General features: G+C 40.5%; 61 protein-coding genes (1 of these 61 running past the window's edge). 29 read left to right on the top strand and 32 right to left on the bottom strand.

Translation table 11 applies throughout. The features are described 5' to 3' along the window. From PDL71_RS01270 to PDL71_RS01320, 11 genes are all read left to right on the top strand, one after another. Positions 1 to 598, top strand: the 3' portion of a protein-coding gene (locus PDL71_RS01270; RefSeq protein WP_407524347.1) for a hypothetical protein. Its footprint begins 32 nt before the window's first position; only the last 598 of its 630 coding nucleotides appear in the window; the start codon falls outside the window, past its left edge; the stop codon is at positions 596 to 598. A gap of 10 nt (positions 599 to 608) precedes the next feature. Then, a complete protein-coding gene (locus PDL71_RS01275; RefSeq protein WP_407524349.1) occupies positions 609 to 1,031 on the top strand; it encodes a DUF6326 family protein in 423 nt (140 codons plus the stop codon). Positions 1,032 to 1,088: 57 nt separating this feature from the next. Further along, the gene (locus tag PDL71_RS01280; RefSeq protein WP_407524351.1) at positions 1,089 to 1,730 is read left to right on the top strand and encodes a hypothetical protein; all 642 of its coding nucleotides are present in this window, start codon (positions 1,089 to 1,091) and stop codon (positions 1,728 to 1,730) included. Positions 1,731 to 1,805: 75 nt separating this feature from the next. Continuing rightward, positions 1,806 to 2,423: a hypothetical protein gene (locus PDL71_RS01285; RefSeq protein ID WP_407524353.1), complete on the top strand. Its 618-nt coding sequence runs from the start codon at positions 1,806 to 1,808 to the stop codon at positions 2,421 to 2,423. Positions 2,424 to 2,620: 197 nt separating this feature from the next. Continuing rightward, a complete protein-coding gene (locus PDL71_RS01290) occupies positions 2,621 to 4,186 on the top strand; it encodes a glycoside hydrolase family 32 protein (RefSeq protein WP_407524355.1) in 1,566 nt (521 codons plus the stop codon). 57 nt (positions 4,187 to 4,243) lie between these two features. Beyond that, positions 4,244 to 5,188 carry a hypothetical protein gene (locus PDL71_RS01295; protein ID WP_407524357.1) on the top strand — a complete coding sequence of 315 codons (945 nt, stop codon included), beginning with the start codon at positions 4,244 to 4,246 and terminating at the stop codon, positions 5,186 to 5,188. Positions 5,189 to 5,191: 3 nt separating this feature from the next. Continuing rightward, entirely contained in the window at positions 5,192 to 5,449 is a 258-nt protein-coding gene (locus tag PDL71_RS01300) for a hypothetical protein (protein WP_407524359.1), read from the top strand. A gap of 15 nt (positions 5,450 to 5,464) precedes the next feature. Then, a complete protein-coding gene (locus PDL71_RS01305; protein WP_407524361.1) occupies positions 5,465 to 5,641 on the top strand; it encodes a GNAT family N-acetyltransferase in 177 nt (58 codons plus the stop codon). A 20-nt stretch (positions 5,642 to 5,661) separates the two neighbouring features. Further along, positions 5,662 to 6,252, top strand: a complete 591-nt coding sequence (locus PDL71_RS01310) for a Crp/Fnr family transcriptional regulator (protein WP_407524363.1) — start codon at positions 5,662 to 5,664, stop codon at positions 6,250 to 6,252. Between the two features lie 100 nt (positions 6,253 to 6,352). Continuing rightward, positions 6,353 to 6,904: a carboxymuconolactone decarboxylase family protein gene (locus tag PDL71_RS01315; protein ID WP_407524365.1), complete on the top strand. Its 552-nt coding sequence runs from the start codon at positions 6,353 to 6,355 to the stop codon at positions 6,902 to 6,904. A gap of 59 nt (positions 6,905 to 6,963) precedes the next feature. Continuing rightward, positions 6,964 to 7,794 (top strand): oxidoreductase, encoded by an 831-nt coding sequence (locus PDL71_RS01320; protein WP_407524367.1) that lies wholly within the window; start codon positions 6,964 to 6,966, stop codon positions 7,792 to 7,794. A 49-nt stretch (positions 7,795 to 7,843) separates the two neighbouring features. On the opposite strand, the gene PDL71_RS01325 is transcribed toward PDL71_RS01320, so the two are convergent. Continuing rightward, positions 7,844 to 10,357 (bottom strand): M14 family zinc carboxypeptidase, encoded by a 2,514-nt coding sequence (locus PDL71_RS01325; RefSeq protein ID WP_407524369.1) that lies wholly within the window; start codon positions 10,355 to 10,357, stop codon positions 7,844 to 7,846. 136 nt (positions 10,358 to 10,493) lie between these two features. Between PDL71_RS01325 and PDL71_RS01330 the strand changes: the two genes are divergently transcribed. From PDL71_RS01330 to PDL71_RS01365, 8 genes are all read left to right on the top strand, one after another. Beyond that, entirely contained in the window at positions 10,494 to 11,003 is a 510-nt protein-coding gene (locus PDL71_RS01330; protein ID WP_407524371.1) for a hypothetical protein, read from the top strand. Then, the gene (locus tag PDL71_RS01335) at positions 10,973 to 11,842 is read left to right on the top strand and encodes a hypothetical protein (protein ID WP_407524373.1); all 870 of its coding nucleotides are present in this window, start codon (positions 10,973 to 10,975) and stop codon (positions 11,840 to 11,842) included. Before PDL71_RS01330 ends, PDL71_RS01335 begins: the two co-directional genes overlap by 31 nt. 74 nt (positions 11,843 to 11,916) lie before the next feature. After that, positions 11,917 to 12,207, top strand: coding sequence for a hypothetical protein (locus PDL71_RS01340; protein ID WP_407524375.1), 291 nt, complete (start codon positions 11,917 to 11,919; stop codon positions 12,205 to 12,207). 299 nt (positions 12,208 to 12,506) lie between these two features. Continuing rightward, positions 12,507 to 15,341 carry a M16 family metallopeptidase gene (locus PDL71_RS01345; protein WP_407524377.1) on the top strand — a complete coding sequence of 945 codons (2,835 nt, stop codon included), beginning with the start codon at positions 12,507 to 12,509 and terminating at the stop codon, positions 15,339 to 15,341. Positions 15,342 to 15,498: 157 nt separating this feature from the next. After that, positions 15,499 to 17,610, top strand: a complete 2,112-nt coding sequence (locus tag PDL71_RS01350; RefSeq protein WP_407524379.1) for a M48 family metallopeptidase — start codon at positions 15,499 to 15,501, stop codon at positions 17,608 to 17,610. A 54-nt stretch (positions 17,611 to 17,664) separates the two neighbouring features. After that, positions 17,665 to 18,585 carry an alpha/beta hydrolase gene (locus tag PDL71_RS01355; protein ID WP_407524381.1) on the top strand — a complete coding sequence of 307 codons (921 nt, stop codon included), beginning with the start codon at positions 17,665 to 17,667 and terminating at the stop codon, positions 18,583 to 18,585. 98 nt (positions 18,586 to 18,683) lie between these two features. Then, positions 18,684 to 19,193, top strand: coding sequence for a DinB family protein (locus tag PDL71_RS01360; protein WP_407524383.1), 510 nt, complete (start codon positions 18,684 to 18,686; stop codon positions 19,191 to 19,193). A 367-nt stretch (positions 19,194 to 19,560) separates the two neighbouring features. Continuing rightward, positions 19,561 to 20,151, top strand: a complete 591-nt coding sequence (locus tag PDL71_RS01365) for a hypothetical protein (protein WP_407524385.1) — start codon at positions 19,561 to 19,563, stop codon at positions 20,149 to 20,151. On the opposite strand, the gene argH is transcribed toward PDL71_RS01365, so the two are convergent. The 11 genes from argH to dnaN form a co-directional block, all read right to left on the bottom strand. Next, the gene (gene argH / locus PDL71_RS01370; protein WP_407524387.1) at positions 20,148 to 21,449 is read right to left on the bottom strand and encodes an argininosuccinate lyase; all 1,302 of its coding nucleotides are present in this window, start codon (positions 21,447 to 21,449) and stop codon (positions 20,148 to 20,150) included. The two genes, PDL71_RS01365 and argH, sit on opposite strands and share 4 nt — an antisense overlap. Next, positions 21,446 to 22,546: a M20 family metallo-hydrolase gene (locus tag PDL71_RS01375; protein ID WP_407524389.1), complete on the bottom strand. Its 1,101-nt coding sequence runs from the start codon at positions 22,544 to 22,546 to the stop codon at positions 21,446 to 21,448. The genes argH and PDL71_RS01375 overlap by 4 nt, the downstream gene beginning before the upstream one ends. Then, entirely contained in the window at positions 22,512 to 23,336 is an 825-nt protein-coding gene (gene argB / locus PDL71_RS01380) for an acetylglutamate kinase (protein WP_407524391.1), read from the bottom strand. Before argB ends, PDL71_RS01375 begins: the two co-directional genes overlap by 35 nt. Continuing rightward, positions 23,329 to 24,333, bottom strand: coding sequence for an acetylornithine carbamoyltransferase (locus tag PDL71_RS01385; protein WP_407524393.1), 1,005 nt, complete (start codon positions 24,331 to 24,333; stop codon positions 23,329 to 23,331). Before PDL71_RS01385 ends, argB begins: the two co-directional genes overlap by 8 nt. Positions 24,334 to 24,342: 9 nt before the next feature. After that, on the bottom strand, positions 24,343 to 25,485 hold the full coding sequence (locus PDL71_RS01390; RefSeq protein ID WP_407524395.1) for an aspartate aminotransferase family protein: 1,143 nt from the start codon (positions 25,483 to 25,485) through the stop codon (positions 24,343 to 24,345). 65 nt (positions 25,486 to 25,550) lie between these two features. Next, a complete protein-coding gene (gene argC / locus PDL71_RS01395) occupies positions 25,551 to 26,543 on the bottom strand; it encodes an N-acetyl-gamma-glutamyl-phosphate reductase (RefSeq protein ID WP_407524397.1) in 993 nt (330 codons plus the stop codon). Then, positions 26,540 to 27,841, bottom strand: a complete 1,302-nt coding sequence (gene argG / locus PDL71_RS01400) for an argininosuccinate synthase (protein ID WP_407524399.1) — start codon at positions 27,839 to 27,841, stop codon at positions 26,540 to 26,542. Before argG ends, argC begins: the two co-directional genes overlap by 4 nt. A gap of 124 nt (positions 27,842 to 27,965) precedes the next feature. Next, entirely contained in the window at positions 27,966 to 28,682 is a 717-nt protein-coding gene (locus PDL71_RS01405; RefSeq protein WP_407524401.1) for a GNAT family N-acetyltransferase, read from the bottom strand. A 312-nt stretch (positions 28,683 to 28,994) separates the two neighbouring features. Beyond that, positions 28,995 to 29,837, bottom strand: coding sequence for a sterol desaturase family protein (locus tag PDL71_RS01410; protein WP_407524403.1), 843 nt, complete (start codon positions 29,835 to 29,837; stop codon positions 28,995 to 28,997). Between the two features lie 51 nt (positions 29,838 to 29,888). Continuing rightward, positions 29,889 to 30,308 (bottom strand): DUF2007 domain-containing protein, encoded by a 420-nt coding sequence (locus tag PDL71_RS01415; protein WP_407524405.1) that lies wholly within the window; start codon positions 30,306 to 30,308, stop codon positions 29,889 to 29,891. Positions 30,309 to 30,425: 117 nt separating this feature from the next. Further along, entirely contained in the window at positions 30,426 to 31,541 is a 1,116-nt protein-coding gene (dnaN, locus tag PDL71_RS01420; protein ID WP_407524407.1) for a DNA polymerase III subunit beta, read from the bottom strand. A 219-nt stretch (positions 31,542 to 31,760) separates the two neighbouring features. Between dnaN and PDL71_RS01425 the strand changes: the two genes are divergently transcribed. Together PDL71_RS01425 and PDL71_RS01430 are read left to right on the top strand one after the other, a co-directional pair. Further along, the gene (locus PDL71_RS01425) at positions 31,761 to 33,086 is read left to right on the top strand and encodes a hypothetical protein (RefSeq protein WP_407524409.1); all 1,326 of its coding nucleotides are present in this window, start codon (positions 31,761 to 31,763) and stop codon (positions 33,084 to 33,086) included. Positions 33,087 to 33,089: 3 nt separating this feature from the next. Then, complete coding sequence (locus PDL71_RS01430) at positions 33,090 to 34,190, top strand: trypsin-like peptidase domain-containing protein (RefSeq protein ID WP_407524411.1); 1,101 nt, start codon at positions 33,090 to 33,092, stop codon at positions 34,188 to 34,190. 26 nt (positions 34,191 to 34,216) lie between these two features. Here PDL71_RS01430 and PDL71_RS01435 read toward each other — a convergent pair whose 3' ends face one another. The 6 genes from PDL71_RS01435 to PDL71_RS01460 form a co-directional block, all read right to left on the bottom strand. Continuing rightward, complete coding sequence (locus tag PDL71_RS01435) at positions 34,217 to 34,942, bottom strand: MBL fold metallo-hydrolase (protein ID WP_407524413.1); 726 nt, start codon at positions 34,940 to 34,942, stop codon at positions 34,217 to 34,219. 45 nt (positions 34,943 to 34,987) lie between these two features. Then, entirely contained in the window at positions 34,988 to 35,485 is a 498-nt protein-coding gene (locus PDL71_RS01440) for a GrpB family protein (protein ID WP_407524415.1), read from the bottom strand. Positions 35,486 to 35,569: 84 nt separating this feature from the next. Next, positions 35,570 to 35,926: a bleomycin resistance protein gene (locus tag PDL71_RS01445; protein WP_407524417.1), complete on the bottom strand. Its 357-nt coding sequence runs from the start codon at positions 35,924 to 35,926 to the stop codon at positions 35,570 to 35,572. A 77-nt stretch (positions 35,927 to 36,003) separates the two neighbouring features. Further along, complete coding sequence (locus PDL71_RS01450) at positions 36,004 to 36,366, bottom strand: hypothetical protein (RefSeq protein ID WP_407524419.1); 363 nt, start codon at positions 36,364 to 36,366, stop codon at positions 36,004 to 36,006. Then, the gene (locus PDL71_RS01455) at positions 36,363 to 37,016 is read right to left on the bottom strand and encodes a hypothetical protein (protein WP_407524421.1); all 654 of its coding nucleotides are present in this window, start codon (positions 37,014 to 37,016) and stop codon (positions 36,363 to 36,365) included. The genes PDL71_RS01450 and PDL71_RS01455 overlap by 4 nt, the downstream gene beginning before the upstream one ends. Positions 37,017 to 37,075: 59 nt before the next feature. After that, positions 37,076 to 37,627: a Crp/Fnr family transcriptional regulator gene (locus PDL71_RS01460; RefSeq protein WP_407524422.1), complete on the bottom strand. Its 552-nt coding sequence runs from the start codon at positions 37,625 to 37,627 to the stop codon at positions 37,076 to 37,078. Positions 37,628 to 37,694: 67 nt separating this feature from the next. Between PDL71_RS01460 and PDL71_RS01465 the strand changes: the two genes are divergently transcribed. From PDL71_RS01465 to PDL71_RS01475, 3 genes are all read left to right on the top strand, one after another. After that, positions 37,695 to 38,951, top strand: a complete 1,257-nt coding sequence (locus PDL71_RS01465) for a pyridoxal phosphate-dependent aminotransferase (RefSeq protein WP_407524424.1) — start codon at positions 37,695 to 37,697, stop codon at positions 38,949 to 38,951. 131 nt (positions 38,952 to 39,082) lie between these two features. Further along, positions 39,083 to 39,637 carry a hypothetical protein gene (locus PDL71_RS01470; protein WP_407524426.1) on the top strand — a complete coding sequence of 185 codons (555 nt, stop codon included), beginning with the start codon at positions 39,083 to 39,085 and terminating at the stop codon, positions 39,635 to 39,637. Beyond that, positions 39,627 to 39,956, top strand: coding sequence for an MmcQ/YjbR family DNA-binding protein (locus PDL71_RS01475; RefSeq protein ID WP_407524428.1), 330 nt, complete (start codon positions 39,627 to 39,629; stop codon positions 39,954 to 39,956). Before PDL71_RS01470 ends, PDL71_RS01475 begins: the two co-directional genes overlap by 11 nt. Positions 39,957 to 39,966: 10 nt before the next feature. Here PDL71_RS01475 and trxA read toward each other — a convergent pair whose 3' ends face one another. Beyond that, positions 39,967 to 40,290 (bottom strand): thioredoxin, encoded by a 324-nt coding sequence (trxA, locus tag PDL71_RS01480; protein ID WP_407524430.1) that lies wholly within the window; start codon positions 40,288 to 40,290, stop codon positions 39,967 to 39,969. A 72-nt stretch (positions 40,291 to 40,362) separates the two neighbouring features. Here trxA and PDL71_RS01485 point away from each other — a divergent pair, with 72 nt between their 5' ends. Continuing rightward, positions 40,363 to 41,505: a methionine aminotransferase gene (locus PDL71_RS01485; protein WP_407524432.1), complete on the top strand. Its 1,143-nt coding sequence runs from the start codon at positions 40,363 to 40,365 to the stop codon at positions 41,503 to 41,505. A 241-nt stretch (positions 41,506 to 41,746) separates the two neighbouring features. Here PDL71_RS01485 and PDL71_RS01490 read toward each other — a convergent pair whose 3' ends face one another. The 10 genes from PDL71_RS01490 to PDL71_RS01535 all read right to left on the bottom strand — a co-directional run bounded on the left by PDL71_RS01490 (position 41,747) and on the right by PDL71_RS01535 (position 50,457). Continuing rightward, positions 41,747 to 43,315 (bottom strand): hypothetical protein, encoded by a 1,569-nt coding sequence (locus tag PDL71_RS01490; RefSeq protein ID WP_407524434.1) that lies wholly within the window; start codon positions 43,313 to 43,315, stop codon positions 41,747 to 41,749. Positions 43,316 to 43,770: 455 nt separating this feature from the next. Further along, positions 43,771 to 44,214: a hypothetical protein gene (locus PDL71_RS01495; RefSeq protein ID WP_407524436.1), complete on the bottom strand. Its 444-nt coding sequence runs from the start codon at positions 44,212 to 44,214 to the stop codon at positions 43,771 to 43,773. Between the two features lie 22 nt (positions 44,215 to 44,236). After that, on the bottom strand, positions 44,237 to 45,562 hold the full coding sequence (locus PDL71_RS01500) for a Zn-dependent hydrolase (protein WP_407524438.1): 1,326 nt from the start codon (positions 45,560 to 45,562) through the stop codon (positions 44,237 to 44,239). A gap of 65 nt (positions 45,563 to 45,627) precedes the next feature. After that, a complete protein-coding gene (locus PDL71_RS01505; protein WP_407524440.1) occupies positions 45,628 to 45,933 on the bottom strand; it encodes a type II toxin-antitoxin system RelE/ParE family toxin in 306 nt (101 codons plus the stop codon). Position 45,934: 1 nt separating this feature from the next. Next, positions 45,935 to 46,162, bottom strand: a complete 228-nt coding sequence (locus PDL71_RS01510) for a hypothetical protein (RefSeq protein ID WP_407524442.1) — start codon at positions 46,160 to 46,162, stop codon at positions 45,935 to 45,937. Positions 46,163 to 46,329: 167 nt separating this feature from the next. Further along, the gene (locus PDL71_RS01515) at positions 46,330 to 46,725 is read right to left on the bottom strand and encodes a rhodanese-like domain-containing protein (protein WP_407524444.1); all 396 of its coding nucleotides are present in this window, start codon (positions 46,723 to 46,725) and stop codon (positions 46,330 to 46,332) included. A gap of 56 nt (positions 46,726 to 46,781) precedes the next feature. Continuing rightward, positions 46,782 to 47,480, bottom strand: coding sequence for a CPBP family intramembrane glutamic endopeptidase (locus tag PDL71_RS01520; protein WP_407524446.1), 699 nt, complete (start codon positions 47,478 to 47,480; stop codon positions 46,782 to 46,784). Positions 47,481 to 47,653: 173 nt separating this feature from the next. Further along, a complete protein-coding gene (locus PDL71_RS01525; RefSeq protein WP_407524448.1) occupies positions 47,654 to 48,874 on the bottom strand; it encodes a putative phage abortive infection protein in 1,221 nt (406 codons plus the stop codon). 221 nt (positions 48,875 to 49,095) lie between these two features. Next, positions 49,096 to 49,878, bottom strand: coding sequence for a hypothetical protein (locus tag PDL71_RS01530; RefSeq protein WP_407524450.1), 783 nt, complete (start codon positions 49,876 to 49,878; stop codon positions 49,096 to 49,098). Continuing rightward, positions 49,879 to 50,457 (bottom strand): hypothetical protein, encoded by a 579-nt coding sequence (locus tag PDL71_RS01535; RefSeq protein WP_407524452.1) that lies wholly within the window; start codon positions 50,455 to 50,457, stop codon positions 49,879 to 49,881. It lies immediately after the preceding gene. 173 nt (positions 50,458 to 50,630) lie between these two features. Here PDL71_RS01535 and PDL71_RS01540 point away from each other — a divergent pair, with 173 nt between their 5' ends. Next, complete coding sequence (locus tag PDL71_RS01540; protein ID WP_407524454.1) at positions 50,631 to 51,971, top strand: M24 family metallopeptidase; 1,341 nt, start codon at positions 50,631 to 50,633, stop codon at positions 51,969 to 51,971. Positions 51,972 to 52,118: 147 nt separating this feature from the next. Here PDL71_RS01540 and PDL71_RS01545 read toward each other — a convergent pair whose 3' ends face one another. Continuing rightward, positions 52,119 to 52,508 (bottom strand): hypothetical protein, encoded by a 390-nt coding sequence (locus tag PDL71_RS01545; protein ID WP_407524456.1) that lies wholly within the window; start codon positions 52,506 to 52,508, stop codon positions 52,119 to 52,121. Positions 52,509 to 52,810: 302 nt separating this feature from the next. Here PDL71_RS01545 and PDL71_RS01550 point away from each other — a divergent pair, with 302 nt between their 5' ends. Then, positions 52,811 to 53,713 carry a DMT family transporter gene (locus PDL71_RS01550; RefSeq protein ID WP_407524458.1) on the top strand — a complete coding sequence of 301 codons (903 nt, stop codon included), beginning with the start codon at positions 52,811 to 52,813 and terminating at the stop codon, positions 53,711 to 53,713. Positions 53,714 to 53,717: 4 nt separating this feature from the next. Here PDL71_RS01550 and PDL71_RS01555 read toward each other — a convergent pair whose 3' ends face one another. After that, positions 53,718 to 54,863, bottom strand: coding sequence for a hypothetical protein (locus PDL71_RS01555; RefSeq protein ID WP_407524460.1), 1,146 nt, complete (start codon positions 54,861 to 54,863; stop codon positions 53,718 to 53,720). An 84-nt stretch (positions 54,864 to 54,947) separates the two neighbouring features. Then, a complete protein-coding gene (locus PDL71_RS01560; protein ID WP_407524462.1) occupies positions 54,948 to 55,823 on the bottom strand; it encodes a serine hydrolase in 876 nt (291 codons plus the stop codon). A gap of 80 nt (positions 55,824 to 55,903) precedes the next feature. Between PDL71_RS01560 and corA the strand changes: the two genes are divergently transcribed. After that, on the top strand, positions 55,904 to 56,998 hold the full coding sequence (gene corA, locus PDL71_RS01565) for a magnesium/cobalt transporter CorA (RefSeq protein WP_407524464.1): 1,095 nt from the start codon (positions 55,904 to 55,906) through the stop codon (positions 56,996 to 56,998). Between the two features lie 18 nt (positions 56,999 to 57,016). Beyond that, a complete protein-coding gene (locus PDL71_RS01570) occupies positions 57,017 to 57,532 on the top strand; it encodes a RidA family protein (RefSeq protein WP_407524466.1) in 516 nt (171 codons plus the stop codon). Positions 57,533 to 57,671: the final 139 nt, after the last annotated feature.

Below are 57,671 nucleotides of genomic sequence, written 5' to 3' on the forward strand. Positions count from 1 at the left end.
CATCATGCTCACAAGCAGTTTACAGGCATCTGCACAGTATGCTAAAACAGACAGCGCTTATAAACGGTGGTTCGTGGGCAGCACGTTGTGGATGTTAATCGGCAATTTTAATAAAACAAATCCGCCCAATTTTGCCCAGTTCAATATCGGCTATCGTATTACAGGAAAAGATGTTATTACCATAGAACCCAAAACCTGGAAATATGCCTGGCCCAATGGCATTCACCCGTTTTTAAACAAAGCATACGGAAAACCGGAAGAACAATTTCCGGGCTATGTTCGTGAGTTTGGCGTATCTGTAGCTTACCAACGGTTTGTGGGGAAAGCTTTATATGCTGAACTGAATGTAATGCCTACCTGGCAACGCTTTGTGGACAAAGACGGCAATAAAATTGACAATGGCTTTCAGCTTTTCAATACCTACCGTGTGGGCTATCACGTGAAACTTTTTAAAGACAGGTTTTTTATTCAGCCTTCCATTGCCATTACGCACCGTGCCCATCACACAAAATTACCCGGTGGCTTTAAGGAGCTGGATGATAAATGGTCAAAGTTTGTTTTTGGAGAACCGGGATTTCATTTTGGATATAATTTTTAATGACTCCGTTATGACAACACCCAAGAAAACATTTGAAGATTACAAGGTGCATTTGAAAGTAAAGCTTTCGGCATTGTGGGCAAGCTTTATGTTTATTTACATCTATGTTGATTACTTTCACTTATACATGCCGGGTTCTATAAAAGATATTTTAGCAGGGAAAGTATTTGTGTTCGATATCTCAACTGGCTTTTTACTGATTGCAATGATTTTAGTAACCATTCCGGTACTTATGATTTTTCTTTCAGTTACGCTGCCGGCTAAAAAAAATCGCAGCACAAACATTATAGTAGCTGCACTATTCATTCCTTATATGTTGTTTAATTTGGCTGGCGAAGCATGGCCGCACATGTACTTTGCTGCAGCGGTTGAAGTGGCCCTTCTTTGTATGATCATTTATTATTCGTGGAAATGGCCGGCTATTGAAAAGTAAATAAACCAAATTGCTCTAACACATCTTTAAGACCAAAAGTAAATTATACAATAAAATATGAGGGTTACAATCATCCAATTATTTACCATTCTTTATCTCGCTGCTTCAGTGGGTTGTTCCGCTACAAAACAAGCGCAGGTAATCCAAAATGAAGACAACCTTTTGATAGAAGAAATGTATAAAAAAGATATTGAGATACGAGAGCTTGATGCTAAAACAGATACTGTTAACCTGGAAGCATACGACAAAGTGCACCGTGAAAAAATTTTTCAATTGCTGGCCGATAATAAAGTTATCACCCCGAAAGATAAAATCAGGGCCGCCTGGATATTGCAGCATACAGCCGCTAAAATCTGTGATGGTGAGCTGACAAGTTTAAGTCCGGAGAATTTTCTCTTAGCGTACAAACTTTCTTCAAGCGCATTGGCGGAGCTTGAAAAGAAGAATGATACAGCAACCATCAGAAAACAGAATGTACCCCGAATTATCGCATTGAACTATGACAGGTATTTATTATACAGTTTTGGCTACCAGAAATTTGGAACTCAATTTGTATTTGACGATACATCCGGAGAAATGTTATTAGCACCCATTGACATAACATTAGCAACTGATGATGAAAGAAAGAAATACAACGTTGAACCCTTACACGTATTACTGAAAAAATACAAAATGAAATCGATGCCTAACAAAAATTAAATACGGAACCGGCATCAACAGGTTGAAAACTATGCAGTCAGACAGGTCAATCTCCCCTGAACAGACAGAAACAGCATGACACTAAAAAAGATACATTCCATTTCGGGGCTGACGATTTCATTTTTTATCGCACTTCATTTATTCAATCATTGTTTTAGTATTTCAGGTGCAGACAAACACCTTGCAGTAATGAAGACTTTACGAGTTTTCTACAGGAACATTTTTACAGAGACGTTATTGGTTTCATCAGCTGCTATTCAAATATTTTCGGGACTGAAATTATTTGTAATCAAAAGACAAACAGCGAAATCATTTTTTGAGAAACTACAGATTTGGACTGGATTATACCTGTCTTTCTTTTTTTTAATTCACCTGAGTGCTGTATTAACGGGAAGATTTGTTTTACATCTTGACACTAATTTTTATTTTGGCGCAGCAGGACTTAATACCTTCCCTTTTAATTTATTTTTTATTCCTTATTATTTTTTTGCTGTTGTTTCTTTTTTTGGACATATTTCTGCCATTCATCACCAACGAATGAGCAGAAGCATTTCAGTGTTTACCCCTTATAAGCAATCTATTGTGATCTTGATCAGCGGAATTTGTTTTGCACTATTTCTAATCTACGGCTTAACAAACAAGTTCCGGGGATTTCAAATCCCGGCAGCATTTAACATACTGATTGGAAAGTAAAGTTTCGTTCTGCAGAAAATATTAGTTTAATATTTCATTTACAGGAATAGCCATACGTTTCATCTGTTACCTGGTTTCCTGCATATGAGCAGGTTTGAACCAATAACAACAGCACATTCATCAGATGGAAGCCGGACTACTGAAAGAATCTTTTGCATAAACAGATTTTTTATCTTCGAAGAAGTAATACCATTCACATGGCGCTTCGAATTATTTTTGTTCTGATGTTGATCGCTGTTACCAGTGTAAACAGCACCGCACAACAATCTACTTACCGGGAGCCTTACCGGCCGCAGTTTCATTTTACACCACCCACACAATGGATGAACGATCCCAACGGACTGTTTTATTACGAAGGGGAGTATCATCTTTTTTATCAATACTATCCTGATGGTAATACCTGGGGGCCTATGCACTGGGGCCATGCCGTAAGTAAAGACCTGATGTACTGGCAACACCTGCCGGTTGCACTCTATCCTGATTCGCTCGGTTATATCTTCAGCGGCAGTGCTGTGGTGGATGTAAACAATACCAGCGGTTTAGGTAAGAACCAACTGCCTCCATTGATTGCTGTTTATACCTATCATAATATGGCGGGCGAAAAAGCCGGCCGTAATGATTTTCAATACCAGGGACTTGCTTACAGTACGGATAAAGGAAGAACCTGGACCAAGTATGAAAAGAATCCCGTGCTGCCGAACAAAACAGGCATCAAAGATTTTCGTGATCCCAAGGTAATGTGGCATGAAGGAAGCAAACAATGGGTGATGACATTGGCCGTGAAAGATCATGTAGAGTTCTGGACCTCTCCTAACCTGTTGCAATGGCATTATGCCAGCAGTTTTGGAAAAGAGCTGGGGGCACATGGTGGTGTGTGGGAATGCCCGGATCTGTTTGCCATGCAGGTGAAAGAAACCGGTAAAGAAAAATTTGTATTGCTGGTGAGTATTAATCCCGGCGGGCCCAACGGCGGCAGCGCTACTCAATATTTTACCGGAGATTTTAACGGCAAAGAATTTATACCGCATCGTTCGCATCAAAACAAACAACCCGTATGGCTGGATTACGGGAGAGATAATTATGCCGGTGTTACCTGGAGTAATATACCTGCAGCAGATGGCCGGCGCTTATTCATTGGCTGGATGAGCAACTGGGATTATGCACAGGTGGTACCCACAACGGTGTGGCGTAGTGCAATGACTTTACCACGATCTTTAACACTGCGAAAGCTGAACAATAATTACCATTTACAATCCACTCCTGTTTCAGAACTGAGTGCATTACGAAACGAATTTGAAGGAATTGAACTTACGGATCTGATGAAAGGGGCAATTGATATAACGCCTCATACTGCAACAGTACATCAAAGCGAATGGGTACTTGATTTGGAAATAACAGATACCAAAACAGAAACATGCTACCTGCAATTTTCAAATGGATCGGGAGAGCGTTACCGTATTGGTTATAATGTAAAAAAGAAGCTGTACTTCAGCGACAGAACAAAGGCAGGCAATCATTCCTTCTCAGAGAAGTTTGGAACCTCTGTTCACACAGCGCCACGGTTATTAAAGAGTAAGCGTATTAAACTTCATTTGTTTGTGGATGCTTCTTCAGTTGAATTGTTTGCGGATGATGGTACAGTGTGTATGACGGAGCTGATCTTTCCTTCCACGCCTTTCAATAAAGCAGAGCTGGTGAGTGAAGGCGGAGCTGTGAAACTGATCAGTGCTACCTGTTATTCATTAAAAAGAATTTGGGAATAAACGGTTTTGCATCTTAGTGCTTCCTGTATTATTTTGCTTTTTTAAAACACCATGAATATGAGACTTTTCTCTTTACTGTTTTTATTATTAGCCGCTTCAACTCTCTGCGCCCAACAAAAAGAACTGTATTACGATGCTGACTGGAAACCTTGTGATGTATCAAAAGCGTCCTTTGCCAGCTTTATTATTAAAACAGACAGTGGCTGGGTGATGAGTGATTATTACATTGCCAACAAACAAATACAGATGAAAGGACTTTTTGCAGATGAAGCTTGCAAAATAAGAAACGGTGTTTCTGTATGGTATCATGTAAACGGTTATCTTTCTTCCTACGCTTATTTTAAAAACAATAAAAAAGAAGGTGCCTGCTACAGCTATCATGATAATGGTATGATGCGTGACTCTGCTTTTTATAAAGACGGTGAAGTAACTGACACTTATTTAAGCTGGCACCGGAATGGTGTAATGAGAGACAGCATAAAACGCTTAAACGACAGCATTACTGTTTCTGTAAGCTGGTTTGAAAACGGAGCTCCTTCACAGGCAGGATTTTTTATTGGGGGCTTCCGTCATGGAAAATGGAAGTATTTTCATAACAACGGCATTATTGCCTGTACTGAAAATTATCAGTATGGTGAACTATTGGAGGCTGCTTATTTTGATGAAAGCGGAAAGGAAGACCGCTTTGCAACAGGCGACAGTACAGATGCCGTTTATAAAGATGGAGAGAAAGTACGGCAACGTAAAATGTATTCAAAACTCAACTGGCCTGAACGATACCGTCTGGAAAATACCAATGTGGCTACTACGGTTGTTGATGTGTATCTTAATGAAGATGGTAAGATAATACATGCACAGGTTGTAGTTCCTTTTCATCCTGAGTTTGATAAGTCTGTAATCAATGCTGTAAGAGGTATCGACAACTGGATTCCTGCACGTGCCAAAAACAGAAGAATACCATTTGTGATGCGCCATACCGTTCGTTTTAAACAACCGGATTAAATTATGCTGCAATTAAAGAGAACTAATTCAACCGATGCAGATTTTATTCAGCTTGTACAATTGCTGGATGCCGATCTTGCTGTACGTGATGGAGCTGATCATACTTTTTATGCACAGTTCAACAAAGTGCATATGATTCAGCATGTAGTGATTGCTTATGAAAACAATTCAGCAGTTGCTTGTGGTGCATTTAAGTTATTTGATAGCTGCAGCGTTGAAATCAAACGGATGTATGTGTTACCTGCCCACCGCAACAAATGAATTGCTGCTGCTGTATTGCTGCAATTAGAACAATGGGCAAAGGAAGAAGGTTATTCCGCTGCTGTGCTGGAAACAGGGAAGAAACAACCGGAAGCTATCCGTCTATATGAAAAATGCGGTTATAGCCGTATTCCCAATTACGGGCAATATGCAGGAGTGGAGAACAGCGTATGTATGAAGAAAGAGTTGTAGTTATTGAAGTATATTTACACATGCAGGATTTTCAAAAAGCGATTGACTACGTTAATCGTCATATTCAGCTTACCGATGAGGAAGCCGCTTATTTTACATCGTTACTCCGCATTACCAAAGTAAAAAAGAAACAATACATCGTGCAGCCGGAGTTTGTTTGTAAATACCGAAGCTATGTAGTACAGGGTGCCATGCGTGCTTATCTTATTGATAATAACGGGCAGGATCATACCATTGCTTTTGCTATTGAAGACTGGTGGATCAGTGACTACAGCAGTTTTATTTTTCAACAACCTGCTACCTTGTTTGTAGAAGCTCTGGAAGACAGCCTGCTTATTCAAATTGATTATAATGCCGAGCAATTACTCATGGAAACACATCCTAAGTTTGAAAAGTTTTTTCGCATTATTACACAACGTTCTTTTGCATTTTTACAGCAGCGTATGCTTTCTAACCTCAGTAAGTCTGCTGAAGAACGGTATGATGAGTTTATGAAGAAATATCCTTCTATTGCCGCCCGTGTTCCTCAATATACACTTGCCTCTTATCTCGGTTTCAGTACAGAGTTTTTAAGCAAAATCAGAAACAAGAAGCTGAAAAAGTTGAACTAGTTCAACCTTATTTCCTGAAACAGTTCATTGGAAAAGGCTTTACCATAAGGCCATCTTTGTTGTGTTAAAAATTAAAATAATCACAACAAAATTTACAACAATGACAACCCCAATTGAAAAAGTAAGCTTCACCGTTCCTACAAGAGATGAAGTAAGCGACAACAACAAAAGCATTTTTGATCACATGCAAAAAGCATTTGGCATGGTGCCAAACCTCTACGCCACTTTTGCATATAATGATACAGCATTAGCAGATTACCTGGCTTTGCAAAACCGTAAAAGCACCTTGACGGCTAAAGAGCGTGAAATTATTAATCTGGTAGTGAGCCAGGTAAATGACTGTAAGTATTGTGTACCTGCACACACGGCTATTTCAAAAATGCATGGCTTTACTGATGATGAAATATTACAGATACGCCGTGCACAAATTTCATTCAATGAAAAATATGCTGCACTGGCAACATTTGTAAAAGAAACCGCCGTTAACAAAGGCCGACCTTCAGAAAATGCTTTAGAAAATTTCTTTGAGGCAGGTTATAACAAAGCAAGCCTGGTAGATGTGATGATGGTGATTGGCGATAAAATCATGAGTAACTATCTGCATAACATCACGCAAATCCCTGTTGACTGGCCGGCTGTTCCTAACATATAAAATATCTGTTTCATCACAGGTGTTACTACACAAATGAGAACTATTAAAAAAGGAATCGTATGAAACAAAAAGTTTGGTTTATCACCGGCATCTCCGGTGGAATTGGTAAAGCTCTTGCAGCCTATGTACTCTCAAAAGGTGATATTGTTGCAGGCACTTTTCGGAAAAGTGAACAGGCAGAACAATTTAATCATGAAAACCCGCAGGATGCTCTAGGTATTATATTAGATGTAACTGATACAGCGGGTATTGATACTGCCATTAAAACAATCCTTGAAAAATTCGGACGTATTGATGTTGTTGTAAACAATGCAGGAGTTGGTTTTGCAGGAGCAATTGAAGAAGCCTCCGCTGAAGAAATAAGAACCGTGTTTGAAGCCAATTTTTTTGGTACGCTTACCGTTACTCAAAAGGTATTGCCGGTGATGCGTGCACAAAAGAGCGGACATATCATTCAGATATCTTCACATGGAGGTGTAAAAGCTTTTGCAGGATTTGGTATTTATAATGCGTCAAAATTTGCAGTAGAAGGTTTTAGTGAAGCGCTGGCACAGGAAATTGCACCGCTTGGTATAAAGCTCAGCATTATGGAACCGGGTCCTTTCAGAACAGGTTTTGCAGGCAACAATTTTTTAATGGCCAAAAAAGTAATGGATGATTATGCCGGTACAGCCGGTGTTTTTCGGGATCGCATAAAAGGTGTTGACGGCAAGCAGGAAGGCGATCCCGAAAAAGCAGCAGCAGCTATCTATAATCTCACATTAAGTGAAACGGCACCATTGCGCCTGCCTCTTGGTAAAACAGCATTACTTACCATTGGCGCTAAAGTTGAAAGTTTAAAAACAGATCTGGAGAATGCAAGAGAGGTTGCTGAAGGTGTTGTATTTTAATAATGAAAGAGGTGTTTCATTTTTATGACGCACCTCTTTCATTTACTATTTATTCTTCCCCTGCTACACTTGGCACACTGATACTTCCTCCAAAGAACAAAGCATTTAAAAACACCTTATTGCTTCCGTACCAGGTACCACGAAAGTTAGGATTATCACTGAATAAGATGACCTTTCCGTTTCCTTCAGCACCAACCAATATAGCTGCACTGTTTTTTACTTTCTTCAAAGTAGTAGGATGAATATAACCACCAATCAACGGATCATTGGTGTATTGTGCTACGGTACTGTAAGGGTTGGAGCTGGATTGTAAAAACGTTAATCCGTTTCTGTACCAGGAGAGTGTTTTGCTGTGCAAACCAAAACCAATAGGATTCGTTGTATCCACATCTACTTTAAATATAGAACCGCCCATGGCTTTTGCTCCTTCTATGTACACAGCATTATCATACAACTGACGTGCCGTTGCAGTTCTGCTGCTGTCAACTGATACTAATTTTTCTCTCGTAAATCCATTACGGATGGCCCACTCGCTTCCAGTCTTAATAGTGATGAGTGTGCCGCCGTTTTGCACCCATGCTTTGATTTTATCAGCCAGGTTTTTATCAATCAAGCCGTAATTACCACTCACCATAATAAGCGTGTTATAACGGTTGAGATTGGTCCTGCCCAAATTCAAAATATCAATTTTACTGATGGGCATTTGCAAACGCTGATCCAGCAGGTGCCAGATTTCCCCTGCCTCCGGTGCGGCAACTCCTGTACCAATGATCATGGCTACTTCGGGTTTTTGCAGGGTACGCATATAGCTGCTGCCCATATCCACACCACCGGCACTGTAACCGGTGCCGAGTGAATAAACGTGAATATTGGTGGAGGCACTTACGCTGCTCATTAAAATGTATAATGAATCAACACTGATGCGTTGCTGATTTACCGGCACCACAATAGAACCATAGCCAAAATTTTTCTTTTCATTATCGATCATTGCAGTAAACGGACGAAATGCTGTTTGTACAATGGCTCCGCCTTTCTGCAATTGATGAATAGCTTTGTGTGCATTGTAATCTGTTAATTCAAACACATATACATAATTACTTTTGGTAACTGTAAACGTTGGTGCTTTTACACTCGTAACACGATTTATTTTCGGCAACGGTGTTTTCAATTCTGTGTATGGAAGATTATAGGCGTGTACCAGGCTCCAGGCAGAAGCATCATAAAAAGAACTGTCGATATACGTAATTGCTTTTTCAAATACCGAACGCACCATGATGTAATTATCCTGATCAGTTGGCACATAAAACTGTTTGCCGCTTTCATACACTTCTATTTCATGCAGCAACAACATATCAACAAAAGCTTTGGTGCGTGTAGCATCTTTTACATCACCAAACAAATAACCTTTAACGGGCGATGCCGCCGCCTGTGCTTTAGACGTTTGATAAAACAGTTTACGCATCTTGAGCAGTTGTGCTTTTTCAGCCAGTGATGCTCTTATGGTGGTGAGCGATGCAGTGAATTGATTGCGGATGGTAAATGCAAACGTTATGGGAATTGTATTTGTTTCCTGCACATGACCACGGCTGCTGGCCTGTTCAAATAAAAAGCCGGCACCTCCATAGAAGTTGATGTAACTGCTGCCATAACCCGGGTAGAGTTTATCATACGCTTCTTTAGTAAAATACATGGAACCGATTTTATCTGTTGCGTTTGCAAAGTATTGTGCATACAATGGATAAATGGTTTTGTATAAATAGTCGGGCACAATGGGATTATTGCTCGCATCTTCACCGGGATCAAAATAAAACGTACTGTTCGTTCCCATTTCATGATGATCTGTTTGAATGTAAGGGCGCCAGTGATGAAAGAAGTTGATACGGTTTCTTGTTTCAGGAAAGGTGCCGAGAAACCAATCTCTGTTTAAATCAAACCAATAATGATTGAAACGACCGCCGGGCCAAATTTCTGTATGCTCTCTGTCTAATGGATCAGCCACAGGTGGTTCTGCTTTATGCATATTGGCCCAGCTTGAGTGCCGGTCTCTTCCATCGGGATTAATCACCGGGTCCATGGTAATTACCATTTCATTCATCCACTTACTTGCTTCTTCACTTTGCGATGCCACAATATAATAAGCAGTAAGCATGGCTGCTTCGCTGCTGCTGGGTTCATTTCCGTGAACGTTGTAACCCAGATGGATGACTAAAGGAATATTTTCGGTGTTGCCGTTGATTTGTCCGGCAAGATGTGCTTTGCGTATTTCTTCAATACGTGCATGATTCTGCGGCGATGTAAAAACTGCTGTAATCTGCTCTCTTTGTTCAAATGTTTTACCGATGATGCGTGTGGTAATACGATCGCTCAGCTCATCCAGTTTTTGAAAGTAGGCAACAATCTTATCATGCCTTGTGTGTTGCGCACCAATGGCATAACCTAAAAATTGTTCCGGCGTGGGAATGGAAGGATTAAAACTTCCGCTGTTGGGATAGAAATAGTTTTGCTGGGCAATGGCAGTAGTGCTTATGGTAACTGCAAGCAAGAATGTGAGCAGACGTAACATGGTTTTGGTTTTGGGTGAAGTTAGTAAAAAAGAGTTCCTTGAAATCAAAGCAAGGCTGAATTACACAGGCGGTTTATTAAAATCAATCAACTCTGTTTTCAATGATTATTACTTTGATTGAATTACTTTTACAGGTATGAAGCAGGAAGTTTTTTCTTCTCTTTTTCCGGTTAAAGCATACAGGCAGAATCGCTTCATTTTCTGGCTTACGGGTTTGTTTCTTGTTTGTCAGTTGGCAGTAAGTTTTACAAGAGGTGTGTTTACTCCGTTTTACAATTTTGGTATGTACTCCGCTGTATCCAAAATAAAACCTGCTTATCCTGTTCTTGAAATTTACAGTAAAGGTTCGCTTGTAAATTATAATGATTACACCTTGCACCAGTGGAACCGCATTCTTATTGCCTATGATTATGGTGTAAACCCACAGTTTAATGATTCCTTTTTTCAGCACCGTATAGAACCGATTATGGGGATGGCAGGTTTACATCCTGAACGTTCTTATTATGTAATGGATACTTCTGCGGCTGCACAGCAAAATCGACTGGAGGCATGGAAACAATTGGCTGAAACAATACTGGAAACAAAAATTGATTCTTTCCGCATCAGAAATTATACATGGAACGGCAGCACACTCACAGTACAATAGCGGCATTGGAAACAGCGCCTGTGTTTACGCATGAAGACCGTAAACGCTATACCTTGTTTTTTGTGATTGTATTTTATGTCTTAGCTGTTTACAAATTCATCAACGGTATGTGGCTGTTTCAAAACACGCCCTTTGCTTTCCGTCCGTATTTTGATGGTTCGTTGTGGATGTTTTTACAAACAGGAATACATCAATGGCTGCTCTATAATTCACCTGCCGCCCTTGGCATGGATCTGTTGTTTTACCTCCTGCCCGGTATTTATTTTTTTGTGTTCATCCGTTCTGTAAAAGCTGCTGCTGTTGTTGCAGGGCTGATGCTGTTGATCAATTTAGTTTATGTCTGGTGTTATACGGTCTTTCCTACTAACTCGCCGGAGGGTCATACTGCCTGGTTGTTTACACCCGTATTGTTTATGAGCATTGGGCTTACCGGTTTTTATTTGTGGATGCATGCACTACGTTATTTTTTTCTGTTCTTCTTTTTTTCTGCTGCCTTATGGAAGTTTTATCAGGGCGGAGTGTTTGAACCCATGCAGATGAGCGGCATCTTACTGGAGCAGCATAAAGATTTATTGGTTACTGATGCACAGGGATGGTATGCTTCATTTATTTATTGGCTGGTTCAAAATCCGGTGGCGGGCAGATTGCTATACCTTGCCGCCACAGGCATAGAGCTTGTTTTTATCGTAGGCTTTTTTACAAGAAAATATGACCGCCTGCTGTTGGTGCTTTTTTGTGTATTCCTGGTGATGGATGTGCTGGTGATGAAGATTCCTTATTACGAAGTGCTGGGCCTTACGCTGCCACTCCTGTTTTCAAAAAAAGCTGATCCCTTTTAAATGGAGTTGTAAAAGCATGCAACTGTGGAATCAAATTTGCAATCTCTTTACCGTTGCTAAAACAACATTGTAACATGAACAAACTTCAATCTTCACTTCTCTTTTGCCTGCTGATGGATGCTATTGGTTATGCCACTTACGCTGTACCATTTCTGGGTGAGTTTGGCGATATTATCTGGGCTCCTCTTTCGGCCATAATCTTTTTAAAAACCTTTGGTGGTTGGAAAGGTACTTTTGGTGGCGTTTTCAACTTTATTGAAGAGTTGTTGCCATGGACCGATTTTATTCCCTCCTTCACTGTTATGTGGGCCTGGCAGAATTTGATAGCGAAGAGAAAAACAGATATGATGATGAAGGCTGCGTAAGATTTTTACAGCTTTCTGTTAAAGCCTCTGCAGGATGTAGCACCTGTGGAGGCTTTTTGTTGATGGCTGCAAATAAGATGAAAGGCTGCGGGATTGAAGCGAAAATGAGGAAACTCAGCGGTTGAAAACCCTGACGGCGGTTGACGAAATTGCAGCGTAAAGCCCGATAATAGCTAATAGTTGTACAAACCCGCACAGCCCCAAAATTTCTTTATCAAATCGCTCTTTTTTCAACAAACGGCACCTTGAAGTGTTACACCATTTACTACATTCGCCACTATTAAAAATTAATTTACTGTATGAAGATTCAAACACTTTTGATTGCTTTTGTTGTTTTGTGCAGCAGTTCGTTTGCACAAACAAAACTTGTTGAAAAAGTAGTTCGTAAAAACAACGAACTGGTAATACCGTATGAAAAATATGTATTGCCCAATGGATTAACGCTCATCATTCATGAGGATCACAGCGATCCGCTGGTGCATGTAGATGTTACCTATCATGTGGGCAGTGCCCGTGAAGAAATTGGTAAGAGTGGTTTTGCCCATTTCTTCGAACACATGATGTTTCAGGGAAGTGATAACGTTGCCGATGAGCAGCATTTTAAAACAGTTACTTCGGCCGGTGGCGATTTAAATGGTACTACTAACCGTGACCGTACGAATTATTTTGAAACAGTACCCAGCAATCAATTAGAAAAAATGTTGTGGCTGGAAGCAGACCGCATGGGCTTTTTATTAGATGCGGTAACCCAACAAAAATTTGAAGTACAGCGTGCTACCGTAAAAAATGAACGTGGTCAGAATTATGATAACCGTCCCTATGGCTTAGCACAGGAATACCTGGCTAAGAATATGTATCCCTACGGTCATCCGTACAGTTGGTTAACCATCGGCTATGTAGAAGATCTTGACCGTGTAAATGTGGATGACCTGAAAAACTTTTTTCTGCGTTGGTACGGACCCAACAATGCTACGGTAACAGTAGGTGGTGATGTAAATCCGAAAGATGTCATTAAACTGGTTGAAAAATATTTTGGTTCTATTCCCCGTGGTCCGCAGGTGAATAAAATGCCGCCGATGGTTCCAAGAGTTGATAAGACACGTTTTGTTTCTTATGTTGATAATTATGCACGCATTCCTATCATGTTAAAGACCTATGCTACCGTTCCCAATTATCATAAGGATATGGCAGCGCTTGCATGTTTGGCTCAAATCTTAGGACAGGGAAACAATTCTGTATTGTATCAGCAGCTTACCAAAAAACAATTGGCCTTGCAGGCAAGTGCGGGCAGCCAGTTAAGTGAGTTGAGCGGTGAATTTGTTTTTACCATTGTGCCCATGCCCGGTAAACCACTGTCAAATGCTTACTCATTATTCAAACAGGCATTAGATAGTTTTGAAGTACGTGGTGTAACGGATGAAGATATTGAGCGTTTTAAAGGAGGCATCGAAGCACAGTTAGTAAACAGTTTGCAAAGTGTGAGTGGTAAAGTATCACAGCTTGCTGCATTGCAAACTTTTACAGGCAACCCCAATCAAATTGGTAAATTCCTGGAGATGTATCGCAGTGTAACCAAAGAAGATGTACAGCGTGTATATTTTCAATACATCAAGAATGCACATGGTGTTACATTGAGCATTTTACCTAAAGGCCAGGAGAAAAACGGAGTAGCAGAAGATAACTATGTGGTTGATAAAAGCAAGTACACTGCTCCTGATTATGGTTATGCCGGTTTAAAATATGTAAAAGCAAAAGATAAATTTGACCGCAGCAAAATGCCCGGCAACGGACCCAACCCTGTTGTAAAAGTGCCTGCTTACTGGACAAAGAAGATGGATAATGGAGTTGCTGTGATTGGTGCACAAAATACAGAGTTGCCCACAGTAACATTGTCTGTAAAAATTCCCGGTGGTCATCTGTTGCAGGGAAACGATCTGAGCAAAGCAGGATTGGCTGATTTCTTTGCTACCATGATGAATGAAGACACGAAGAACAGAAGTGCAGAAGCGATGAGTCGTGCTTTACAAAAACTGGGAAGCACTATCAATGTATTAACCAATGTGGATGGAGTACTGTTCCAAGTACGAACACTCAAAAAGAATTTAGATGCAACACTGGCGTTACTGGAAGAGCGTATGCTGATGCCTAAGTTTACAGATGATGCTTTTAAACGTTTGAAAAACCAGGCTATTGAAGGATTTAAGCAGCAAAAATCACAACCGGAATCTATTGCCTGGACGGTGTATTACAAGCTCATTTATGGTAATACTATTTTAGGAGTGAGTGAAGACGGTACCGAAACCACCATCAAGGGATTGAAGCTAGAAGACATTCAGAATTACTATGATAACAACATGACTTCGCAGGGCGTAAATGTAGTTGTAGTGGGTGATATTACTGAAAGCGAAATCCTGCCGAAGCTTTCTTTTCTTAACAAGTTGCCTAATAAAAAAATCAATATTCCTGCCCCTGCTGCAGCTCCTGCCATTGAAAAAACAAAGATCTATCTGGTGAATGTACCTAAGGCCGCACAAACAGAATTCCGTGTAGGTGCTGTTACCAATTTGAAATATGATGCAACAGGTGAGTTTTATAAAGCAGGGTTGATGAACTTTCCATTTGGCGGTGATTTTAACAGCCGTATAAACCTTAGCTTGCGTGAAGATAAAGGTTGGACCTATGGTGCGAATAGCTATTTTAGCGGTGATGCCTATTCCGGAAGATTTGTTTTCAACAGCAGCATTAAAGCAGAAGCAACTGACAGTGCATTAGCTGAGTTAATCAATATCTTTAACGGCTATATAACCAATGGTGTTACTGCTGATGAAATGGAGTTTATGAAGAGTGCCATTGGTCAGCGCGATGCGTTGCGTTATGAAACAGGTTTGCAGAAATTAGGATTTATCGGCCGTATTCTTGAATACAATCTACCCGCCAACTTTACAGAAGAGCAAACAACCATTTTAAAGAACATAAAAGCAGAAGAAATCAATACACTCGCTAAAAAGTGGCTGAATCTTGATAAGATGATTATTCTGCTGGTAGGTGATAAAGCTAAAATTTTACCTGGACTGCAAAAGCTGGGTTATGAAATTGTGGAACTGGATGCGGATGGGAAGGAAGTGAAAAAGTAAAGCTCGATTTCATATCATAAAGAGCGGCCTGTTATGGGCCGCTTTTTTTATTTAGGGCTTGGCCTGATGATAATTGAGCATCCTATTATTAAACATTTTTTGTTGATTTACTGCAAGGATGCTATTTTGAAGATTATTAAAAACCCTTTAACGCCGTATGCAAAACTTATATCCGCCGACACCGATGAACGTACCTGCTTCAGTTACGGATCCTTCACCAGCATTTAAGACAGAAGTTAAAAAAGTAATGAGCAGCATCCTGTTCTTTTTCATAGTGTACATCATTTTAATTGTTCTTGCTGTAGCGTTGGCAGCAGGTTGTATTATGCTGGGTATTGGTGTAATGATGGCACTTGGAAGTTTGCTAGGACTTGTTGCAGGTCTTGGTATTATGAGTATTGGTGTAATGGTTATTATTTTTCTGGTTAAATTTATATTCTCTGTAAAGCGTCATGATGAAAGTCAAACAATAGAAATAAAAGAACAGGAGCAGCCGGAACTCTTTGCCTTCATCAGACAACTAACCATTGATACACAAACACCTTTCCCAAAGAAAATTGTTTTATCACCCGAAGTAAATGCCTCTGTGTATTACAACGACAGTTTCTGGAGTATGATTTTACCAGTGAAGAAAAATTTACAAATCGGTTTGGGTTTGGTAAACTCTGTAACTCTCAGTGAGTTTAAAGCAATAATGGCGCACGAGTTTGGTCATTTTTCCCAAAAGAGCATGAAGCTGGGCAGCTTTGTATATAATGTGAATAAAGCTATTTACAATATGCTTTTTGAAAATAATGACTTCGGCAAATTTTTATCGGGCTGGGGAAGTTTACACTGGGCGATCAGCATTTTTGTTTGGTTCACTATCCAGATCATCAAAGGCATTCAATCAATTCTGCAAAGCATGTATGGCTTTATCAACAAAACGTATATGAGCCTTTCCCGTGAAATGGAATTCCATGCAGATGCTGTTGCTGCCAGTGTGAGCGGGAGCAAGCCCTTAATTACAGCGCTTAAAAAAATTGAAGTAAGTGGTTTGTGTTACCAGACTGTTCTGGAAAAAGCAGATGAGCGGCTCAAACAGAAAGAAGCATTTCAAAATGTTTACTCCAATCATAATGTAGTAATGAAACATTATGCAGAGCAATTTGATCTGCCGCTGCAGAATAATGCGCCGGTTGTAAGTGATGAGTTTTTAAACCGCTTCCGTTTAAGCAGGTTGAATATTAAAGATCAATGGGCTTCGCATCCGTCTACTGAAGATCGGGAACAAAAACTGAATGCATTAGGTATTCCAAGTGCTGATGATGGCCGTAGTGCATGGATCTTGTTCCGGGAGCCTGAACAATTGCAACAGCAGCTAACAGGTGTATTGTACAAAGCCGTGCCACAGGAAGCCAAAGAAAAAGTTACAGATGAAGCGATCTTTAAGCAAAGCTATATAGAAGAAGCTACTACTTATTCATTACCCGAAGTGTACAAAGGTTATTTTGACGGCAGACAAATGAATGATATGGATTTTGAAAAGGTATTTTCAACTTCTAATACCATACCTCTTAAAAAGGAATCTCTTTCAGAACTGTTTGCTGAAGAAATCGTAAACATACCTAAAAAGCTGGCTGCCAATGAATCTGATGCTGCACTGTTAAACGCCATTGCCGAAAGCCGGATTGATACCAAAACTTTTGATTATGATGGTGAGAAATATGAAAAAAAAGATGCAGCATCTGTTCTGGAAAAGGTGAATAAAGAAATTGAAATGCAGAAACAACAATTACAACAACAGGATGAAGCTGTAGTTATATTTTTTGCAGATGCTGCCAAAAAATGCAGTGAAGCTGACTGGCAATTACTTAAAGATAAATACAGTGCTCATTTTGCAAACAGAAAGAAAGCAGATGAACATTTTATAGTAGCGCAACGGGTGCTTGATATTATGGGTCCTTTGCTTCGTGGCGAACAGGTAAGTATTGAAGCAGCAGGAACAATGGCTGCTGAGCTGAGAACTGAGAGCGAACATTTAAAACCACTTTTAAAAGAGTGGACAAATAATGGGGTGTTTGACAGTAATGAAGAGCTGAAAGAAAAAGCCAGACAATTTATGCTTACGCATTATCAATATTTTTCCGGCGATACTTTTTTTGATACAGAGCTTTCACAATTACACCAGTTGGTAGGTGAGTCTTATGTAGGGGTAGGCGCATTTCAATTTAAAAATTTCAAAGCATTACTACAATGGCAGCTTGAGCTGCTGGAAAAGGCTGCATAAGAAACTATTTGCAGAGTTCATAAGTTTTCAGAACTTGTGCAGAAAGATATTCTTGTGAAATATATTTTCCTTCTGCTCTGCCTGGTAAGTACTTTTCAGTCATCAGCACAACTGCCCGTACCTTCTTCCGGCAAAATCATCCGGCATGATAGCTTTGCTTCACAGTTTGTAACAGCACGTAATGTGGATGTGTGGCTGCCGCAAGGTTATTCACCCAAAAAGAAATATGCGGTACTGTACATGCATGACGGGCAAATGCTGTATGATTCATCTTTGAACTGGAACAAACAGGAATGGGGAGTGGATGAAACGATAACCCGTTTGATGAAAGAAAAAAAGATCAAAGATGTTATTGTAGTAGGTGTTTGGAACGGCGGTAAGTACCGTCACACTGATTATTTTCCGCAGAAACCATTTGAACATTTAACCCAACAGGAACGAGATACCTTGTATTATGCCAAACGCACCAATGGTGCATTGGTGTTCCAGGGCGAGAAAGTACATTCTGATTTGTATTTGAAATTTTTAGTAACAGAACTCAAACCCTTTATTGATAAAACGTATTCTACGAAAACAGACAGGGCGAATACATTTATTGGAGGCAGCAGTATGGGCGGACTCATCAGTATGTATGCTATTTGTGAGTACCCCGATGTGTTTGGAGGCGCAGCCTGTTTGAGCACACACTGGCCGGGTGTTTTTTCAATGGATGACAACCCTGTACCTGCTGTTTTTATGAATTATCTGCGGAATCATTTACCATCACCCGCCACCCATAAAATTTATTTTGATTATGGTGATGCTACACTGGATGCTTTATATCCACCCTTACAAAAAATGGCAGATGAGATAATGAAGGAAAAAGGGTTCACAGCATCCAATTGGATCACGAAATATTTTCCCGGTGAAGATCATAGTGAAAATGCATGGCAGAAACGATTGGATATTCCTTTGTTGTTTTTGTTGAAAAGATAAAACACTTACTGCAGAGAACGAGAGATAAGGAGGATACGCTGAGGACCTCTGCGAAAAACTCTGCTTTCTTCTTTCTCTGCGGTTAAAAAACTTATTCGATGGAAAAGATTAAAAAAGAATTCATCAGAGATTGCGTGAGGCATTTGAATGAATACACCAAGCGTGTAAAAATTTGCTTAGATATGCTGAGCGAAGAACAGGTTTGGCAAAAACCGAATGAAGCATCTAATTCCATTGCCAATCTCATGCTGCATTTATGTGGTAATATGACACAATATGTGTTATCATCATTAGGAAGCAGGGCTGACTTAAGAGAAAGGGATAAGGAATTTTCAGCTAAAGGCGGTTTCACTAAAGAGCAATTGTTTGAAAAACTGAGTGGCGTTGTACACAGTGTCATTGAAGAAATACAGATACATGATGAAGAATCCTTACTCAAAACAAGAACGGTACAGGGCTTTGAAAAAAGCGGCATCGCCATCATTCTGCACATTACAGAACATTACTCGTATCACACCGGGCAGATTGCCCTGCTCACCAAATTAATGACCAATGAAGATTTAGAGTTTTATAAGGGCATGGACCTGAATGCAAAAAACCGTGTATAAAAGAATCACGCATCAACAAAAAAGCCACACACGGCAGTATATGGCTTCAAAAATTTAATCGGCTCTTGAGCTTATTCGCCTATGTAGCTTTTCCAACGCTTAAACTGTCTGGTCTGAGGGCTTTCAAAAGACTCCATCAGGAGATGAACAATTTGCTTAAAGGAAAGAATTACAGCAGAGCTTTTACGGATAGCTGTTTTCATAATTATTGGATTTGAGCTATAAAGATAACTGCTGCTTTTTTGTTTTGCAAGAGTTGCGGCCTGTTTTTTCACTTGAAAATGATAAGGGTAAACCTTTAAGAAAGGTTTCGAAATGTTATGCAAATCAGGAAAAACAATTTAATTTGTTCACAAATCCATTATTCATGTATTCAAAGCTTACGGTCTTCTTTTTCAGCATCTTGTGTGTTTCCCTCCATTCATATTCCCAGCTTAAACAGGTTACAGCTACACTGCGTCCGCAACTGGAACAGGTAATTAAAGAATTTCCCAATCATTTTTCAGGAATCCGTGGTGCGGCATTGATTGAAGATGAAAATGCATCTGAATTTGAAAGTAAGGTCATTGTAAAGGATGCCCTTGAAACAAAGTTGATTGCCTTTTCCAATCAAAAATATAAAAGCTGGGTGTGGGAGTGCCGCTTGTTTGAAACAGAAGATATCAATCAACTGAAGCGTCAATACAAAGCTTACTATAATGATATTGCCGGTAAAACATTAATCAGTAAACCTAATCTCAGAAATTTAATTCCGGTTTCTGATTATACTGCCCCGGATGGAGAACTCCGCCTGGTAAGCAATCAATTCAGAATGGGTGGTTCAGATGATAACTTTAAACATCTTGTTGTGGATCTTGTAGCCGAATATATTAATTTTCAGTGGTCAGTTTACGTACGAGTATATGACAAAGAAAAAGATGAAGAGATAAGACCTACTGAAAAAAATATCCGTTACTAAACGTCAAATTTTCTCAACACATTCAGCATTTCATTTTTGATTTCCTCATTACACAGGTGCCCGATGCTGCCTTCATGGGTGTGATGCAGTTGCTGAAGATTATATTCAAATGTTCCGTTGTTAATTGCATTGCCCACTTGCTGATAGGCTTCACGAAACGGAATGCCTTTGTTCACCAATTCATTCACCGCTTCTACACTGAAGAGGTATTTATATTTTTCATCTGCCAGAATATTTTCTTTAATGCTGATGTTTTGCAGCATCAGTTGTACAAGTTGCAAACAGGCCTTGATTTCTTCAATGGCAGGAAAAAGAATTTCTTTGGTGAGTTGCAAATCTCTATGATAGCCGCTTGGAAGATTGTTGAGCAATAAAGTGATTTCGTTGGGAACGGATTGCATACGGTTGCATTTGGCACGAATGAGTTCAAACACATCGGGATTTTTTTTGTGCGGCATAATGCTGCTGCCGGTGGTTAACTCATCGGGAAAAGAAATGAAACCAAAATTCTGATTCATATACAAACAGCAATCCATACTGAGTTTGCTGAGGGTAGCTGCAATGCTGCTGATGCCGATAGCCGTTGCTTTCTCTGCTTTGCCTCTTGTCATTTGTGCATACACACTGTTATAGTTGAGCGTTGCAAAGTTTAAAAGCTCGGTTGTTCTTTTTCTGTTGAGCGGAAACGAGGAACCATAGCCTGCACCGCTGCCCAACGGATTTTTGTTGACGATATGATATGCTGCTGAAAGCAGTTCTAAATCATCAATCAAACTTTCAGCATAAGCGCCCAACCATAATCCTGCTGATGAAGGCATTGCAATTTGCAGATGGGTGTAACCGGGAAGCAGTTTGTCTTTATGTTCTTCACTTTTGCTGATGAGTAAATCAAAGAGATTTTTTACTTCTTCTTTTATGTTGTTGATTTCTGCACGGAGATAAAGTTTTATATCAACAGCTACCTGGTCGTTTCTGCTGCGGCCACTGTGGATTTTTTTGCCGGCATCACCAATTTTTTCGGTAAGGAGTTTTTCTATTTGTGAATGCACATCTTCTATACCTTCTTCAATGATAAAAGAACCCTGTTCGATTGTTTTTAAAATTTCATTCAATCCTTTAATAGCTTGGTCAGCTTCTTCTTTGGTCATTAAACCTACTTCACCCAGCATCGTTACATGAGCGATTGAGCCTTGTACATCATACTTAGCAAGTAACAAATCAAATTCTTTATCTCTCCCAACTGTAAATTGTTCAACTAATTGTGAAGTGGATGTATTTTCTTTTTGCCAAAGTTTCATAACAGAAGCTGGTTTAAAAGTTGAATGTATAATTCAATGCCTTCTTTGATTTCATTAGTATAAATAAACTCATCTGCTGTATGGCTTCTTGCACTATCGCCGGGACCTATCTTCAACGCAGGAAATGGCATCAATGCTTTATCGCTTGTGGTAGGTGAGCCGTAATACGTTCTACCTAATGTTGTTCCTGCCTGTACAAGCGGATGGTTTAATGCAATATTTGTTGATTTCAATCTTGTGCTGCGTGGTGTAACATCGCTTTGCACATTGGCTTTGATAATTTGTAATAATTCATCAAAGCTGTATAATTCATTTACACGTACATCCACAATAAACCTGCACTGTGCCGGCACAACATTGTGCTGTTTATTCTCTGTTTCAATAGATGTAACGTTAAATTTACAAGCACCGAGTAATTCACTGTTTTTTTCAAACGGATAGTTTTGAAACCATTCTATGTCTTTGATTGCTTTGTATAATGCATTCTCACCTTCGTTGCGTGCAGCATGTCCTGCTTTGCCATGTGCAACACAATCTAAAACCATCAAACCTCTTTCAGCAACGGCCATTTGCATTTGAGTAGGTTCGCCCACAATGGCACAATTAATCTTGGGCAAAAAAGGCAAGATCATTTCAATACCGCCTGTGCCGCTGATTTCTTCTTCGGCAGTTGCAGCAAGTGCAAGATTGTAGTTTAAATTCTGTAGCGGATAAAAGTGTAAAAACGTTGCGATGAGTGCAACCAAACTTCCGCCTGCATCATTGCTACCCAAACCAAAGAGCTTGGCCTCTTTTTCAATCGCCTCAAATGGATTAAGGGTGTATCCTTTGTTGGGTTTTACTGTATCATGATGGGAGTTGAGCAAAATAGTTGGTTTGCTTTCATCAAAATGTTCATTCAATGCAAATATGTTATTGCCCACCCTGCTTGCTGCAATTCCTTTGAGTGCAAAGAACTTTCCGATGAGAGCAGCGGTATCACCTTCTTCTTTGCTGAAAGAAGGTGTAGTGATGAGCTCTTTTAACAGCTCAACTGCTTCATTGTATAATATATTGATGTCTTTACTCATTGACGATTGCGGTTCCTTTTGTTCCATCAATTAATTGTTGCAGCTCTTCTGCTTTACCAATAATGACTTTGTTTACACCGCTATGAATAGCTGCAAATGCATTGTCTAATTTTGGCAGCATGCCTGCAAATATTTTCTGCTCTGTTTTTAGTTGTTGGTATGATGAAGAATTGATACTGTTGATGACAGATGTTTCATCATTCACATCCAATAATACTCCTGCTTTTTCAAAACTGTAAATCAATTCAACTTCATATAATTCACTCATGGCTTTGGCGGTTTCCTGGGCAATGGTATCAGCATTGGTGTTTAGAAGCTGACCGTTGCCATCATGAGTGATAGGTGCTAATACAATGGCATCATTGAATTGTAAAAGTGTGTGAAGCAGTTCTGCATTTACTTCATCAATATCACCTACAAAACCGTAATCAACAGCCCCCTCCAAACTTCCTCCGCCAATTGGCGGAGAGGCTTTGCCTTCCGACCTTTTATGAGCCTTTATAGAATTTCCATCTGCACCGCTTAACCCCATTGCATTACAACCAAGCGATTGTAATTGTGCCACAATATTTTTATTGATGAATCCTGCATACACCATTGTTACAATCTTGAGTGTTTCAGCATCGGTGATTCTTCTGCCGTCAATCATTTGTTGCTGAACGCCCATTGCTTCTGCTATACGTGTTGCCAATTTACCGCCGCCATGCACTAATATTCTTTTGCCCTCAACAAGCGCAAATGACTGAAGGAATGATGAGAGTTTTGCTTCATCATCAATGATATTCCCTCCAATCTTAACAACGATTAATTTATCCATTTGCTTTCAGTATTTCACTTAAAACTGCCTGCGCCGCCCAAACACGATTGCTTGCTTGTTGTGTTACAATGCTGTGCTGACTGTCTAACACCTCATCACTTAATTCAATATTTCTTCTTACGGGCAAGCAGTGCATGATACGGGCATTGTTAGTGTGTTTTAATTTTTCTTCTGTGAGCATCCACTCAGGGTCGTTGCAATAAATTTTTCCGTAATCAGAAAACGTGCTCCAGTTTTTTACATATACAAAATCAGCATCTTTTAATGCTTCTTCCTGATTGTAAGTAATAGTTGCTTCTTTTGTAAACTGTTCATCCAGTTCATAATCCTGCGGGTGAGTGATTACAAAATCAAAGCGTTTTTTTCCCTCTCCTTTGGAGAGGGTTGGGGTGAGGTTCCAGGCGTTTATCCATTGCGCAAAACTATTAGCCACGCATTGAGGAAGTGGTTTGATATGCGGCGCCCAGGTTAATACAATTTTAGATTTTCGATTGACGATTTTAGATTTATTTAATTCTTCGATTATAGTGAGAATGTCGGTAAGAGATTGCAGCGGATGAAGTGTTGCGCTTTCTAAACTTACAACCGGTACACCGGCATACTTAATGAATTGCTTAATGAAGAGCTCACTGTAATCATCTTCCTTAATCTTCAGTCCGGGAAATGTTCTGATAGCTAAAACATCAAAATAATTTCCAAGAATGGGCGCTGCATCTTTTACATGTTCAACCGAGGTGCCGCTCATGATGGCTTCTTCTTCAAACTCCCATGTCCATCCTTCGCTGCCTACATTGAATACGATTGGCTGCATGCCGAGGTTCTCTGCTGCAATCTGGGTACTGAGACGTGTACGCAAACTGGGGTTTAAAAAAATCAAGCCCATGCGTTTGCCCATACCCAATGTTTTATCTGCAAAGGGATTGGCTTTGTACAGAAGTGCTTGTTGCACCAATGCATCGATATTGTTTACATCATGAACAGAGATGAATTGCTTCATGTCAGATAATTATACGGTTATATTTTCAATTTCTTCTTTCAAACAATCAATAAACATTTCTGCATCTTTCTTCTTTAATGCAAGGCTTGGCAACAAACGTATTACGTTCGGTTTTGCTTCGCCGGTGAATATTTTTTGGTTGGTAAGCAGGTTCTTTTTTAAATCTTTCAATTTTTCGGGAACATCAAAGCCAATCATTAATCCTCTTCCTCTTACATTTTTAACACTATCAATTTGCTCCAATTGTTCTTTTAAATACTTTCCCATCATCACTGCATTACCCATCAATTTTTCTTCTTCCATTACTTCCAGAACGGCCAATGCTGCTGCACAAGCCAAATGATTACCGCCAAATGTAGTGCCCAGTTGAAAATGTTTAGGTTTGATATGCGGTGCAATGATGATGCCGCCGATGGGAAAACCATTACCCATTCCTTTGGCCATGGTGTAGATGTCTGCATTCACGCCTGCATAATCATGACTGAAAAATTTGGCGCTTCTTCCATAGCCACATTGTACGCTATCAGCAATGTACACAGCACCATGTTCATCACACAGACTGCGGATGAGTTTGAGAAATGAATTCTCTGCTACATTAATACCTCCCACACCCTGTATGCCTTCAATAATTACAGATGAAATTTCATCTCCATGTTTTTGAAATGTTTCTTGCAAAGCTTCTTCATCATTGAACGGAAGAAAAATCACATTCTCTGTTTCATTCACAGGTGCGATGTAGTTTTTATTATCTGTTGCACTAACCGCCAATGAAGTTCTTCCATGAAATGCTTTACTGAAGGCAATGATTTTTTTTCTTCCATTATGAAAGCTGGCCAGTTTTAATGCATTTTCATTTGCTTCTGCTCCACTGTTGCACAGAAAGAGTTGATAGTCATCTTTGCCGCTTAGTTTACCCAACTTTTCTGCCAGTTGTTGTTGAATGGGAATTTTAATAGAGTTTGAATAAAATGCAATCTGGTTCAACTGCTCTTCTATCCTTTTTACCCAATGCGGGTGTGTGTGACCGATGCTGATGACTGCATGACCGCCATACATATCTAAATATTGTTCACCCTTATCATCCCATACATATGAGCCTTTGGCTTTGGTTATGGTGATGTTATTGATTGGATATACGTCGAATAAATTCATGTCTTTTATTTTACCACGAAGACGCAAAGGCACAAAGGCTGCTTTGTTTCTTCGTGTCTTTGTGATTAGAAATAATTGGCTTTCAAATGAAGCCCCGCCGTTTCTTCAATGCCAAACAGAAGGTTCATATTCTGCACTGCCTGACCGCTTGCGCCTTTTAGTAAATTATCAATTGCTGAATGAACAACTAGTTGCATGCCCACTTTCTCTAATTGAATCACACATTTATTCGTGTTTACTACCTGCTTTAAAAAAATAGATTCATTGCTGATGTGTGTAAACGGATGGTCATGATAAAATGATTCATACAGTTCATTCAACTCTTCTAAACTTTTATCGCATTGCAATTGAGAGCTGATAAAAATTCCTCTTGTAAAATCGCCTCTCCACGGTACGAAGTTCAATGGTTCAATAGTTGAATGGTTGAATGGTTTTATTTGATTGAGGCTTTCCATAATTTCAGGAACATGCTGATGCGTTAATGTTTTATATGCCTGAATATTATTTGCCCGCCAGCTGAAGTGTGATGTAGCAGCTAAACTTTGCCCGGCACCTGTGCTTCCTGTTATACCTGTTGTATAAACTTCTTTGAGCAATCCTGCTTTTGCCAGCGGTAATAATCCTAATTGAATCGTTGTGGCAAAACAACCCGGGTTGGCAATATTTTGTGCTGATTGAATTTTCTCTCTGTTCAACTCAGGCAAACCGTATATAAACTTTCTGTTTTCAAATGAAGCGTTTTGTTGCAAACGAAAATCATTGGCCAGATCAATCACTTTTATGTTCGCATCAATCTTGTTTTCCACTAAAAATTTTTTGGATTCACCGTGACCCAAACATAAAAACAACACATCAATCTCATTTGAAAAATCAGCAGAAAACATCAATTTTTCTCCCATTAAATCCTGGTGAACAGTTGAAACCAAGTTCCCCGCATTGCTTCTGCTGTGAATGAATTTGATTTCAACATGGGGATGATGAATGAGCAAACGAGTTAACTCACCACCGGTATACCCGGCACCACCAATGATGCCCACCTGTATTTTTTTTGTACTCATTGCTTATTGTTTTCTTCCTGAACGGAATTCCAGATTCTTGTTTGATTACCAAAGATGGTACTGAACCCTCTCACATCTTCACCCGTATAACCGCTATTCATTTCACCATACTTGCCAAACTTGCTGCTCATTAAATCATATTCACTTTCGATGCCTTCAATCATAAAGCGATAAGGAAGTAGTTGTACAAACACAATACCTGTAACATTTTGCTGAGCATTTTCAAAAAAGGCTTCTATATCACGCATCACAGGGTCAAGTATTTGTCCCTCATGCAACCAGTTACCATAGAATTGTGCCAATGTATCTTTCCATTGCAGTTGCCATTTGGTAAGCACATGTTTTTCCAAAGCATGATGTGCTTTTAAAATAATCATAGGCGCTGCAGCTTCAAAACCTACTCGTCCTTTAATGCCAATGATGGTGTCACCCACGTGAATATCTCTTCCAATTGCAAAGGGACCGGCTATGTCTTGCAAATATTGAATTGCTTCGCTGGGATGTGAAAAGTTTTTATCGTTGATTGAAACTAACTCGCCTTTAACAAAACCCAATTTTACATTTTCAACTTTCAATTTTTCATTTAGCTGTGTAGGCCATGCTTCCTCCGGCAACAAGCCTTTACTGTTGAGTGTTTCTTTACCGCCCACACTGGTGCCCCACAACCCTTTGTTAATGCTGTACACTGCTTTATCAAAGTTCATTTCAACTCCTTTGCCTTTTAAGTAAGCAATTTCTTCTTCACGGCTCAGCTTCATATCACGAATGGGCGTGATGATTTTTACACCAGGCAGCATGATATTAAAAATCATATCAAAGCGCACCTGGTCGTTGCCCGCTCCTGTGCTGCCATGTGCTACTGCATCTGCATTTAATTTCTTAGCGTGTTCAGCAATATGCAATGCCTGTATCAATCGCTCAGCACTCACACTCAGCGGATAGGTATTATTCTTTAAGCAGTTGCCAAACACTAAGTATTTAATAATACGGTCGTAATAGTCTTTTACTGCATCAACCGTGGTATGTGTTTTTACACCCAGCTTGTAAGCATGTGCTTCAATACGTTTGAGTTCAGCTTCATCAAAGCCGCCTGTGTTTACGATGATGCTGTGCACTTCATAGCCCTTATCATCACTGAGATATTTAGCACAATAAGTAGTATCTAAACCACCACTGAAACCAAGTACAATGCGACCTCCCCCAGCCTCCCGCTGTTGCGGGACAGGCTCTCCAAAGGAGGTGTTTGAGCCTCCGCTGTTGGGAGAATGATTACTATTTGTAAGGTTGAAACTGTTCATTTTAATTATGCTGTTTAAATAATGCAGAATAGGATTAAGAACGTAAAAGAGCCCCGCTAAAGACGGGATTTTCAATGCGACGCAACAGAAGATAAATAGCAGTAACGCCGCCCGTTACACAAAATCAGAAATGAAAAAAATGATGCAACAGCTTCTTTGTTTTATTTTCACTACCACCATTTTCTTCCTTGTCTTTTCGTCGGAGCGCTTTAATAAACTTCCATTCTTTAAAACGCAAGAGCCGCTCCAGTCCGCTTTTATTTTCCTCAAAAAACTGTTTGGTTTCTTCGGGCTCATAATGGTCGGCAGGATCGTAGAGCATGGCCGTGCACATACAATTCTTACGCTCCTTGCTCATGAGGATATCATAGTTCACACAACTTTTGCAGCCCGCCCAAAACTCTTCATCCTGCGTGAGCTCACTGTAGGTGACGGGTTCATATCCCAAATCAGAATTGATTTTCATTACTGCAAGACCGGTTGTTAAACCAAAAATCTTTGCTTCAGGAAACAACTGACGGCTGAGCTGAAATATTTTTTCTTTGATTTTTTTTGCAACGCCGCTTTTACGGTAAGCGGGAGAAACAATTAATCCGCTGTTGGCCACAAAAGCACCGTGACTCCATGTTTCAATATAACAAAAGCCAATCCACGTACCGTCGTTCAAATGCGCAATTACCGCTTTGCCTTCATTCATTTTTTCGGCAATGTATTGCGGACTGCGTTTGGCAATGCCTGTGCCACGTGCTTTGGCACTTTCTTCCATTTCGGTGGTGATGGTTTCGGAATAATGAATGTCGCCACTATGGGCTACACGTATAATAATTTCCTCGTTGTTCATGATTGTTCAAATGCTTATTGAAAAGCGGATAACCAATCCAGAAAAATTAAAGTCCGGGGGAAAGATTCACTGACAGGGGCCATGGTGAAGGGCTCGTCCTGTCAGAAACCACGTCGGGGTCGGGGAGAGAAAACAAAAATCACAGCATTATTGCTGTTACAGTTGCCATATGTGTTTGTGTTTGTCAACTCTTTTGTTTTGAATGAGGCGTAAAATTAAACAACTATTTAATTATTGATGTAATTTTTTTGTGAATGTTTAATGAACGGGTGTTAGGATAGGATGTAAGTGCGCTTTTGTAGATATGAAAGTTTATTGTTCCTCCTCCGGCTGCGTTACCTGTACACTCAAATCAAACGGCACTTTCATTTGAAAGCCGATGTTTTCGTCCAGCGAATCATCCAGTGTATCAATGCCGTAGCGGATCTTCTTTGTATCATCATATACTAATGTTCCGAACACACGGTCCCAAATAGAAAAGCTGTTGGCAAAGTTCATATCCGTCCAGGGACGTTTGTAATGATGATGAAACTTGTGCATATCCGGCGAAACGAAAACCAAACCAATTGTTCTGTCCAGCCATTTGGGCAATTGAATATTGGCATGATTAAAATAAGTGAACAAGGCCTGGAAGCTGCGGTGCATAAAGTACAAACCGGTGGGAACACCCATCAACACCACACCCAGAATGGTAAAACTTTCACGAATGATCCACTCGCCGGGATGATGGCGGGTGCCGGTACTCACATCCACATGTGTATCGCTGTGATGCACTACATGAAAACGCCATAGCGGTTTTACTTTATGCATGAGGTAATGCGGAATGTATTGAGCAAACAGATCCATAATGAAGAGGGTGAACAATACTTTTGCCCAGAGCGGAAAAGCCACCCAGTTCATTAACCCAAAATGATTGTCGGCTGTCCACGCTGCTGCAGCAACGGTAACAATGCCTAACAGCAGGTTTACAACAAACGATGTAAGCAAAAACACCAGGTTCACACCTGTATGTCTTAGTTTTTTATACCCCTTATCAAAAGCAAACAAAGGAATGATGTATTCAATCAACCAGAAAAAAACAAGCGGTATTAAAACGGTAACGAGCCGTTGTGCAGGCGTAACATTGTTCCAGAATTCAACAAAACGTTCCAGCATAAAGCAATCATTTTAGAGGAGGAAAGTTACGGAGAAGGACGATGATAGTAATTAGGCTGTTGAATCTTCTTTTTCTGCAGGGGCATCAAACTCAAACCCGCAATCAAAACAGTGATAGACTCTGTGCGGCGCCATTGCAAAATCACCTAAGACAAACGTAGTCAAAGCGCTCAGCCAATTGCCTGCTTTGCGATTGGTGACGATGTATTCCACATTCAAAGAGTTACAATTAGGGCAGGGAGTAGCTTTTTGTTCTTTGTTTTTCATGATGCGCAACAGATCCGCAGCCCGTTCTACCTGTGATTCATGCACCATCAATTTGATGCCGCCGATAGCGTTGGTAAGAATCGGGTCAATAGTTACCGTGTTTTCATCCTTGAGCCAGCAGTTGATGCCTTCTTCTTCCAGATGCATCTGGCAGAGATGGGCATCCATGTAATTAGTGAATGTGGTGAGGATTTGATAACTCATAGAATGAATTTATTAAAATTTCATTGAATCGTATTTGAATTTCTGTTCTGTATGGAACCAAAAAAAATCCCGCCAATACAGGCGGGATCATATATCTCAGTTAGTATTGGTACCTTTTTATTGATTCAGCATCAACGGCATTACCAGCATGAGCACATCCTCACCTTCATTCTGCTCAGTCGGTTTAATTAAGCCGGCTTTGGTAGGCGTACTCAATTCCATTTTTACTTCGTCTGTTTCCACAGCGCTCAGCATTTCTACCAGGAACTTAGCGTTAAAGGCAATCTGCATATCCTCACCATCATAAGAACACTTCATACGCTCGTTTCCTTCAAAGCTGAAGTCTACATCCTGAGCGGCCATTTGCAACTGGCTTCCGCTGATGCTCAGTACCACCTGGTTGGTGCTCTTGTTACTGAACACACTCACACGGCGGAGTGCTCCCTGGAAATCATTACGGCCCACTACCATGCTGTAAGGATTATCAGCCGGTATTACCACTTTATAATCAGGGAAGCGTGCATCAATCAAACGACACACCAGTTCTGTAGTACCATGCACCACAAATAAATGATTGCTGTTGTAAGAGAGTGTAATCTCATCCGCATTATCAGGCAGCGCTGTTTTTAATAAGTTCAATGGTTTTTTGGGAACGATGAAATTTTCTGCTTTAGGGCAACTCACATCAGTACGCTTATATCGTACCAAACGATGTGCATCGGTAGCTACAAACGTCAACCCCTTTTTATCCAGTTCAAAATAAACACCCGTCATTGCAGGACGCAGATCATCATTGCTCACCGCAAATAATGTTTTGTTGATGGCATGTACCAATACACTTGAAGTAGTAGTGAAACTGGTTGCATCATCTGCCACCGGTTCTTTGGGGAAGTTATCAGGATTTTCACCCATTACTTTATACTTACCGCTGTCGCTGGTAATTTCAATACCAAAGTTTTTATCAATATTAAAAGTAAGCGGCTGATCAGGAAGATTTTTTAAGGTATCCATCAGGATGCGTGCAGGAATACAAACACGGCCGCTATCTTTCGCTTCAATATCCATATGGATCTTCATTACCGTTTCCAGGTCAGTTGCTACTACGGTAAGTTTGTTCTTATTGATTTCAAACAAAAAATCTTCCAGGATGGGAAGCACTGTGTTGGCATTGATAACACCGTTGATCTGCTGCAGTTGTTTCAATAAAGCTGAGGAGGAAACAATAAACTTCATGTGTTTATTTTTTATTTTATATTATGGTCACATCGTATGCCCGTAAATATTTTCAGTTTTAAATAATTGCTTACGGGCATTTCATGGTTCTGTATTGATTTGTGTTGGAAGATAATTAAAAATGACTTCTAACCCGTGCAAGATAAGGGTTAAATTATCAACTTCCTGCACACTGCAGCAATGAAAATGCCGTACATTAGTCGCTCACAATTTGCAGCTATGCTCAATAAGCTTTTTGGCTGGGGAAAAAAGAAAGCAGCGCCGGAGGCAGTAACACCTTCCATCCGCTTTGGCCGCTACAGCGATAACAATAAAACGGTGGAAAAAACCCGGTACTGGACTGATGCAGATAACCTCTTTAAAGAAAAGAAATACCAGGAAAGCATTCTCACCTTTTTCAACTACCTGCGGGATGATGCCCTGCAAAATGTAACTGCTGTGCGTAAAGGCGATGCATTGGAATTTGAATTTTACCAGGGTAGCAAAGTGGTACGGGGTCGTTGTGATGCGGCTTCTTTACATGCAGAAGTTACGCTGGCCCGTATGCCGCAGGCTGCCGTGCCGGTAATGCGTCGTTTACTGGAACAGAATTTTAATTTGTACTACAGCCGCTATGCACTGCATAACGATACACTTTGTATGCGGTTTGATTCCGATATTGAAAGTGCCAACCCCAACAAACTGTACTACTCATTTAAAGAACTGGCTACCAGGGCCGATAAACAGGATGATTTGCTGGTGCAGGATTTTACAAGTTTACAGCCCGTCGATACCGCACATATTGAAACGATTCCTGATTCTGAAAAAGAAATCAAATACAAATACCTGCAGCAGTGGATTCATGAAACAATGACATTGATTGAACCGTTGGATGCAGAAAAATTCAATGGTGGTATTGCACACCTGCTGCTCAATCTTGCTTACCGTATTGATTACCTGATTGTGCCGGAAGGCAGATTGTTGTATGACCTCGAAGATCTTGTTGCCAAATACTTTGCAAAAGATGAAAAACCTGTGCCTGAAAAAAACAAGGCCATGATGGCGGCTTTTAAACAAATAGCGGCTAAAACAAGAGAAGAAGTGTTTCCTTTCCTCTTCCGCAGCAAACACACTTTTGCTATTACCATGCCGCAAACGCAAAAAACAATTGCTGATACGATTTATGGCGCCAATCAGAATATGTTCTGGTACCGGGATAATCAATACCCTGTAATTGCCCAACAGGTAAGTGAATACGGGCTTGCGTATTGCCAGTATAATTTCAGTTTGCCAAAACCGGTTACAGAGTTGTATCATATTCTGATGCAGGTTTGTTACAGTGATTTTTTTAAAGAACTCGGCTTTAGTGGAATATTGTACAACAGCAGCAGCAACAGTTTTGAAAAAGAATTGATTGAAGAACAGATCCGCCGCATCATCAGTGATTGGAATAACAAATACCCGCAGCTGGCATTTAAAACGGAAAATCTGAAATATGATAGTCTGCTGAGTTTTACACACAGCTTTACATCAGAAGTAGAATTTGTAAATACGGAAGCACGATAAGCTATGACGAACAAAGACATTATTGATCAATATCAAACCGCCATTATACAGATTGCCACACAAGGCGGTACGGGTACCGGTTTTTATTTAAGAGATTATGATCTCATCGTTACCAACAACCATGTGGTAGATGGCTATGCAGAAGTAACGATTGCCGGCAAGCAGTTTGATAAAACCTTAAGTCGTGTGTGGTACACAGACCGGAAACATGATCTTGCTTTTTTGCAACCACCAGCTTCTCATGAAACAGCTGATATCAAACTCGGCACTTATGATCAGTTGAAAGATGGCGATGCCGTGATTGCCATCGGTCATCCGTTTGGTTTGAATTATACGGCTACGCAAGGTGTGGTTTCAAAAGTAGATCGTGTAAGAGATGGTTTGAAATTCATTCAGATAGATGCGGCCATCAACCCCGGTAACAGCGGCGGGCCATTGGTAAACATGAACGGTGAAGTAGTGGGTGTCAACACCTTCATCATTCGTGGTGGTGATAATTTAGGCTTCGCCTTACCTGAAAGCTACCTGCGTACCGCCCTGGATATTTACAAACCACATAAAGGTGTGCCCGGTGCACGCTGTGCCAGTTGTGAATTCCTGGTATTACCGGAAAACTTAGACAGCGGCAAGTATTGTCCTTCTTGCGGCAGCGAAATACAGTTACCTGAATTACCCAAGGAAGAATATGAACCCGTAGGCGCTGCTAAAACCATTGAAACGATTTTAAAACAGTTAGGCAAGGATGTACGGCTGGCCCGTGAAGGTGTAAACATCTGGAGTGTGAAAGAAGGAAGTGCCAAGATTGTGATCCGTTACAACCCGGAGAATTATTTTGTTGCTGCCGATGCATATCTGTGCCGTCTGCCCAAAGAAGCAAACTATATCAAATCCTTATATGAATTTCTGCTGCGGGAAAACTACAACAGTAACGGATTGGTGCTGAGCTGTGTAAAAGAGAACATCATCTTAAGTATGATTGTTTATGATTTAGATCTTACACCCGATGCCGGAGTGAACAGCTTCAAACATTTATTTCAGAAAGCAGATGCCTATGATGATCTGTTGAAGCATGAGTATCATTGTTTGGAGCGGGTGGAGGAGTAGAATAACGAATCCTTTTGACCATGAACTCATTTGTATTGTTCAACTAATACTTCCAACTTCTTCTCTAAGTCTTCTGCTAAAAGTCCCCCATGATAACAAATCAACGTTTCAGGTTTGAGCGATTTTATGAATGCTACTGATTGCACCGCCTTTGGCAGGTCTAACGTAAACTGTGGGTTGGCAATATTCAACGCATCGTTTTCAACCACTACGGCATCGCAGGCAATGACTGTTTGCTGAGCAGGAATATAAAACGACACATGACCTTTGGTATGACCCGGCGTTGCAATCACCTGGAGTTCACCTTCTATCCATTCGCCATCTGTAAACGTTCCGTCAGGTTGTATGCGTTTGATCTGCTGCAGCTTTTGTATAAACTGCCGGGCCCATGGCAAATGTTCCGGAGGCAAAACCGCTAAAGAACGTTCTGCCTGCTCCAGTCGCTCTGATTTGATGGCACCGGAAACAGATGCTTCTTCCACATCGCTGCAATACACCAACAAGCGGGGGTGTTGTGCTTTGAGTAATGCAACTGCGCCGAGGTGATCAATATCGTCATGAGAAATGAGTAATGCATACAAATCGCTTACAGCAAGCCCCAACTGTTGCAGTTGCTGTACCAGTTCATCGTAAGTTTCTTCATACCCGCAATCAATAAGATAATGTCTGCCATTGATAGTTAACAGGACAGGATGCAAAATCACCTGCATTCCGTTGAGTTCTTTTTCAATACGAAGTAGATGAATGTTCATAACAGATGCTTCCCTGCAAAAGTATTGATAGATGTTTGCCGTTTTCTATTCGTTGGCTTTTTTAATATCCAGTAATTCTTCTTTTGTAAACCCATTCAACGCTAATACTGAAAGAATGTATTCTGTTTTCCGTTGGTTGTAAATGTTTCTCGTCATACCCGGTTCATTTGCCAACTCCTTTTTTAATTGTACATATCGAGTTGCCAATTCAGGTTGCTGCAACAATGTGTTTTTGAACAGGAGATGATTTTTCAAAGCCAGGCTTCCGTAAAAACATACATACAAATGATGTTCCTGCCATCTTTTATTCAAACCGGTAGCCGGAGTAAACGCATTGGTTTGTGCAAAAGCAAAACGTTCCGCTATGCCCTGTTCACCTTTGCTCCTATAGCCTGCCTGTTCCAAACGGGTTGAAACAGTAGTAAGAAATTCCTTTTGATGCAGAATGATATCAATATCCAGGATGGGCTTTGCATACATGCCGGGTATAGAAGTGCTGCCCACATGCTCAATGGTGAGCGGCAAACCTATGAGCAACTGCAAAAGTGCTTGTTGAAGTTGTTCAAAATTTGTTTTCCACTGCGGGTTGTAGGGTTCAAGCAATAAGAACATAGATGAAACCTGCGTTTATACTGATTGTCCGAAGGTGAGTAAATTATGATCCGGGTCCAGTAATGAAAATTCTTTTTGCCCCCAGGGTCTTACCTGCAATGGGTCGTTGGGATGAATAGCTACACCGTTTTTTAAAAAGGTTTCATACAAGGTTTCAACATCATTGGTACGAATATATACCTGCCCATAGTTTTCCAACGGGTTCAAATCTTTGAACAGGAAAAAATGAATTTCAATATCATCTTTTGCCAACATTAAGTAGGCTTCATAATCAATCCGCCCGATATCCGTAAACCCTAACTGATTGATATAGTAATGACGGGTTGCGATTTTATCACGCATGGGGAGTTTGGGGTGAATGGCGGTGAGCATAGAAAACTAATTTTAAAGTGTAACATTTAAAGAGCAAACCTTAAAATACAGCAACAACTGTATAATGAAAAACCCGTTTACCACTCCTGTATAATAAAGCCAACCTGTTCATCTTTTATTGCAAACTCCCTCGCACCCCAGGGTCTTAAGGTTACTGCTTTCAGATTCGGGTGCAGATACTCAGGATGGGTTTGCGAAACCTTTTCATAAACTTCCTGAATATTTTTTGTCACCAGCCTGAACTCAGGGTAATGCTCCTTTGCAAGCGCTGCATTTTGAAAAAGATTGATTCGTAATCCGTCTTTTTCTAAAACACAAAAAGGATTGTCAGCATTTATCTCGCTGTATGTGATTCTAAAGTTTAGACAGTCAACGAGGAATTTTAATCCGTCGCTTATATCCACATAAAAAATATTGGGAACTAATTTTTCGAACGTCATAGCTTACTTTTTATGTTTTCCGGTTCAGTGCGCTTTATTAAAGTTACACCTCCCCATACAATCCACGCCACCAATCCAAAAACAAAAACCCGAAACCCATACAAATTAACAAACACAAATCCCGAAATCAACATCACCACCGCAGCCACTATAAGTACAATACCAAAATAGCCCAACCATACTGATATTTTTTTTGTTTTTACCATTTCAATACTCCACAGCAATACACTAATGCAAAACATACCGATCAGAATGTAATCAAATGCATGATTGAGCGACATACCATACTTCAATATAGGCTTGAGTGTTTCAATCATTGCCGCATCAGCATCTGCAAAGCGGTTGATAAAAATGGGCAGGGTTAACCCGTTAATGGCTGCTGCCAGCATTCCTGCGGTTAAACCAAACATGGAAAATGCCATGGCCAGTTTTGATAAAAGCTTTTCATGGCCAAGACTTTGATACAATCCTTTAAACCCAACATAACAAACAGGCATAGCAATAATGGCAATAGCATGGCTGATGACAATCATGGTTGTTGCTTTTAATAAATGTTCAAAGCTGCCGCCTGCAGGGTGCAGCACCATTGTAACTGTTAACAGGAATGAGCCGGTAAGTAATGCAATGCCGGCATTTTTTGAAGTAAACATTGTGGGGGATTTTATACCGCAAACCTATTCTTCAGTTTGTTTGCAATACTTGATTGAAATCAAGAAATGAGTTTGCGGCGCACACGGCTGAGCGTTTCAGGTGTCATATTCAGAAACGAAGCGATTGTTTTTGCAGGAAAGACTTGAATGTACTGAGGCTTTTCATTCAGCAGCTTTTCATATTTCTCTTCAGGTGAAAGACGGTTGTTTTGATAAGCAAGGTTCTCATGCCCGGCTTCCATCAGTTTCGCTAACTGAAAAAAAGCGGGTGATATTTGTATGAGTTCATGTAAATCCTTTACAGAAAAATAAAACAACTCTCCTTCTTCAACCGCAACTAATGAATACGCTGTTGGTTTTTGAGAGGTAAAGCTTTTTATCTCCAGCATCCATTCGTTTTGAGCAAAGAGATTGATCGTGTTTTCCTGTTCATCAACCAGTTTTACAGCACCCTTGTTAATAAAATAAAGCGTGTTGCACACCTGGCCGCTCCGGAGAAGTAACTCATTTTTTACCATCGCTTTTACATGCAGCCTGGTTTTGAGCAGCTCCAAATGCTCGGGTAAAAAATGCGCATATTGCTGCAGTACTGTTTCTAAATTCCTGACCATATTATGACATCAAATGTAACCCGACCTCGTAAATAACAACTACTTTTGCACCGCAAAATTCAATCGAATGAAACTTTCCTATCTCTCCGAAACATTAGTGGGTTCAGAAATTGTAAAGCTGGGCAACCAGATTAAAGAACGCATCCGCAACGGGGAGCGTATTTATAATTTCACTATCGGAGATTTTGACAGTGCTGTATTTCCCATTCCGCAGCAACTGGAAAAAGAAATCATTGAAGCTTACCGGCAACGGTATACCACTTATCCAGCGGCTGAAGGGATCCTGGAATTACGCAAAAGTGTAGCTGCGTTTATTAAAGAGCGGGAAGGATTGGAGTATGGTGTGAATGAAATTCAGATTGCCAGTGGTGGCCGTCCGCTCATTTACTCCATCTTTCGTGCTATTGTTGATAAGGGTGATAAAGTGGTGTATGCAGTGCCCAGCTGGAACAACAATCACTATGTGCACTTTACCGAAGCCCAGCATATTGTGGTGGAAGCAACACCTGAAAATAATTTCATGCCGAGAGCAGAGGATTTAAAGCCTTTGATCAAAGGTGCTTCCTTGCTTTGCTTGTGTACGCCGCAAAACCCAACAGGAACCATGCTCACTAAAGAAGAGCTGGAAAAGATCTGTGACTTAATCATAGAAGAAAACAAAAGCCGTGCACCGCATGAAAAGAAACTGTTCCTCCTGTTTGACCAGATGTACTGGACCTTAACCTTTGGCAACAATGAACATTACAACCCGGTAACACTGCGTCCTGAACTGAAAGAAGTAACCGTGTTCGTGGATGGCATCAGTAAAGTATTTGCAGCTACGGGTGTTCGTGTAGGATGGAGTTTAGGACCCGAAACGATTATCGCTAAAGTAAAAGCGATTCTTTCACATGTAGGTGCATGGGCGCCCATGGCTGAGCAGGTGGCTACAGCTAAATACCTGTTGCAGAAAGAAGCAATTGATTCTTATCTTATAGATTTCAAGAAAGCCATTCATTACCGTCTAACTGAAATTGCAAAAGGTTTCCAACAATTAAAAAGCGAAGGATTTTCGGTGGATGTAATTGAGCCACAGGGCGCTATTTATCTCACGATTAAAATTGATGTGGCGGGTAAGAAAAAAGCAGATGGTACTTTGCTGGAAACACAGGCGGATGTAACACAGTATTTATTAGATGAAGCCAAGCTGGCCATTGTTCCGTTTTATGCATTTGGCGCTGTAAAAAATTCTCCCTGGTATCGTTTGAGTGTTGGTACCTGCAGAGAGGAGGAGATTCCTGAATTTTTGGGCAAGCTGAAAGAGGCTTTGGGCAAGTTGAGCTAAGAGGTAAAAGAGAAAAGAAGTTAGCTTTATAATTAAGCTCTTCTCATTTAGTGCATGTGAGCCTATAATTAATTTTAACAGGCGCATTATTCAAACTTATCGCTTTTGCATCTTAGTAATTTCGTTTTGCTATGCGTAAGTTTTTCCTTTTCTCCTCTACTTTTTTGATTTCGGCCCTGATTGCAGGAGTCTATGGAATAATTCATGATCAAATTACCTATACGATATCTCCTGAATATTTTACCCGGTTCAAATACATACAATTCAATGCGAACCCTGAAATGTTTGGTGGTAACAGAGTAACTGTTGGTATTATCGGTTTTCTTGCAAGCTGGTGGATGGGTGCAATAACAGGTTTAGTGGTTGGTGGGGCCGGTTTATTTTTAAAAGATCACATCTTAATGAAAAAAGTGATTATACAATCACTATGTATCGTGTTTGTTGTAACTTTTAGCTTTGCATGGCTTGGATTGTTCGTAAGTAAATTTTATTTAATTCAAACAGGTGTTGATTGGTGGCTGCCCGAGAATCTACAGAATAAAAGCAATTTTGTTATAGCCGGGACTATTCATAATTTCAGTTATGCAGGTGGAGTAATTGGGTTGTTGATAAGTCTTATTTATTTCATGAAAAAACAATTTGATACTAAAATAAACAAGCAAGCCTCTGATCAAAATGAACATTGAAACCATTCGTGATTATTGTTTAAACAAAGTGGGCGCTGAAGAAACGCTGCCCTTCGGTCCGGATGTGCTGGTATATAAAGTCAACAACAAAGCATTCTTATTGCTGCCGTTAGACGCAGATACACTTCGTTTCAATGTAAAATGTGATCCTGAGCTGGCGTTGGAGTTAAGGGAACAATATGAGGCCGTTCAGCCGGGTTATCATATGAACAAAAAACACTGGAACACCATTTTTGTAGACGGCAGTATTCCTTCAGCGCTTGTTAAAGAATGGATTGATCATTCGTATGAACTGGTGAAGGGAAAAAAGAAACGATAAAATTTGTTTCCTAGTTTAAATGTTGCTGAATGATGTACTGCAGTTTATTTGCCGGCACCACCCCGGATTGACGCCACAGAATTTTTCCTTCTTTGAAAAGTATTAATGTTGGTACACCCTGTATGCCGTAATGCATGGCTACAGAAGGATTTTTATCTACATCTATTTTGATAATAGTAGCACTATCGCCCACCTGTGATTTGAGTTCTTCCAGTACAGGTTTCATCATTTTACAGGGGCCGCACCATTCTGCAAAAAAATCAACCAGGGTAGGTTTGTTGCTGTTGATCAGTTGAGAAAAAGAGGAAGCCATAGCTGTTTCACTTTTGTACAAAGTTCAATATTTGCAGCATGGTTAAATGTGACAAAAGTCATGCACAATTCTGAACTTTCTTAACTTGCCTCCATGCATATCCAAAGCAAACTGCCCAACGTAGGCACTACCATCTTTACTGTAATGAGCGCCCTGGCCACCGAGCATAAAGCCATCAACCTGGGGCAGGGTTTTCCGGATTACCCCATGAGTGAAGAACTCATTGCCAAAGTGAACGAGGCCATGCGTCGTGGTAACAATCAATATGCACCCATGCCCGGCTTGGTAGCTTTGAGAGAAAGCATTGCAGAAAAGGTTTCTTTTCTCTACAACAATACTATCAATCCTGATACTGAAATCACCATTACACCCGGCGGCACTTATGCAATTTATACCGCTCTCACTACCATTCTGCAACCGGGTGACGAAGTCATCATCTTTGAACCTGCATACGACAGTTATATTCCCAACATTGAAATCAATGGCGCCAAAGCAGTACCGCTGCCATTAACCTATCCTGATTATAAAATTGATTGGGACCTCGTGCAGCAAACCATCAATCACAAAACAAAAGCCATCCTCATCAACTCGCCACACAACCCAACAGGAAGTGTCATTGATAAACAGGATATTGAAGAGTTGAAAAAGATTACAGCCGGTACCAACATCTTTATCATCAGCGATGAAGTGTATGAACATCTCATCTTTGATGAACTGCAGCATGAAAGCATGTTAAAATATCCTGAGCTGCTGGAACGGAGTTTTGTGTGTTTCTCCTTTGGTAAAACCTATCACTGCACCGGCTGGAAGTTAGGTTATTGCATAGCACCGGCTACGTTGATGAAAGAGTACCGAAAAGTACACCAGTTCAATGCGTTTACCTGTTTTACACCGGCTCAGGTGGCATTGGCCGAATATTTGAAAGATAAAGACGCTTATTTATCATTACCCCGATTTATGCAACAGAAGCGTGATTATTTTATTGAGCTGATGAAGAATACCAAGTTTGATTTACTTACTACACATGGCAGCTATTTTGTATGTGCCAGTTACGGCCGCATCAGCGATGAAAGTGATAAAGACTTAGCCATCCGTTTAACCAAAGAAGCGGGTGTAGCCACCATTCCTGTATCAGCCTTTTATCATAACGGGAAAGATGATAAAGTGGTACGCTTCTGTTTCAGCAAGCAGAGCAGAACATTGCAACAGGCAGTGGAACGGTTGATGAAGTTGTAGAAACCTCACCCTCCTTCTCCCTCTCCAAAGGATGAGGGAGCGGTGCAGCATTACAAATACTATCAACTTAACTACCACACCAACTATTGATTTCTACTCAACGCTTTTAAAGAACTTCACTATTAAAAATTAGCTCAAATAAGTTAGGGCTGTGATATGGTGGCCTTCTCTTTGGGAGAAGGTCGGGATGAGGCTTGGGCTTAGCGAAGCCCCCCCCTTGGGGGTAACCGAGGAACGAAGGTTACGAACGTGGTTCATGGAGGGGCTGCCTCTTACTCTTCAAATACTTTTCATACACCACTTCTTCCATCGTCTTTCCTTTTACTTTACTCTCCGCCCAGCTGATGATATCTAAATAAGCAAAGGCCCTTGTTTCGTGACGGCTTTTTTCAAGGTGTTTGATATCATCGAGCAATTTGTTCAATGCTTTATTGATCTTGTCCGGGCTTTCATCAAAACTGTTCTTCAGAAATTTCAGCAATGCCACTTCTGCCTTGGTAAAGTTTTTCATCTTTTCCATGAAGCGCTGTACACTTTTGCTCAATGAATCCAGTATCTCATAATTACCCAGTTCATAATGACTAAGCAAATGAATCAAACGGGCATAACACTGCAGATCAATCCGCAGCTCCACCGGTCCGTTCATGATGCGGTGTACATAATCAATGGCTTTATCATAATTACCGCTGCCGAAATACAGCAATGCAATTTTATAGTTGAACACAAGAATGCGGTGACTATCTACAAACAAACTGTATTCACTCAGCTTGGCTTCTATCTCCGGCACCATCTTTAATCCTTCTTTAAACGTACCGCTCATTAAATGCCCGTTGATGCGTGCCGTGTTAATATAGATAGAAGTATGTATACGGAAGTTGTCATTCTTCTGTGCTTCCGGTGTAGCTTCATATGTTTCAAATTCTTTCAGCACTTCTTCATGTGCTTTAAAGTTGCGCAAATCAAAATGCGAATTCAACAAGGCCTGCATGCCTTTGATGTAATGCCCCGTTTCAATCTGTATGAGATACGGATTGGCACGATAGAGATTCACCCACTTTTGTGCATAACGGTAGTACATTAAAAAATCCTGGCGAATGAACGCATACCAGCAATAACTCTGGTAATAGTACAACTCTTCATAAAAACCATTGAGCTGCGATACATCTTTGGGAAGGTAATCTTTGAAGAAGGTTTTGATATCTTTTTCATCTTCTTCATCTCTTGAGTGACCATTGATCACATACCAGCGGTAGAGCAGCAACGCAAGATTGCTCAACCTTGTAACACGGTCAATATGCTGACTGATCTGCAATGCCTCCTGCGCCATCTGCTCGGTTTTATCCGTGCTGCTGCGGGTAATGTGGAGCGTTTCTATTTTCTTTTCCAGCGAAATCAGTTGCACCAGTGTATTGAACTTCTGATTGGCTCTTGCCTGTTCCTTTGCTTTTTCAATAATGCGGAGCGCCTGTTGTTTCAATCCTTTGTTGTACAGAATACGGGCATTGTCTAAGTGTTCACTCAGCTGCAGATCCACATTGTCAGTTGTTTTTAAAAGACGTAACGCTGCCAGTAGTTCTTTGTAAAGGTGGGTTTTAAGGTTGGCCAGTTTGGTTTTGCTGTTATCGCTGATTTTTTTGAGCAGCACCGCTTCGTCGTATTCCTGCATTTTATCCAGGGCATCAAACAGCTGCACCACTTTCAGGTCTTCCTTGCCGCTGCTGCGTTTAATGTAGAGTTTAAAATGCCGCTTCTCGGCTTTTTCCAGCGAGTGAACCAATTGAAAAAGGGCGTCTGTAAATCGGTTGGCCATAAAATTGTTTTGGTCTCAAATCCTTTACCGGTAAGGGTTTCAGCAAACGGGCGGAGTTTTGCCGTCATAAAACCCCCTGGTTTTTTGTTTTTGGCAAAATTCCATCCGCTCTACTTTTACGCAGGATTCGGGAAATTGATTTTTATATGGCAGGCAATCGTTAAGGCAAGAAATCAGTTACGGCCTCGAATCGAAAGCACGAATTTACAGAACTATTTTTTTATATGGCAAGCAATCGTTACGGTCGGCTGTTTCTACAGCGGACCGTTTTTCTTTTTAGGCAAGGAGGCTGAAGGAGGAAATGCATTTTTTGGGACGAGCTGATGATATTTCATGGCGGCGGTTTTGCGTCGCACACTTCAACGTTCTGTTTCCATAGCAGCATTTCAGGTGCAGCACTGTCTTTAAAGTGCCTATCGTTTTCAACGTCCTGACACAAGTTGCAGTTTTACTTTTTATTCTTCCTGCTTCATGTATTTGTAAAAACCAATCAGCACCAGCACACATACAGCAATCATACTCAATGCCAGTGTTACCAGTAAACCGGTTATGAGAATTTCTGTAACACCTGTTCCTTCTTTGCCGCCGGCAATGGGCAGCATTTTTCCTTCGCCGGTAGCGGCTGCAAGAATGATGGCCACAAGGTTTGCAAACGTGCCATAAAATGCCAACCTGAAACTGAGTGTGAGCAGTTTTGTCCCAAGCAAGAGTTTATTCCACACCAAACCCAGTAACATTAAAAACATACCGTTCATGACTCCCTCGAGATGAGCTGATAATCCCATGCGAGGGTTTTTAAAAAACGGAATAATCAGTCCGGTAATTAATCCCAGGAGAAATAAAAGCAATCCCAGAAATATCAATTGTTTGGATTGCCGGTTTTGTGTGTGGTTGTTCATGTGTGATGGTTTTGTAAAAGATTTATCCCTTATCCACTTTCAAAATTGTTTGTAACAATACATTCGCTCCGTTTTCCATATCCGTTGCAGTAGAAAATTCTTTAGGCGAGTGACTGATGCCGCCAATGCTGGGAATAAAAATCATAGCTGATGGTGCAATGTCTGCCATGTGCTGTGAATCATGCCCTGCACCACTTTGCATCAACTTTGTACTGAAGCCCAATTCTTTTGCAGTTGTATTAATGAGCTGTTGAAGTTTTTTATCCGTTAATGCCGGCTTTGATTCATTGGGCTGTCGTTCAAAACTGATTTTTGTTTTCGACTCCTGTGCTATCACCGCAGCACGCTTTTCTATTTCTTTAAATAGCATTTCAATTTTTTCCGCATTCAAATCCCGGATTTCCAAACCTACTGTTACTTTTCCGGGAATCACATTATAAGCACCGGGTTGTACATTAATTTTTCCAACAGTGCCCACCTGGCTGCCCTGTACACTGTTGATGACTTCATTAACAGCAATGATGAACCTGGATGCCGCCAGCAATGCATCCTGCCGCATGTTCATAGGTGTAGCGCCGGCATGATTGGCAAATCCTTCAATCAATACTTCCCAATGCACAATGCCTACAATTCCTTCCACCACACCAATCTGTATTTTTTCACGTTCTAAAATACCGCCCTGTTCAATGTGCAGTTCCAGCCAGGCATGCACATCTCCTTTTCTGCGCAAACAGGAAGCAATGTTCTCCGGATCACCACCAAGTGCTTTAATCCCTTCAGCATGGGTGAGACCGCTCTGGCTTTTTTGTTGCAGTCCATCTTTCGTTAATCCTTCCGTCATGGCTTTGCTGCCAATGGTGCCGCCTTCTTCATTGGCAAAAATGATGAGCTCCAGCGGATGTTCAGTAATGAATTTGTTTTCGTTGAGAATCTCCATTACTTCGAGTGCCGCAATGGAGCCGAGTGTACCATCATAGTTGCCCCCATCGGGCACCATATCAATATGCGAACCAAAGCTGATGGGTTTGAGTGTATTATTTTTTCCGTTTCGTCTTCCGATGATATTACCGGCTGTATCAATCGTGGGATTCAATCCTGCTTTTTTCATCAGCTCCATAAACCAGGCACGACCTTCTATATCACCTTTGGTATACGCCACACGGTAGCCACGGCCTTTTTCATCCACACCAAATTTGGCAAGTTCAAAAATGCGGCGTTCCATACGTTTACCATTTACAGTAAGTTGATTGCTGCTGAACGGATTGTTTGATTGAGTGTTCGTAAAGCCCAAGGCTGTAACACCGGCTATTGACAAGGTGGATGTTTTGAGAAACGCTCTTCTGTGCATAGAATGGATTGAGCTATAAAGATGGATTTATTTTTTGATTAAATAGAGCGTGGAATTTTGAATCGTTATTTTCTTACTTTATTCTTTGGATGCTTGTACGTATTATGAACCGCATAAATTATTACTTCTTCTTCAATTATCTCATAAACTATCACAAATGGAAATTTATCAAGTTTTACATCTCTTAAAATTTTTTGAGGATCTTCACTTATATAACCATAATGAGTGGGGTTGTGTGCAATTGTTTCATAACAGGATTGCAATAGATCAAGAAAACGTTCACCAAGGCCTTTTTGCTTTTTTTCGTAATACCAATATGCATCCAATGTATCCTGATGCGCTTCTTCTTTTACAATAACTGTAAAAGCCATTTTACTTAGATTGATTGCGAATGAGATTGATGGATTCTTCAGCTGTATAAGACTTGCTCGTGCCGTTGAGGTGGTTGAGGCGGCGTTGATGAAATTCTTCTATTTCTTCTTTTGAATAACTCCAGTTTATTTCTTCTTCCAGCAGGGTATAGATCGCCTGTAATTTATTCTCATCAGCAGTTTCAATATACTGATGCAGTTTTTCTTTTATGGAAAGTGGCGCTGCCATGGAATGTGTTTGTATAAAGTTAGTTTTTATTGGTGTATTTGTTTGTTTTATGATCCTTTTTCAGTTCCAATACCCGGAACAGGAAGTGGGTAGGCTACTCCTTCCTGGGACGCAATGTTCTATTCAGGAGGTATTCCTGCAAATAAAAGATGTACAGCATTCGTTCCTTACATTTTAGTTGCCGTTTGCTCCGTTGGTAAGCCCGCTTCTTTCCAGGCTTTTAAACCGCCATCCATATGCGCCACCTGCTCATAACCCATTTCTTTAAGTGTTACCGCTGCCAGTGCGGAACGGCCACCGGAGGCACAGTGTAATATAATTCTCCTGCTTTTATCAAACTCCGGTTTGTGATAAGGCATGGAAGCATCCGCATAAAACTCCAGCATGCCCCGGGAAGCGTGGAGTGAGTGGGCAATTTTTCCGTTTTGTTTCAGCTCCTCTGCGTCACGAATGTCTACCAGGAGCACATTCCCTTTTGATAATTCTTCCACTACCTGTTGCGGTGTAAGATTTTCAATTTGCTGTTTGGCTTCTTTTACAAGCTCAGCTGCAGACTTTGCCATAGTATTCCGTTTTTGTTGGTAGTAAGGTAAACAAATTCCGGAAGAATCAATAGGAATTAAGGGAGCAGCACTGTTTGTTTTCTCTTTTTAAGAATTAAGAAGTTTATGATCCAGGTACTTAATATCGGCGTCAATAAGATTGTAAAATAAATGAGATAAGATACATTAACAACTGGCTGCTCTTTAGCAAGTACAAACATTCCTTTTCCTATAGGGCCCTGAGAAAAAATGAAACCCTGTGTTAGGTTCCATCCTAAGTGTATGGCGCATGGAATGAATAATGAAAAAGATTTTGTATAACCATAAGCATAAAGTGCACCCATTATTCCGGTTAGTAAAAATGTGATGGCCATTTGAACAGGCTGGCCAAAAACTTCCTGTGAAAACCAATGATAGATACCAAATGCTATGGATGAAATGATGATTGCTTTAGGAACACCCAGTTTTTTTATGAGAATATAAAATAACACACCTCTGAAAATCAATTCTTCGAACAAGACAGATTTTATATTCCACCAAATGGCGTTCAGGGCGATCTTGGTTGTAAGGGATTCATTCCGGTTCCATACCTCTTTTCCAAAATACATTCTCAAAAAGAAACCACTGGAGCAGCAAAAAGCGGTAATTAAAAAGAAGAGTATAAAATCCAAAATCCTTTTTTTAGTGGGATAAAAGCCGAGGAATGATAAATTTCCCTTTTCATAGATCCAGATAATCAACCAGGAAATTGCTAATTGAACAATAATTCCTAACATAAAGGTTGTTTAAGCGGTTATTGGTTTGGGTAGTTTGTATACAACGGCAGGTATTTTCGAAGGCTGGGCTTTATTCGTCGAGCCTCAAACTGCAGCACAACAGAATTACCGCTTCTCATTGGTCCAATGTCCAGCCCCACTATTGGCAATACCAATGTTGTGCGTTCGCCATATTAATCAATTTCAAACATTGGTCCTTTCCTGAGCGTCACTGCTCTTGTTCTTAAATAGTTGACGTTTTCGTCTATGTATGAATTTTTAAATAAATTGGTGTACCAGAGATTATGAATCATGCAATATTCCGTGAAAAATTGATGCTTATCGTTTTCCCAGTCAGCACCATATTCGCTGAGCCAGTTGTAAAACAAAAGCATTTGCTCATGATTAGAGAGCTGTGCTCGTAGAATTTTCAGGTATTTCATTTTTTCGTCGTAATCTGTAACTATATCACTATTTGCAACTGACTTAACAGCTAAATAAAGATGTCTGAAATAATGCCCAAGCCTTGATGCATGACCTGCAAATGGTTTGTAGTTGAAATATAGTTTTACATAAGGTAGAAACTCTTTTCGGTCTTGATTATTCTTTATAATACTTGTGTCGGGATTTTCGTGTTGTCTTCTTGCTTTCTTCAATATTTCAACCATGATTGATTCTTCTGGAAATCTAACTTCAAACTCCTCAAGTCCTGAAAAAAAAAGAGCATAACACTTGTTGAAAATTTCATCCGTAAGTTTTCCATCTTTTGTAAATAAAGAAAGGATACATTCAAATTCGGTTTTCATTGTGACAAACACTTTCCTTCCCTCGGTAATTCTTTGAATTTTAGTTAAGGTTGAACCTTCTTCAAAATCATAGCCTTCAATTTTCATTTCAGTTATATTATCTCTATGCAAGCGTAACATTTCATAAAATTTCGATTCAAACTGTTGAAGCCGGATTTGTTTATTTTGGTTGTCAATTTGCTCCTGTAATTGCTTTTTATTCTCATCCTGCTCTCTTAAGAATAATTCTCTTTGAAGTAAGTTTGCTTTATACTGGATATAGAATGCAAGTCCTGTAACTACTACGCCTGCAAGTGCCACAAATGGATTCATCAGTCCTCCTATGGTATCCCCAATCTGTCCAGTCTGTGTGAAGTTAAAGTCAGCGCTAGCAGAAGGTCTTGTAAGCAGAAATGGTGCAACAAAAGAAATAATAAGAAAAAGAAATGCAAGTATCAAAAGTCCTTTCACTTTCCAGTCTAAAGAAGTAATTTGGCTCAATCTGTCCGTTGGTAAATTGGTTTTAAGTGACTCGTTTGAATTTGTTCGGGTTTGTCTGAAAGCCAAAAAACATACACCAGAAACCAATAAGAATAACATTATGGTGTTTATAATTAAATATGTTGTCATTTAGAAGATGGTTGGTATGGTGACGCACAACATTCGAGTATTTGCGAAGGCACGGAATTCAATGATTGTCCTGCCAAGTACAAATGCCCATTTAAAAATATGTTGTTGAAGTTAATAATTAAAGTTGAACATCGAGCCCGAACCGCTGCTGATGCTTGCACATAGCTGATGCTACAATGTCAAACCCTGCTTTTGCAAATACTTTTGTTGGCAGTAGTTTTTTAGATTGAATATTTCAACACAACATTATTCACTAAGTCTTCAATAAACTCAACTGCCTTACTTTCTAACATTTTTAAAGAGGACGGATGAGCATAGGAATTCCTAATTCCAAGTTTGGTGTCCAAAATCTTTCTAACATCGTTTGTTATGATGCCACCAGATTTGCAAAACTCAATAAACTTACCCTCTGGAATTTCACTAAAATCATCCTTTTTTGATACAGAAGTAATTTTTATTCTTTTGTCAGTGTTTTTTGACAACGCTGTATTAAAATTTGCTAGTTCATGTTTTAATATAAATTCAAAAAGGTGGTCAATCGTTAAGTTCCATACCATTACAATCGAAGCTCGGTAAGCTTCTATTTCAAAACAACTAATTGCTTCCTTTAAAAACTCATTTTCGTTGGGATTTGTTACATGGCTCAGTAAAGAAGATAAATCACTCGTAGCTTTTGCTTTTAAGGGTTTTGTCTTTAGAGTAGCTTCAATGGAAAGCCTTCTTTCTCTGTGCAATTGAAATCCTTCTTTTGTCCTTAAAAATTTAGGCGGGATTTTACCAATTTTTTTCAGATTATTTGTCAAGTACTGTGATATGTATGCGTAAGGAAGTAAATCTAGTAACACATAACATTCACGAATTAATGTGGCTGATGTTTTTGTAATACTTTTTTTTACAGACAAAAAATATAAAAAGTAGTCAATTTGCTCAGTCTGACTAAACCCGAAAAAGCCTTCAGCACTTAAAGCAAATTCTTCTAGTTCCTCTTTCGTTACTGTTGACATTTATTTCTTTGCTTTTTGCTTAGGCAAATCATGTTCTACAAAGTTCTTTCCACGAAGTGGAATTTTGATATTGTTTATATCTCCTGTGTCAATGTATCCATTTTTGCTTGCAGTGTCTCTAAGACTTTGTATAAAGGCTTCAGGAGGTCTCTTTGTCACTTCTTTGTAACAAGTGAATATATGACTTGGTGTAATTCCTGATAGTTCCAATATTTCAGATAAATAGTATACTGCAACTGAGTTAAACTCATTTGAAGCACCAGGTTTTTTTTCTTCATAAAAGTCCTTGAAAGATTTTTCACCTTTCTTTCTTAAATCAAGGTCTTTTATTAGCGTTACGCTATCGTTGCTCTTTTTGGCTGATTTACCGCTTGGTTTTGATGTTGATGCACTCTTAGTCTTAGCCTTTGGAGTTAGTTTTTCTGTTTCGCTACTTTCATCAACCTTAGTCTCAGGTTTTTTGTCTAAGAAATGACTAGTCAAAATGTCAAATACTTTTGGCTGAATATTCTCAGGATATTTTTTAAGTACGTCTGCTATTGCAAGCAACTCGTTTTTAATTTCATCGTATGTTCTCATAATATCAGTTTAAGTTAGAAATGTCCAATTAATTTCTGCCAACACATAAATATACGCAACTTCATTCCCATCCCAAATTTTCAAAACATTGATTTTCACCTCTTGTTTATAACGCAATTTGTATGGCACTTTGCGTCAATGCTCTTTCTTATCTTCACACAAAACCATTTCCAATGCATCGTTTTTTGTTAAGCTGTTTCCTGTTTCTATCGTTTACTGCTTCCGCCCAGGTGCTGCCCCTGCGGGAGCAATCCAGAGTGATTGATGAAATCCTTGCGGATCGTTTCAATAATTTATTACCCGTTCTTATGGAACGCAACGGTATTGACATGTGGGTGATCGTATCAAGAGAGTACAATGAAGATCCTGTGCTGCGTACCATGCTGCCCTCTACCTGGATCTCTGCACGCCGCCGCACCATCCTTGTGTTTTATTATAACGCAGAAAAGAAAGTAATGGAAAAACTGGCCATTGCCCGTTACAATGTGGGCGACAATATTAAAGCGGCCTGGGATCTTACCAAATTTCCCAACCAGTGGGATGCACTCATGGACATCATTACCACACGCAACCCCAAAAAGATCGGCATCAATACTTCCACCCATTACGGTCATGCAGACGGGATGGATGTAACCGACTACAACGAATTCATAAGTAAGTTGCCTGCTGCCTTTAAATCAAAAGTTACGAGTGCAGAAACGCTGGCGGTAAACTGGCTGGAAACAAGAACCGAGCGGGAGATGCAGTACTATCCGCAGCTCATCAGCATCACCCATAAAATTATTGAAGAAGGTTTTTCAGAAAAAGTAATCACGCCCGGTATTACCACTACCGATGATGTGGTGTGGTGGTTCCGTGAAAAGATCAACAGCCTGGGTTTGCAAACATGGTTTCATCCTTCGGTATCCGTGCAACGAAACGATCCGCAGAATTTTGAACACCTGCGCAGTTTCAGCAACCGTCCCAAAGATGATGTGATACAACCCGGTGATCTGCTGCATGTAGACATTGGTATTACCTACCTGCGCCTGAACACCGATGTACAGCAACATGCGTATGTGCTTCGTCCCGGCGAAACGGATGTGCCGCAAAGCATTAAAGACGCTTTTGCCAAAGCCAACCGCCTCCAGGATATTCTTACTTCTCAATTCAAGCAGGGTAAAACAGGCAACCAGATCCTTGCTGACGCCCTCGCACAGGCGAAGAAGGAAAATATTGCTGCTACCATCTACACGCATCCGTTGGGTTTTCATGGTCATGCTGCAGGACCCACCATTGGTTTGTGGGACATGCAGGGCGGTGTACCCGGCCCCGGTGATTTCCCCATGAACTACCGCACGGCATACAGTATTGAACTCAATGCCGCTACTGATCTTCCGGAATGGAAAAAAAGCATCCGCATTATGCTGGAAGAAGACGGCTACTTTGATGAAAAGGGTTTCCGTTACATCGGTGGAAGACAGAAAGAAATCTATCTCATTCCACGCAGCAGCAAAAACATTTCTGTTCAATAATTTTTTTACCACGAAGGCACAAAGAGGCAAAGGATCATAAAAACAGACCTGACAGGTTGCAAACTCAGACAGTGCTTAACCTGTCAGGTCAAATCATAGTTCACTAATTTTCTTCTTTGCGTCTTCGTGTCTTGGTGGTTGCCTTTATTACTTCTTCACCGTTACAACTGCACTGTCTGTATAAATGCGGTTGTTTTTAATGGAGTACGTAGCGTGTACATTTCTTCCGTTGAACACAGTAACAATAATTCCGGTGCTGCCCAGCTCTGCTTTGTTGAGCATAAATTTCCGGCTGAGGTTGGTACCTGCCAGTGTTTCTTCATACATGGGCGCACCATATTCATCTGTGATCACGATGGTGTACCTGCCATAAGCAGTGTTACTGATGCTGAGCTCATACACGGGTTCGTTTTTAATAAAGCCCGCTGTTTTTATTTCGCTTACCGGTGATTCGTTTGTTTGTGCCTCTGCGGCAAATGCTGTTGTACTTAAAAAGAAAAGGATAGCAACGGCCGGTTTAATGAAATGCTTTTTCATAAAAAGTTTTTTTAATAGGTTTTAATAAATGTTTTTCTTTCTGATGGCAGGCCGCCGTTGGGAGTATTTGCAAACAGGTGCCCGGTTTTACGGAGGAAGGCGTTTGTGTTTTTTTGCCTTAGCTGGTGTAAAAGTAGAGCGTACTGCTTTGCGGTTCAAACCAAACAAAAGTTGTTTTGATTGTGTACAACAGGATCTTTTTTGAAGAAAACCTTTGCCCATCAAGGTTTTGAGCGTTTGATTTCCATGATGCCCAGCTACTTTGTTATGCAATTGTTACTGAATAAAAATACTTTTGCTGCATGCCTTCTGTTGCTCCTCCCTACCGTGGAATTTTTTTTATGCTGCTGGCGGCATTGGGCTTTTCCATTATGGGTGGTGCGGCCAAAGCATTGAAAGAAAGTTTCAATGCGGGTCAGTTGGTGTTCTGGCGCAACAGTGTTGGTTTGCTGGTGCTGGTGGTGAGCTTTGCACAACGGGCACCTGTAAACGCAGGCAGCAAACCGCTGCGTTTGTTATTCCGTGGATTGATGGGCACTACTGCTTTGTACACCCTGCTGTATTGCATCATGCATCTGCCGCTGGGTACGGCCATGAGTTATAATCTTACATCGGCTTTGTTCATTGCTTTGTTTTCGTTTTTCCTGTTCAGAGAATATGCGGGCAGTAAGGTGTTGCTGGCTGTATTGATTGGTTTTACCGGTATGCTGCTTATTTACAAACCTAATATTGATCTGCCCTGGTATTATCATTTAGCCGGGCTCATCAGCGGCATCAGCTCGGCCGTTGCTTATTTAACCGTTGGTAAACTCACACAGTATTATGATACAAGAGTCATCGTTGCTTCGTTTGTAGTAACAGGTGTAGTAACCCCGTTGCTCTTTGTGCTGGTGAAGTTTCTGTTACAACTCCCGGCAGATGAATTGTTTTTTATTGATTGGCGCTGGCCATCGGGCACAGAGTGGTGGTGGGTGCTGTTGCTGGGCACTGCTGCTTTGTTTGGACAATACTTTGTAACCAAAGCTTATGGTGCTGATAAAGCAGGAATTGTTTCTGCCATCAGCTATGCCAATATTCCGTTCAGCATTATCATTGGTATGCTGCTGGGTGATGCGTTTCCGGATGCGTATTCGTTCATTGGCATTCTCTGCATCATCAGCAGCGGTGTGCTGGTTTCGTTTTTAAAAAAGCGTAAGGCTGTTTAATGTGTTACCAGCCGGTTACTCTCCTTATCCTGTTAAGCAGATCGTTGTAAATATTCCGCATCAACTGTTCAAACACTTCTTCCCGGTTGGGTAATGGTTGATTCTGTCCACGGTTAATGAGATTCCAGTCATTATCCTCCAGAGCCCTCCGGTCGCCGCTGTAAGTAGCAAACTCAATGCTGGTGCGGTAGCTGGCAGGAATGGCTTGCCAGTCAACCTGTGTTCTGTTTTTAGCATCGGTAAAAATAATGTTCATATCTGCATTGGCTTCGAGGTAACGTTCGGTTACATACACCGTTGCTGTTACGGTTTGATAGATGGGTTTGTTAGCCGTATCTCTTCCCGTTTCAATTTTTTTGCTGCGGTTGTAGTTGCGTGTTCTGTCTCTTGGTTGATCAGAACGCATGTTGCGCCAAACCATATCAATCACCATATCAGGAGCACGGTTTTCTCTTCTTAAATCCCACTCATTAAAATAATAAGCCGGGATGTTTCTGTTGTTTCTTCCACCAAGGTCACGGATGATTTGATTTTGCAGTTGCTGATCCCGGCTGTTGTAATTATTCCAGTTCCAGTTATTATTAAAACCAAATCCATCGTACTGCACCTGGTTCACCAGTACATAGATGAGGCTGCGGTCAAATGCCTCCTGCATTTTTTGACGTGCATCTTTATAGTTGGGTACATAGCTGATGGATTTGTTATACGCCTCAAAGGCTTCTTTGTAATTGTTTCTTCCGGCACGTTCAAAATAATCATTGGCATAATTATACCAGTCTGCAGCGGCGCTGTCTTTTGCCTCGGCAATGTTGCGGTAAAAATTTACCGGCTTAATCATACGCACTGCATATTGATTGGTGTTGATGATGTCAAACATCTGCTGCATGGCCTGCATTTCAGGAATCATCCTGTCCCATTTTTGCGGTGGCGCATCGTAACGGTAATTGCTGATGTTTTGCTGTGCCCGTTGCAGCGCCGGTTCATATACAGAGCGGATATCAGCCAGCACTTTATCATCACTTCCTTTTTTGGTTAGACGCTTGATGAGTGTTTCGAGGTCTTTTGTTTCGCTTCTGTAAATACCACGGCTGCAGGCGGCCAATAAAATGATACAGGTTATAAAAAAGAGAGGTGTAAAAAATTTCTTCATACGATTGAATTTTGGGTGATGCCTTTTACTAAAACAAAGGATGTACCAAAGCATGATTTCTTCTTTTCTTTAACGTAATTCCTGCTATTGTATTTTGGGTTCAAAATATTGCCATAGTAATTTACTCAGCTTGCGGCTAAGTTCCCATGCTTCATTGCCTGCGCCCCAGCTCTGGTCTTTGTTGTTTTTGGTGATGATGCAGAACACATAAGGATGGTGGGGTGCATTCACCAGCATTACTTCGCTTCGACTGGCATTTACCGCCCCGTTCTTACTGAACACTTCAATGGTAGGCGGTATTTGTGATAATCCTTCTTCATCCCAGTAATTACGGCCCAGCATACGCATCATAGCAATGCAACTGCTGTCGTCAAAAATTTCTTTTTTATAAATACGCTCCAGCAATGTGGCCATTTCACGGGGTGTGGTTTGTCCCCAGCCATAAATGCTACGGTTGCTTTCCCTGCCGGGTGTTCTTGAATTCACTCTTGTATGCACAAAGCCGAGACTATCCATAAGTTGGTTGATGCGGGTGCCGCCGCCGGCCAAACTTTGCAACCAGAGACTGGCCGTATTATCACTGGTGGTAAGCATGAGCATGAGCACTTTACTCAGTTCTACTTTTTCATTGTTTTTATAAGAACCCAGAATATCCACTCCTGCATACAACAATGAATCTTTATAGATGAGTTCCTTATGATAGGTGAGTTCTTTGGTACGCAGTTTATCCATAATACCCACCAGTATCGGCACTTTTACCATGCTTGCGGTGGGGAATACTGTGTCGGCATTAATCGCAACAATCTTCCCGGTTTTTAAATTTTTTACATACACACCAATGTCACCCTTAAAGCCACTGATGAGTTGCTGAATGCGGGCTGTTAATTTTTGATCTGTTTTTTGCGCTTGTGTAATGGTGCACAGAAAGAAAAGTACAAGAAGGAGTCGGGTTGATTTCATACTGATGATTCTGGCCTAAAGCTACATTACGCTTTTGAAACTTGTAAACCGTTTGTTTAAATTCGTTGTAAATTGATGCAATGCGGAAAGCCAACTCTTATTTAGATCTTGTATTGAATCCCTTCAATCTCTTCCGCACCAAACGGATCTTAAACATCAACCCCACGGTTATTCCGCAGCGCAAGGAACCGGAATCAATTAATCTTTATGTGTATGATTATGATGCGGAAAATATTCATGAAGAGCGTTTAAAAAATGTAAAAGACTGTTTCACTTATAAACACTCCAACCGGGTTACCTGGATCAATATAGATGGTTTGCGGAGAACGGATGTGGAAGTGATCTGTAATCATTACGGTATTCACCCGCTGGTGCAGGAAGATATTCTCAGCATCGGGCAGCGACCCAAGGTGGATGAAATTGAAGGCGTGATGTTCTGTCTGCTCAACATGCTGTACTTTAATGAAAAGGAATCGGCCGTTGAAGTGGAGCAGATTTCTATTGTGCTGGGTGAGCAGTTTGTACTCAGTTTCCAGGAAGATGCGTCCCGTGATGTATTCAATCCGCTGCGGGATAAAATACAGTTCCGTCAAAACAAAATCCGCCAGAGCGGAACGGATTATTTGTTTTATACCTTGATTGACCTCATCGTTGACAGCTATTTTGTGGTGATGGAAAGACTGAGTGATAAAATTGAAACACTGGAAGAAGATATTGTCCGCAACCCCAACAAGCGAACGCTGGCACGCATTAACCAGCTGCGTAAAGAAATGATTGTACTGAAACGGAACATTGCTCCCGTACGTGATATGGTGAATGGCATCTTAAGAAGTGAAAGTAATTTGCTGGAGGAGCGGACGGGAAAGTATTTTAAAGATATTTATGATCATATTGTGCAGGCAAATGACCTGGCGGAGAACTACCGTGATATGATGATGAACCTTCATGATCTGTACCTGAGCAATGTAAACCTCAAGATGAATGAGGTAATGAAGGTGATGGCCATTGTTACCTGTTTGCTGGCGCCGGCTACGGTGATCGGTGGTTTGTTCGGGATGAATTTTGATGTGATTCCTTATGCACATCACCGCTGGGGTTTTTATATTGCTTGTAGTTTGATGGTATTAATTCCGCTGGTGATGCTGTATATTTTCCGCAGACGGGGATGGTTTTAACTTTTTAAATCAATCAACATGAGAAGATTTTTCTTTATTCTTTTAATGCTTTTTGCCATGACAACATTTGCACAAACTCCTGAAGAAAAAATTAAGAGCAATGGTTTGGTATTACCACCCGTGAGCAAACCTATTGCCAACTATGTAAAATATGTACGCACCGGTAATTTGATTTTTTTAGCAGGACACGGACCTACCAAAGCTGATGGCAGTAATGTAACCGGTAAAGTAGGAAAGGATTTAACCATTGAACAAGGTTATGAAGCAGCAAAGATTACGGCGCTGAGTTTGATTGCAACGTTGAAAGATGCATTGGGTGATCTGAGTAAAGTAAAACGCATTGTAAAAGTGAATGGTTATGTCAACTGCCTGCCTGATTTTACAGAGCAACCCAAAGTGATCAATGGCTGCAGCGATCTGCTGGTATTGGTATTTGGTGATAAAGGCAAGCATGCACGTGCGGCTATGGGCATGGTAGCGCTGCCTTCTAATATTGCTGTAGAGATTGAGATGGTGGTGGAGGTGGAAGATTGATGAAACGTATACTGCTACTTCATTTTTGTTTTATACCTCTTTGTGTATTTGCGCATGGAGAAGATGTTTTGTCTTATTTTTTTATACAGTTTGTGTTCATCAACTTACTGCTTCTTTTTTTATCGTTCATAAAGCTGCC

This window comes from Lacibacter sp. MH-610 (assembly GCF_045780045.1).
GTDB lineage: Bacteria > Bacteroidota > Bacteroidia > Chitinophagales > Chitinophagaceae > Lacibacter.

Bases quoted from the DNA above. Each gene is read 5' to 3' on its own strand.
- PDL71_RS01275 (WP_407524349.1), top strand. From the start codon at position 609: ATGACAACACCCAAGAAAACATTTGAAGATTACAAGGTGCATTTGAAA.
- PDL71_RS01280 (WP_407524351.1), top strand. From the start codon at position 1,089: ATGAGGGTTACAATCATCCAATTATTTACCATTCTTTATCTCGCTGCT.
- PDL71_RS01285 (WP_407524353.1), top strand. From the start codon at position 1,806: ATGACACTAAAAAAGATACATTCCATTTCGGGGCTGACGATTTCATTT.
- PDL71_RS01290 (WP_407524355.1), top strand. From the start codon at position 2,621: ATGGCGCTTCGAATTATTTTTGTTCTGATGTTGATCGCTGTTACCAGT.
- PDL71_RS01295 (WP_407524357.1), top strand. From the start codon at position 4,244: ATGAGACTTTTCTCTTTACTGTTTTTATTATTAGCCGCTTCAACTCTC.
- PDL71_RS01300 (WP_407524359.1), top strand. From the start codon at position 5,192: ATGCTGCAATTAAAGAGAACTAATTCAACCGATGCAGATTTTATTCAG.
- PDL71_RS01310 (WP_407524363.1), top strand. From the start codon at position 5,662: ATGCAGGATTTTCAAAAAGCGATTGACTACGTTAATCGTCATATTCAG.
- PDL71_RS01315 (WP_407524365.1), top strand. From the start codon at position 6,353: ATGACAACCCCAATTGAAAAAGTAAGCTTCACCGTTCCTACAAGAGAT.
- PDL71_RS01320 (WP_407524367.1), top strand. From the start codon at position 6,964: ATGAAACAAAAAGTTTGGTTTATCACCGGCATCTCCGGTGGAATTGGT.
- PDL71_RS01325 (WP_407524369.1), bottom strand. From the start codon at position 10,357: ATGTTACGTCTGCTCACATTCTTGCTTGCAGTTACCATAAGCACTACT.
- PDL71_RS01330 (WP_407524371.1), top strand. From the start codon at position 10,494: ATGAAGCAGGAAGTTTTTTCTTCTCTTTTTCCGGTTAAAGCATACAGG.
- PDL71_RS01335 (WP_407524373.1), top strand. From the start codon at position 10,973: ATGGAACGGCAGCACACTCACAGTACAATAGCGGCATTGGAAACAGCG.
- PDL71_RS01340 (WP_407524375.1), top strand. From the start codon at position 11,917: ATGAACAAACTTCAATCTTCACTTCTCTTTTGCCTGCTGATGGATGCT.
- PDL71_RS01345 (WP_407524377.1), top strand. From the start codon at position 12,507: ATGAAGATTCAAACACTTTTGATTGCTTTTGTTGTTTTGTGCAGCAGT.
- PDL71_RS01350 (WP_407524379.1), top strand. From the start codon at position 15,499: ATGCAAAACTTATATCCGCCGACACCGATGAACGTACCTGCTTCAGTT.
- PDL71_RS01360 (WP_407524383.1), top strand. From the start codon at position 18,684: ATGGAAAAGATTAAAAAAGAATTCATCAGAGATTGCGTGAGGCATTTG.
- PDL71_RS01365 (WP_407524385.1), top strand. From the start codon at position 19,561: ATGTATTCAAAGCTTACGGTCTTCTTTTTCAGCATCTTGTGTGTTTCC.
- argH (WP_407524387.1), bottom strand. From the start codon at position 21,449: ATGAAACTTTGGCAAAAAGAAAATACATCCACTTCACAATTAGTTGAA.
- PDL71_RS01375 (WP_407524389.1), bottom strand. From the start codon at position 22,546: ATGGAACAAAAGGAACCGCAATCGTCAATGAGTAAAGACATCAATATA.
- argB (WP_407524391.1), bottom strand. From the start codon at position 23,336: ATGGATAAATTAATCGTTGTTAAGATTGGAGGGAATATCATTGATGAT.
- PDL71_RS01385 (WP_407524393.1), bottom strand. From the start codon at position 24,333: ATGAAGCAATTCATCTCTGTTCATGATGTAAACAATATCGATGCATTG.
- PDL71_RS01390 (WP_407524395.1), bottom strand. From the start codon at position 25,485: ATGAATTTATTCGACGTATATCCAATCAATAACATCACCATAACCAAA.
- argC (WP_407524397.1), bottom strand. From the start codon at position 26,543: ATGAGTACAAAAAAAATACAGGTGGGCATCATTGGTGGTGCCGGGTAT.
- argG (WP_407524399.1), bottom strand. From the start codon at position 27,841: ATGAACAGTTTCAACCTTACAAATAGTAATCATTCTCCCAACAGCGGA.
- PDL71_RS01405 (WP_407524401.1), bottom strand. From the start codon at position 28,682: ATGAACAACGAGGAAATTATTATACGTGTAGCCCATAGTGGCGACATT.
- PDL71_RS01410 (WP_407524403.1), bottom strand. From the start codon at position 29,837: ATGCTGGAACGTTTTGTTGAATTCTGGAACAATGTTACGCCTGCACAA.
- PDL71_RS01415 (WP_407524405.1), bottom strand. From the start codon at position 30,308: ATGAGTTATCAAATCCTCACCACATTCACTAATTACATGGATGCCCAT.
- dnaN (WP_407524407.1), bottom strand. From the start codon at position 31,541: ATGAAGTTTATTGTTTCCTCCTCAGCTTTATTGAAACAACTGCAGCAG.
- PDL71_RS01425 (WP_407524409.1), top strand. From the start codon at position 31,761: ATGCTCAATAAGCTTTTTGGCTGGGGAAAAAAGAAAGCAGCGCCGGAG.
- PDL71_RS01430 (WP_407524411.1), top strand. From the start codon at position 33,090: ATGACGAACAAAGACATTATTGATCAATATCAAACCGCCATTATACAG.
- PDL71_RS01435 (WP_407524413.1), bottom strand. From the start codon at position 34,942: ATGAACATTCATCTACTTCGTATTGAAAAAGAACTCAACGGAATGCAG.
- PDL71_RS01445 (WP_407524417.1), bottom strand. From the start codon at position 35,926: ATGCTCACCGCCATTCACCCCAAACTCCCCATGCGTGATAAAATCGCA.
- PDL71_RS01450 (WP_407524419.1), bottom strand. From the start codon at position 36,366: ATGACGTTCGAAAAATTAGTTCCCAATATTTTTTATGTGGATATAAGC.
- PDL71_RS01455 (WP_407524421.1), bottom strand. From the start codon at position 37,016: ATGTTTACTTCAAAAAATGCCGGCATTGCATTACTTACCGGCTCATTC.
- PDL71_RS01460 (WP_407524422.1), bottom strand. From the start codon at position 37,627: ATGGTCAGGAATTTAGAAACAGTACTGCAGCAATATGCGCATTTTTTA.
- PDL71_RS01465 (WP_407524424.1), top strand. From the start codon at position 37,695: ATGAAACTTTCCTATCTCTCCGAAACATTAGTGGGTTCAGAAATTGTA.
- PDL71_RS01470 (WP_407524426.1), top strand. From the start codon at position 39,083: ATGCGTAAGTTTTTCCTTTTCTCCTCTACTTTTTTGATTTCGGCCCTG.
- PDL71_RS01475 (WP_407524428.1), top strand. From the start codon at position 39,627: ATGAACATTGAAACCATTCGTGATTATTGTTTAAACAAAGTGGGCGCT.
- PDL71_RS01485 (WP_407524432.1), top strand. From the start codon at position 40,363: ATGCATATCCAAAGCAAACTGCCCAACGTAGGCACTACCATCTTTACT.
- PDL71_RS01490 (WP_407524434.1), bottom strand. From the start codon at position 43,315: ATGGCCAACCGATTTACAGACGCCCTTTTTCAATTGGTTCACTCGCTG.
- PDL71_RS01495 (WP_407524436.1), bottom strand. From the start codon at position 44,214: ATGAACAACCACACACAAAACCGGCAATCCAAACAATTGATATTTCTG.
- PDL71_RS01500 (WP_407524438.1), bottom strand. From the start codon at position 45,562: ATGCACAGAAGAGCGTTTCTCAAAACATCCACCTTGTCAATAGCCGGT.
- PDL71_RS01505 (WP_407524440.1), bottom strand. From the start codon at position 45,933: ATGGCTTTTACAGTTATTGTAAAAGAAGAAGCGCATCAGGATACATTG.
- PDL71_RS01510 (WP_407524442.1), bottom strand. From the start codon at position 46,162: ATGGCAGCGCCACTTTCCATAAAAGAAAAACTGCATCAGTATATTGAA.
- PDL71_RS01515 (WP_407524444.1), bottom strand. From the start codon at position 46,725: ATGGCAAAGTCTGCAGCTGAGCTTGTAAAAGAAGCCAAACAGCAAATT.
- PDL71_RS01520 (WP_407524446.1), bottom strand. From the start codon at position 47,480: ATGTTAGGAATTATTGTTCAATTAGCAATTTCCTGGTTGATTATCTGG.
- PDL71_RS01525 (WP_407524448.1), bottom strand. From the start codon at position 48,874: ATGACAACATATTTAATTATAAACACCATAATGTTATTCTTATTGGTT.
- PDL71_RS01530 (WP_407524450.1), bottom strand. From the start codon at position 49,878: ATGTCAACAGTAACGAAAGAGGAACTAGAAGAATTTGCTTTAAGTGCT.
- PDL71_RS01535 (WP_407524452.1), bottom strand. From the start codon at position 50,457: ATGAGAACATACGATGAAATTAAAAACGAGTTGCTTGCAATAGCAGAC.
- PDL71_RS01540 (WP_407524454.1), top strand. From the start codon at position 50,631: ATGCATCGTTTTTTGTTAAGCTGTTTCCTGTTTCTATCGTTTACTGCT.
- PDL71_RS01545 (WP_407524456.1), bottom strand. From the start codon at position 52,508: ATGAAAAAGCATTTCATTAAACCGGCCGTTGCTATCCTTTTCTTTTTA.
- PDL71_RS01550 (WP_407524458.1), top strand. From the start codon at position 52,811: ATGCCTTCTGTTGCTCCTCCCTACCGTGGAATTTTTTTTATGCTGCTG.
- PDL71_RS01555 (WP_407524460.1), bottom strand. From the start codon at position 54,863: ATGAAGAAATTTTTTACACCTCTCTTTTTTATAACCTGTATCATTTTA.
- PDL71_RS01560 (WP_407524462.1), bottom strand. From the start codon at position 55,823: ATGAAATCAACCCGACTCCTTCTTGTACTTTTCTTTCTGTGCACCATT.
- corA (WP_407524464.1), top strand. From the start codon at position 55,904: ATGCGGAAAGCCAACTCTTATTTAGATCTTGTATTGAATCCCTTCAAT.
- PDL71_RS01570 (WP_407524466.1), top strand. From the start codon at position 57,017: ATGAGAAGATTTTTCTTTATTCTTTTAATGCTTTTTGCCATGACAACA.